This is a genomic window from Thalassospira sp. CH_XMU1458 (assembly GCF_037027205.1).
Classification (GTDB): Bacteria; Pseudomonadota; Alphaproteobacteria; order Rhodospirillales; family Thalassospiraceae; genus Thalassospira; species Thalassospira tepidiphila.
This window is the reverse complement of record NZ_JAYMDW010000002.1, coordinates 341828-399334: the sequence shown is the minus strand read 5'-3', so window position 1 is coordinate 399334 and position 57507 is coordinate 341828. Positions and strand designations below refer to the sequence as shown.

56 protein-coding genes and 3 tRNA genes (2 of these 59 only partly in view) are annotated in these 57507 nt (G+C 54.1%); 27 read left to right on the top strand and 32 right to left on the bottom strand.

Annotated features, from left to right (window positions below; genetic code table 11):
- The 3 genes from WBY09_RS09205 to WBY09_RS09195 form a co-directional block, all read right to left on the bottom strand.
- Positions 1 to 837, bottom strand: the 5' portion of a protein-coding gene (locus tag WBY09_RS09205) for an MFS transporter (RefSeq protein WP_296990831.1). The gene continues 426 nt to the left of window position 1, outside the view; 837 of the gene's 1263 nt are visible here — the first part of the coding sequence; its start codon is at positions 835 to 837; its stop codon lies beyond the left edge, outside the window.
- An 80-nt stretch (positions 838 to 917) separates the two neighbouring features.
- Complete coding sequence (gene recJ, locus WBY09_RS09200) at positions 918 to 2678, bottom strand: single-stranded-DNA-specific exonuclease RecJ (protein WP_286791036.1); 1761 nt, start codon at positions 2676 to 2678, stop codon at positions 918 to 920.
- 113 nt (positions 2679 to 2791) lie between these two features.
- The gene (locus WBY09_RS09195; RefSeq protein WP_286791037.1) at positions 2792 to 3328 is read right to left on the bottom strand and encodes a peroxiredoxin; all 537 of its coding nucleotides are present in this window, start codon (positions 3326 to 3328) and stop codon (positions 2792 to 2794) included.
- A gap of 197 nt (positions 3329 to 3525) precedes the next feature.
- Here WBY09_RS09195 and WBY09_RS09190 point away from each other — a divergent pair, with 197 nt between their 5' ends.
- Positions 3526 to 3843 carry a hypothetical protein gene (locus tag WBY09_RS09190; protein WP_286791038.1) on the top strand — a complete coding sequence of 106 codons (318 nt, stop codon included), beginning with the start codon at positions 3526 to 3528 and terminating at the stop codon, positions 3841 to 3843.
- Here WBY09_RS09190 and WBY09_RS09185 read toward each other — a convergent pair whose 3' ends face one another.
- From WBY09_RS09185 to WBY09_RS09165, 6 genes are all read right to left on the bottom strand, one after another.
- Complete coding sequence (locus tag WBY09_RS09185; protein ID WP_286791039.1) at positions 3844 to 5136, bottom strand: Hsp70 family protein; 1293 nt, start codon at positions 5134 to 5136, stop codon at positions 3844 to 3846. It lies immediately after the preceding gene.
- Positions 5114 to 5212: an EspF repeat-containing protein gene (locus tag WBY09_RS19910; protein WP_210517117.1), complete on the bottom strand. Its 99-nt coding sequence runs from the start codon at positions 5210 to 5212 to the stop codon at positions 5114 to 5116. Before WBY09_RS19910 ends, WBY09_RS09185 begins: the two co-directional genes overlap by 23 nt.
- Positions 5213 to 5281: 69 nt before the next feature.
- On the bottom strand, positions 5282 to 6241 hold the full coding sequence (glpX, locus tag WBY09_RS09180; protein WP_008890926.1) for a class II fructose-bisphosphatase: 960 nt from the start codon (positions 6239 to 6241) through the stop codon (positions 5282 to 5284).
- Positions 6242 to 6387: 146 nt separating this feature from the next.
- On the bottom strand, positions 6388 to 7692 hold the full coding sequence (locus WBY09_RS09175; protein ID WP_120225374.1) for a homoserine dehydrogenase: 1305 nt from the start codon (positions 7690 to 7692) through the stop codon (positions 6388 to 6390).
- A gap of 123 nt (positions 7693 to 7815) precedes the next feature.
- Complete coding sequence (locus WBY09_RS09170; protein ID WP_064789508.1) at positions 7816 to 9057, bottom strand: LL-diaminopimelate aminotransferase; 1242 nt, start codon at positions 9055 to 9057, stop codon at positions 7816 to 7818.
- Between the two features lie 330 nt (positions 9058 to 9387).
- Positions 9388 to 10740, bottom strand: coding sequence for an OmpA family protein (locus WBY09_RS09165; protein WP_197145116.1), 1353 nt, complete (start codon positions 10738 to 10740; stop codon positions 9388 to 9390).
- 261 nt (positions 10741 to 11001) lie between these two features.
- Between WBY09_RS09165 and WBY09_RS09160 the strand changes: the two genes are divergently transcribed.
- Positions 11002 to 12804, top strand: a complete 1803-nt coding sequence (locus tag WBY09_RS09160) for a PHA/PHB synthase family protein (RefSeq protein ID WP_063090049.1) — start codon at positions 11002 to 11004, stop codon at positions 12802 to 12804.
- Between the two features lie 89 nt (positions 12805 to 12893).
- Positions 12894 to 13766: an NAD(P)-dependent oxidoreductase gene (locus tag WBY09_RS09155; RefSeq protein WP_197147692.1), complete on the top strand. Its 873-nt coding sequence runs from the start codon at positions 12894 to 12896 to the stop codon at positions 13764 to 13766.
- Here the strand turns inward: WBY09_RS09155 and WBY09_RS09150 are convergent.
- The 8 genes from WBY09_RS09150 to WBY09_RS09115 form a co-directional block, all read right to left on the bottom strand.
- Positions 13763 to 15040 carry a cytochrome-c peroxidase gene (locus tag WBY09_RS09150; protein WP_197145117.1) on the bottom strand — a complete coding sequence of 426 codons (1278 nt, stop codon included), beginning with the start codon at positions 15038 to 15040 and terminating at the stop codon, positions 13763 to 13765. The two genes, WBY09_RS09155 and WBY09_RS09150, sit on opposite strands and share 4 nt — an antisense overlap.
- A 227-nt stretch (positions 15041 to 15267) precedes the next feature.
- Complete coding sequence (locus tag WBY09_RS09145) at positions 15268 to 15795, bottom strand: gamma carbonic anhydrase family protein (RefSeq protein WP_083952754.1); 528 nt, start codon at positions 15793 to 15795, stop codon at positions 15268 to 15270.
- A 175-nt stretch (positions 15796 to 15970) separates the two neighbouring features.
- On the bottom strand, positions 15971 to 17017 hold the full coding sequence (gene argC / locus WBY09_RS09140; protein ID WP_197145118.1) for an N-acetyl-gamma-glutamyl-phosphate reductase: 1047 nt from the start codon (positions 17015 to 17017) through the stop codon (positions 15971 to 15973).
- A 162-nt stretch (positions 17018 to 17179) separates the two neighbouring features.
- Complete coding sequence (locus WBY09_RS09135) at positions 17180 to 18526, bottom strand: hypothetical protein (RefSeq protein ID WP_197145119.1); 1347 nt, start codon at positions 18524 to 18526, stop codon at positions 17180 to 17182.
- Between the two features lie 11 nt (positions 18527 to 18537).
- The gene (locus WBY09_RS09130; RefSeq protein ID WP_286791041.1) at positions 18538 to 19395 is read right to left on the bottom strand and encodes a hypothetical protein; all 858 of its coding nucleotides are present in this window, start codon (positions 19393 to 19395) and stop codon (positions 18538 to 18540) included.
- Between the two features lie 27 nt (positions 19396 to 19422).
- Complete coding sequence (locus tag WBY09_RS09125; protein WP_197145121.1) at positions 19423 to 20136, bottom strand: class I SAM-dependent methyltransferase; 714 nt, start codon at positions 20134 to 20136, stop codon at positions 19423 to 19425.
- 32 nt (positions 20137 to 20168) lie between these two features.
- Positions 20169 to 20804 (bottom strand): HAD family hydrolase, encoded by a 636-nt coding sequence (locus WBY09_RS09120; RefSeq protein WP_197145122.1) that lies wholly within the window; start codon positions 20802 to 20804, stop codon positions 20169 to 20171.
- A complete protein-coding gene (locus WBY09_RS09115) occupies positions 20801 to 21757 on the bottom strand; it encodes an ATP-grasp domain-containing protein (protein ID WP_197145123.1) in 957 nt (318 codons plus the stop codon). Before WBY09_RS09115 ends, WBY09_RS09120 begins: the two co-directional genes overlap by 4 nt.
- 189 nt (positions 21758 to 21946) lie before the next feature.
- On the opposite strand from WBY09_RS09115, the gene WBY09_RS09110 reads away from it, so the two are divergent.
- The 3 genes from WBY09_RS09110 (at position 21947) to WBY09_RS09100 (ending at position 24468) form a co-directional block, all read left to right on the top strand.
- Positions 21947 to 22357 (top strand): sugar 3,4-ketoisomerase, encoded by a 411-nt coding sequence (locus WBY09_RS09110; protein WP_197145124.1) that lies wholly within the window; start codon positions 21947 to 21949, stop codon positions 22355 to 22357.
- A 47-nt stretch (positions 22358 to 22404) separates the two neighbouring features.
- Positions 22405 to 23292, top strand: a complete 888-nt coding sequence (locus WBY09_RS09105; RefSeq protein ID WP_197145125.1) for a glycosyltransferase family 2 protein — start codon at positions 22405 to 22407, stop codon at positions 23290 to 23292.
- A 72-nt stretch (positions 23293 to 23364) separates the two neighbouring features.
- Positions 23365 to 24468, top strand: coding sequence for a DegT/DnrJ/EryC1/StrS family aminotransferase (locus tag WBY09_RS09100; protein WP_197145126.1), 1104 nt, complete (start codon positions 23365 to 23367; stop codon positions 24466 to 24468).
- A gap of 16 nt (positions 24469 to 24484) precedes the next feature.
- On the opposite strand, the gene WBY09_RS09095 is transcribed toward WBY09_RS09100, so the two are convergent.
- On the bottom strand, positions 24485 to 25357 hold the full coding sequence (locus WBY09_RS09095) for a hypothetical protein (RefSeq protein ID WP_064780744.1): 873 nt from the start codon (positions 25355 to 25357) through the stop codon (positions 24485 to 24487).
- Positions 25358 to 25434: 77 nt separating this feature from the next.
- The gene (locus WBY09_RS09090; RefSeq protein ID WP_336232561.1) at positions 25435 to 26331 is read right to left on the bottom strand and encodes a GNAT family N-acetyltransferase; all 897 of its coding nucleotides are present in this window, start codon (positions 26329 to 26331) and stop codon (positions 25435 to 25437) included.
- A gap of 381 nt (positions 26332 to 26712) precedes the next feature.
- On the opposite strand from WBY09_RS09090, the gene WBY09_RS09085 reads away from it, so the two are divergent.
- Positions 26713 to 27876, top strand: coding sequence for an alpha-hydroxy acid oxidase (locus WBY09_RS09085; RefSeq protein WP_197145128.1), 1164 nt, complete (start codon positions 26713 to 26715; stop codon positions 27874 to 27876).
- Between the two features lie 148 nt (positions 27877 to 28024).
- Here WBY09_RS09085 and rpsI read toward each other — a convergent pair whose 3' ends face one another.
- From rpsI to WBY09_RS09060, 5 genes are all read right to left on the bottom strand, one after another.
- The gene (gene rpsI / locus WBY09_RS09080; RefSeq protein ID WP_008890947.1) at positions 28025 to 28513 is read right to left on the bottom strand and encodes a 30S ribosomal protein S9; all 489 of its coding nucleotides are present in this window, start codon (positions 28511 to 28513) and stop codon (positions 28025 to 28027) included.
- Positions 28513 to 28980, bottom strand: a complete 468-nt coding sequence (gene rplM / locus WBY09_RS09075; RefSeq protein WP_008890948.1) for a 50S ribosomal protein L13 — start codon at positions 28978 to 28980, stop codon at positions 28513 to 28515. The genes rpsI and rplM overlap by 1 nt, the downstream gene beginning before the upstream one ends.
- A gap of 155 nt (positions 28981 to 29135) precedes the next feature.
- Positions 29136 to 29576 (bottom strand): PaaI family thioesterase, encoded by a 441-nt coding sequence (locus WBY09_RS09070; protein ID WP_063090063.1) that lies wholly within the window; start codon positions 29574 to 29576, stop codon positions 29136 to 29138.
- 138 nt (positions 29577 to 29714) lie between these two features.
- A complete protein-coding gene (locus WBY09_RS09065; protein ID WP_197145129.1) occupies positions 29715 to 30002 on the bottom strand; it encodes a hypothetical protein in 288 nt (95 codons plus the stop codon).
- Positions 30003 to 30255: 253 nt separating this feature from the next.
- Positions 30256 to 31239, bottom strand: coding sequence for a hypothetical protein (locus WBY09_RS09060; protein WP_336232560.1), 984 nt, complete (start codon positions 31237 to 31239; stop codon positions 30256 to 30258).
- A gap of 181 nt (positions 31240 to 31420) precedes the next feature.
- Here WBY09_RS09060 and WBY09_RS09055 point away from each other — a divergent pair, with 181 nt between their 5' ends.
- The 3 genes from WBY09_RS09055 to WBY09_RS09045 all read left to right on the top strand — a co-directional run bounded on the left by WBY09_RS09055 (position 31421) and on the right by WBY09_RS09045 (position 35154).
- Positions 31421 to 32215, top strand: a complete 795-nt coding sequence (locus tag WBY09_RS09055; RefSeq protein WP_120224944.1) for an enoyl-CoA hydratase — start codon at positions 31421 to 31423, stop codon at positions 32213 to 32215.
- 96 nt (positions 32216 to 32311) lie between these two features.
- On the top strand, positions 32312 to 32941 hold the full coding sequence (locus WBY09_RS09050; RefSeq protein WP_286791043.1) for a LysE family translocator: 630 nt from the start codon (positions 32312 to 32314) through the stop codon (positions 32939 to 32941).
- A gap of 242 nt (positions 32942 to 33183) precedes the next feature.
- A complete protein-coding gene (locus WBY09_RS09045) occupies positions 33184 to 35154 on the top strand; it encodes a methyl-accepting chemotaxis protein (protein WP_197145132.1) in 1971 nt (656 codons plus the stop codon).
- A gap of 81 nt (positions 35155 to 35235) precedes the next feature.
- Here the strand turns inward: WBY09_RS09045 and WBY09_RS09040 are convergent, their stop codons facing one another.
- Entirely contained in the window at positions 35236 to 36114 is an 879-nt protein-coding gene (locus tag WBY09_RS09040) for a sulfite oxidase heme-binding subunit YedZ (protein WP_336232559.1), read from the bottom strand.
- A gap of 201 nt (positions 36115 to 36315) precedes the next feature.
- On the opposite strand from WBY09_RS09040, the gene WBY09_RS09035 reads away from it, so the two are divergent.
- Positions 36316 to 36738 (top strand): CoA-binding protein, encoded by a 423-nt coding sequence (locus WBY09_RS09035; protein ID WP_197145134.1) that lies wholly within the window; start codon positions 36316 to 36318, stop codon positions 36736 to 36738.
- A 94-nt stretch (positions 36739 to 36832) separates the two neighbouring features.
- On the opposite strand, the gene WBY09_RS09030 is transcribed toward WBY09_RS09035, so the two are convergent.
- Together WBY09_RS09030 and WBY09_RS09025 are read right to left on the bottom strand one after the other, a co-directional pair.
- On the bottom strand, positions 36833 to 37486 hold the full coding sequence (locus tag WBY09_RS09030; RefSeq protein WP_008890957.1) for a hypothetical protein: 654 nt from the start codon (positions 37484 to 37486) through the stop codon (positions 36833 to 36835).
- 170 nt (positions 37487 to 37656) lie between these two features.
- Positions 37657 to 38556, bottom strand: coding sequence for an OmpA family protein (locus WBY09_RS09025; RefSeq protein ID WP_197145135.1), 900 nt, complete (start codon positions 38554 to 38556; stop codon positions 37657 to 37659).
- Positions 38557 to 38782: 226 nt separating this feature from the next.
- On the opposite strand from WBY09_RS09025, the gene WBY09_RS09020 reads away from it, so the two are divergent.
- From WBY09_RS09020 to WBY09_RS09010, 3 genes are all read left to right on the top strand, one after another.
- Complete coding sequence (locus tag WBY09_RS09020) at positions 38783 to 39763, top strand: mechanosensitive ion channel family protein (RefSeq protein WP_197145136.1); 981 nt, start codon at positions 38783 to 38785, stop codon at positions 39761 to 39763.
- A 198-nt stretch (positions 39764 to 39961) separates the two neighbouring features.
- Complete coding sequence (locus tag WBY09_RS09015; protein WP_197145137.1) at positions 39962 to 40543, top strand: DJ-1/PfpI family protein; 582 nt, start codon at positions 39962 to 39964, stop codon at positions 40541 to 40543.
- Positions 40544 to 40661: 118 nt separating this feature from the next.
- Complete coding sequence (locus WBY09_RS09010) at positions 40662 to 40976, top strand: ribbon-helix-helix domain-containing protein (RefSeq protein WP_008890961.1); 315 nt, start codon at positions 40662 to 40664, stop codon at positions 40974 to 40976.
- A gap of 43 nt (positions 40977 to 41019) precedes the next feature.
- On the opposite strand, the gene WBY09_RS09005 is transcribed toward WBY09_RS09010, so the two are convergent.
- From WBY09_RS09005 to pyk, 3 genes are all read right to left on the bottom strand, one after another.
- Positions 41020 to 42003 (bottom strand): hypothetical protein, encoded by a 984-nt coding sequence (locus WBY09_RS09005; RefSeq protein WP_197145138.1) that lies wholly within the window; start codon positions 42001 to 42003, stop codon positions 41020 to 41022.
- A 5-nt stretch (positions 42004 to 42008) separates the two neighbouring features.
- Positions 42009 to 43535 (bottom strand): DUF2336 domain-containing protein, encoded by a 1527-nt coding sequence (locus WBY09_RS09000; protein WP_197145139.1) that lies wholly within the window; start codon positions 43533 to 43535, stop codon positions 42009 to 42011.
- 363 nt (positions 43536 to 43898) lie between these two features.
- Positions 43899 to 45320 (bottom strand): pyruvate kinase, encoded by a 1422-nt coding sequence (pyk, locus tag WBY09_RS08995; RefSeq protein WP_197145140.1) that lies wholly within the window; start codon positions 45318 to 45320, stop codon positions 43899 to 43901.
- Between the two features lie 285 nt (positions 45321 to 45605).
- Between pyk and WBY09_RS08990 the strand changes: the two genes are divergently transcribed.
- From WBY09_RS08990 to WBY09_RS08935, 12 genes are all read left to right on the top strand, one after another.
- On the top strand, positions 45606 to 46079 hold the full coding sequence (locus tag WBY09_RS08990; RefSeq protein WP_008890965.1) for a deoxycytidylate deaminase: 474 nt from the start codon (positions 45606 to 45608) through the stop codon (positions 46077 to 46079).
- Between the two features lie 284 nt (positions 46080 to 46363).
- Positions 46364 to 46858: a response regulator gene (locus WBY09_RS08985; RefSeq protein WP_008890966.1), complete on the top strand. Its 495-nt coding sequence runs from the start codon at positions 46364 to 46366 to the stop codon at positions 46856 to 46858.
- Complete coding sequence (locus tag WBY09_RS08980; RefSeq protein WP_008890967.1) at positions 46855 to 47409, top strand: hypothetical protein; 555 nt, start codon at positions 46855 to 46857, stop codon at positions 47407 to 47409. Before WBY09_RS08985 ends, WBY09_RS08980 begins: the two co-directional genes overlap by 4 nt.
- A 263-nt stretch (positions 47410 to 47672) precedes the next feature.
- A tRNA-Asp gene (locus WBY09_RS08975) sits at positions 47673 to 47749 on the top strand.
- A 244-nt stretch (positions 47750 to 47993) separates the two neighbouring features.
- Positions 47994 to 48070: transfer RNA gene (locus tag WBY09_RS08970), tRNA-Asp, on the top strand.
- 245 nt (positions 48071 to 48315) lie between these two features.
- Positions 48316 to 48392: transfer RNA gene (locus tag WBY09_RS08965), tRNA-Asp, on the top strand.
- Between the two features lie 413 nt (positions 48393 to 48805).
- On the top strand, positions 48806 to 50395 hold the full coding sequence (locus WBY09_RS08960; RefSeq protein WP_008891486.1) for an ABC transporter substrate-binding protein: 1590 nt from the start codon (positions 48806 to 48808) through the stop codon (positions 50393 to 50395).
- A 26-nt stretch (positions 50396 to 50421) separates the two neighbouring features.
- Positions 50422 to 51489, top strand: coding sequence for an ABC transporter permease (locus tag WBY09_RS08955; RefSeq protein WP_008891485.1), 1068 nt, complete (start codon positions 50422 to 50424; stop codon positions 51487 to 51489).
- A gap of 2 nt (positions 51490 to 51491) precedes the next feature.
- Positions 51492 to 52415, top strand: a complete 924-nt coding sequence (gene nikC / locus WBY09_RS08950) for a nickel transporter permease (protein ID WP_336232558.1) — start codon at positions 51492 to 51494, stop codon at positions 52413 to 52415.
- Between the two features lie 2 nt (positions 52416 to 52417).
- Entirely contained in the window at positions 52418 to 53260 is an 843-nt protein-coding gene (locus tag WBY09_RS08945) for an ABC transporter ATP-binding protein (protein WP_008891483.1), read from the top strand.
- An 11-nt stretch (positions 53261 to 53271) separates the two neighbouring features.
- On the top strand, positions 53272 to 54036 hold the full coding sequence (locus WBY09_RS08940; protein WP_008891482.1) for an ABC transporter ATP-binding protein: 765 nt from the start codon (positions 53272 to 53274) through the stop codon (positions 54034 to 54036).
- 11 nt (positions 54037 to 54047) lie between these two features.
- Positions 54048 to 55097 carry a dipeptidase gene (locus WBY09_RS08935; RefSeq protein WP_336232557.1) on the top strand — a complete coding sequence of 350 codons (1050 nt, stop codon included), beginning with the start codon at positions 54048 to 54050 and terminating at the stop codon, positions 55095 to 55097.
- A gap of 57 nt (positions 55098 to 55154) precedes the next feature.
- Here WBY09_RS08935 and WBY09_RS08930 read toward each other — a convergent pair whose 3' ends face one another.
- Both WBY09_RS08930 and WBY09_RS08925 read right to left on the bottom strand, forming a co-directional pair.
- Complete coding sequence (locus WBY09_RS08930) at positions 55155 to 55574, bottom strand: hypothetical protein (protein ID WP_336232556.1); 420 nt, start codon at positions 55572 to 55574, stop codon at positions 55155 to 55157.
- 32 nt (positions 55575 to 55606) lie between these two features.
- Positions 55607 to 56032 (bottom strand): acyl-CoA thioesterase, encoded by a 426-nt coding sequence (locus WBY09_RS08925; RefSeq protein WP_008891479.1) that lies wholly within the window; start codon positions 56030 to 56032, stop codon positions 55607 to 55609.
- A gap of 295 nt (positions 56033 to 56327) precedes the next feature.
- On the opposite strand from WBY09_RS08925, the gene parE reads away from it, so the two are divergent.
- Positions 56328 to 57507 carry the 5' portion of a DNA topoisomerase IV subunit B gene (parE, locus tag WBY09_RS08920; protein WP_063087262.1) on the top strand. The gene runs 803 nt beyond the window's last position, so only the first 1180 of its 1983 coding nucleotides appear in the window; its start codon is at positions 56328 to 56330; the stop codon falls past the right edge of the window.

The following is a 57507-nucleotide window of genomic DNA, read 5'->3' as shown; positions in this document are numbered from 1 at the left end:
CATGCCAATCGTCATCACCAAAAGGATATTGCCAACCTCGACCGCGCCCAGATCAAACACGTCATGTAAATAAGGCCCGCCCCACAGGCCCCGCACCGTCAGGATCGTCGGATAGCTGAAAAACGCCACACCCGACAGCAACCAGACCTGCCGGTTTGACCAGACCGACACCATGCCGCGCAGGACATCACCGACACTTTCGCCGCGCTGGGCATGGGTTGCATGGCCCGGCGGGTTGTCTCGGACCAGAATGAAGTCAAGCACCACCGCAATCAACGCAATACCGGCAAGGCCGTAATAAACCGCCCGCCAGCCATAAGCCTCCACCAGTGTCGCAAGCGGCGTTGCCGATGCCAGAACGCCCATCAAACTGAACGAAACGATCAGTCCGGATGCGGCGGCAAACTTTTCGGGTGCGGTCCAGCGCGCGGCCAAAACCAGTGCCGACATGAAGGCCGCCGAACAGCCAACGCCAATCACCGCTTGGCCTGCCATCAGGCCCAGTACACTTTGCGCATTGGCAAAGATAAAGACACCGGCCACGGTGACCATGGTCAAAAACCCGTTGGTCAGGCGTGGTCCATACCGGTCGAGCAGCACACCGACGGGGATTTGCATGAGCGCAAAGGCAAAATGGAAGCTGCCCGATATCAGGCCAAGCTGTTCGGGTGTCACGGCAAGCTGTTCACGAAGCGGCCCGGCAAGCAGCGCCTGGGCAGAACGGAAAAACTGACTAAGCGAAAAGGCCAGCATGATCGGCATCAGAACGATCAGAAACGATCCGAGGCCATGCTTGGGCGTCGCAGAGGTGGGTGTGGGGCGCGAATTTTGTGTCATGGTGCCTTCAGGATTAGTCTGATCAAACCATAACGGCAAGCATTTGCAGCATCATAGCTGCCCTGCCCAGGGCCACGTCGCTAGACCGGCAAGGCCACATCATCAATGATCAGCTGCACACCATCACGCCCCTGCCAGCTATCGCGACGCAAATGCCCCAAAACATGCAACGGGCGCCCGCCATGCTTGATCAGGGTCTGCCCCATATCATTATCAAGGCATCTGAAAGCAATCGCCTTAAGCCGCCCCTGCCCGTTTGACCCGGTCAGGATACAGCGCACATGATCCTGTCCGACAACGTCGGCCTTGACCGCCCGGCAATCGACAAAGGCAAATCGGGGCTCGGCATTGCCTGCCCCGAACGGACCCAGCTTTTCAAGTGAGTCGATAAGCTCAAGTGTCGCGCCCTTGGCATGAAGCGCCCCGTCGACGGTGATCGTCGGGCGAATATCATTTTCGGCGATTATCTTGGCAAAGCGTTCCTCAAGGAAGGCCTCGAACGCGTCAAGCTTTTCGGGGTCAAGGGTAAAGCCCGCCGCCATATGGTGCCCGCCACCATTGATCAAAAGCCCGGCCTGACGGGCCGCGATAATCGCATCGCCCAGATCAATCCCGCGCACAGAACGCGCAGACCCCTTATAGACCCCGTCAACCTTGCCCATCACAAGCGAAGGCACGTGATAGCGATCCTTAAGTCTGCTTGCGACAATACCGATTACGCCGGGATGCCAGTCATCGCCGCCGACCAGCACCATGGAGCCGACTTTTGACTTGCCCTCCACCGCACTGATGGCCTGATCAAGGACGATATCCTCGATTGCCTTACGCTCACGGTTATATTCATCAAGCCTGCGGGCGATATCCTGCGCCTCTGCGGGGTTCTCGCCCGAAAGCAGGGTAGTGCCCAGAAAACTTTCGCCAACGCGCCCACCGGCATTCACACGCGGCCCAAGGACATAACCCAGGTGATAGGCACTCGGCACTTCGTTGACTCCGGCAATATCGGCAAGTGATGTCATGCCGACATTGGACCGGTGCTTCATCACCTTAAGGCCCTGGGTCACAAACGCCCGGTTCAATCCGCGCAACGGCACCACGTCACACACCGTTCCAAGGGCAACCAGATCAAGCCAGTTGCGCAAATCGGGTGCGCGAACGCCCTTCTTTTCAAGCCAGCCGCGATTGCGCAATTCGCGCAACAACGCCACACAGACCAAAAACGCCACACCAGCTGCACAAAGATGCCCAAGCCCGCTTTCATCATCCAGCCGATTGGGGTTCACGACCGCGACCGCAGGCGGCAATTCTGGCTCTGCCGCGTGGTGGTCGACAACAATGATTTCGATCCCGGCATCGCGGGCTTCTTGCAGTGGGGCATAGGCGGTCACCCCGCAATCAACCGTCAGGATCAGTTTGGCGCCCTTGCGCTGCAGCTCCAGAAGGGCTGTCGCATTCGGGCCATAGCCCTCTTTCATGCGATCGGGAATATGGACAGGAACATCAACGCCAATGGAGCGGAAAAACCGTTTCAACAACGCCGTACTGGTCGCGCCATCGACATCATAGTCGCCAAACACCGCAATCCCCTCGCCCGCCTCAACCGCATCAGCAATGCGCGCGGCGGCCTTGTCCATATCCTGCAAGCTGGAAGGATCGGGCATCAAATCGCGCAGTGTCGGTGACAGGAAACTTTCGGCGTCATCAAGGTCAATGCCGCGCGCGGCCATCACCCGGCCAACAATTTCGGGCACGCCGAAACGCTGCGCAATCGTGGTTGCCAATCGCTCGTCATTTGCGCGTTCCCGCCACCATTTGCCGGTGACGGATCGCTCGATACCCATAAAAGTCTTTTCTTGTGAATGTTCTGTCATGCCCTATGGAATAGCGCAATCTCAGGCGGTCTGAAACCGGATATTTTGCCAATCGATCAAACAGCGCCGAGAGTTCGAAATCCCTAGCCGGCCGGGTTTTCGCCGCACCATTTCAAAACGTTCTCGGCGTCTGCTGCGGGATCATCGACGGGATAGAACACCTTGGTAATCTTGCCATCATCAATGACCATGGTCAGACGCTTGAACAGGCGCATGCCATCTGCCTCGAAATCCGGCATCGCCATGGCTTCCTTGAAGCGATGGTCAGCATCCGACAGCAAGGCAAATGGCAGATGAAGGCGCTCGGCTGCTTCTTTTTGATAATCGGTTGTCTGGCTTGAAAGCCCGAACAGGTTTTTGACCCCGACCGCACGCAATTCCGCGGCGTGATCGCGGAACGAGCAGGATTGCGGTGTACAGCCCTTGGCACCGGGAATTTCGTTCCAGCCTTCCGGCGACGGCACGCCGGGCTCTGCCGTGCGCGGATAGGCATAGACAACCGTACGACCCGCCAATGTCGACAAATCAACGGATGTGTCATTGGTTGCAGACAACCCCATCGCAGGCAGGATCTGCCCCGTCAGGCGTTCAATTACATGCGCGTCACTTTCTGAACTCATCATGATCCTCCCGGGATACAAGAGCGGGCTTTTGTCACGAACAAGGTGCGGCCCTTTGGCTATCAAGATAAGTCTGAACTCAATGCTTAAAAAGAAGCATCGATTTCGTATTGTGAAAAACATTTTGCTTCATCACACCATTTGCCTGCGCGGCAAAGCTGTGCAAACTGGTGCAATAACAAAAACGGATACGCGCAATGCCCCACAAAAAAGGTCTCAGGATCGGATTAACCATCCTGTCCGTACTTGCTGCCCTGATGTCGATGCCAATGGTGATGTTTTCACCAATGATGTTTGACGCACCGGGCTCAGAAGAAAACATCTTCACCCAGTTCCTGTTTTTCAGCGTCCTGGCATTTCCGGTGCTCTGCCTTCTGGGTGGCATTCTGCCCTGGATATTCAAACGCCACCCGAAGTCGATCTGGCTTTATGGGCTCAGCGGCCTTGCCATCGGGCTTGTCATTCTCGCAATCGTGCTGCTGTCGGTTAACTGCGGCGGTGACTTCGCCTGCTGATCAGACGATGCCTTCGTCCGCCGCGATCAGAGCCAACCCGTGTGCCACCGACAGGAACGGCTGGCCGATTTCGATGCGGTCCTTGCCAAAGCGGTCTTCGAACAGCTTGCGCACAGCAGGGACATAGGATGTGCCACCGGTCATGAAGACCTTTGAGACATCACGTGCATCGACACCGGCCTGATCAAGGCAGTTCTTGGCGGCCAGTTCGATCTCGGCCATGTCGGGTGCAATCGAGGCTTCGAAATCGGCACGGGTCAGTTTTTCTTCGATCTCCACCCCGCCATGGGCGAATTGCAGAATGGTGCTGTCATTTTCAGAAAGCTCTGCCTTGGCCTTTGACACCGACTGATAGAGGTGGAAGCCCATTTCATCTTCGATGATCGCCACCAGATCTTCGATATCATCGGGCTTGGTTGCGGACCGGATCAGACCTTTGATTTCGTTGATGGTTTTGGGCTGGTTCATCATCGCCAGTTCGTGCCACCGCGAAAACGCCGTGTAATATTGCCGCGGAACCGGCAGGATCGCGCCCATGGATTTATATTCCGATCCAAAACCAAGGCGTGGCCAGACGGCCTTCTGGATGATGCGATAATCAAACCGGTCACCCGCAACACCAAGACCAGTGTGCGAAAGCGGCTGCACCCCGCGAATGCCCAGTCCCGGCGTAAAGCGGATCAGCGAAAAGTCACTGGTACCACCGCCAAAGTCGGCCACCAGAACTGTTTCGGGTTTATCAAGTTCACGCCCGTAATAATAGGATGCCGCCAATGGTTCGAACACCATGGCCTCGACATCAAAACCGGCCTGTTCATACGCCGCACGCAAACGCATTTCAGCAAAGTCATTGTCCGGATTATTTCCGGCAAAAGCGACAGGACGCCCGGAAATGACCCGCTGTCCCAGCCAGCCAAGGCTGTGTTGCGCGAAGTGATGGATCTGCGTCAGGAACGTACCAATCAGATCTTCGATGGAATAGTTGGTCCCGAAGATATCCGTCCCTTCGAAATCCTTGGCCGCCAGATAGGATTTCATCGACTGGATCAGGCGGCAATCGTGGCTTTCCTTAAGGTATTCCTCAATCGCGAACGGGCCGGAACAGCTTTTGGTGTGGGTCGGCGCATTCGGCGCCTTCAGGTCCTGATCTTCCCAGAAATACAAAATGGTCCGATAGGTATCGAAGCTTTTGGTGCCGACCTCGAACGTGGCGGATTGCACGTTTCCTGCACTGTCTGCCACGGCAAGAACAGAGTTCGTCGTTCCGAAATCAAGGGCAATAATTTCCGACATCAGGCAGGCTCCGGGATTTGGTGTTGGTCACAGGGGGCGGAGGATGTAACGCAGTCCACCTGCCCCTGCAAGCCATTAAACGAAAAAAGGGAGTGCCGAGAATTACATCAAGGCACTCCCTTTTCGAAATTTGCGAACTGGTCGCTTATTTGTACCAGATTTTCCGGCTGAAATCGTGCACCGCACGGACATAACGTACAGTACCAGACTGCGAACGCATCACGATGCTTTCGGTTTCGGCCCCATTGGCAAAGCGACGCACGCCGCGCAGCATCGCACCATCGGTCACACCGGTTGCCGCAAACATGACATTGCCCTTGGCAAGTTCGGTCAGCTTGTATTTACGGGTCAGGTCTTCGATGCCCCATTTTTTCGCGCGCGCGATTTCGTCATCGTTACGGAAAACAAGACGGCCCTGGAACTGACCACCGATGCAACGAAGGGCTGCTGCGGCCAGGACACCTTCCGGCGCGCCGCCGGTACCCATGTAAAGATCAATGCCCGAGGTTTTCTGAGAAGTCGCGATCACACCGGCAACGTCGCCATCCCCGATCAGCATGATGCGTGCACCGGCTTCGCGGGTTTTGGCAATGATTTCCTGATGGCGCGGACGATCAAGAATACACACGACCAGATCTGCAACATCGCAGCCCTTTGCCTTGGCAAGGCTTTTAAGGTTTTCGGCCGGGCTGGCGTCAAGATCAACAACATCATCCGGAAGACCACCGCCAACGGCAATCTTTTCCATATAGGTGTCCGGCGCGTTCAGGAAGCCACCCTTTTCGGCCATGGCAACAACCGCCAAAGAGTTCGGGCCGCCCGTCGCGCAAATGGTCGTGCCTTCAAGCGGATCAAGCGCGATATCGATTTCCGGGCCTTCGCCGGAGCCAACTTCTTCGCCGATAAACAGCATCGGGGCTTCGTCGCGTTCGCCTTCGCCAATCACGACCGTGCCTTTGATATCCATGCTGTTAAGCGCATTGCGCATGGCGTCCACGGCGGCCTGATCGGCTGCCTTTTCGTCGCCGCGTCCCATCAGGCCAGAGCACGCAAGTGCCGCCGCCTCGGTCACGCGAACCGTTTCAAGCGCAAGATTTCGATCCATATCTTCTTCCTCGTATTGCTGATGTGGGGTCTGGGGGCCCCATCTCATTGTTGTCTTTTTATTTTTATGCTCGGTTTTCTGTCCAAGCTATACAACATCGCCCCGCATCATGGCAGATACGGGGCGAATATGTGTTGTTCATTTTGTTAAGATGCGAAGCTTTCAATCCGCATCAGAACCGGCGGCTGTGAATTGCTTTCAAAGGCTGCAATATCATTCACCGCACCCGACATGGCGGACTCAGTCGTTTCGTGTGCCACGATAACCACCGGTACAACACCGCCTTCGGTTTCGGCCCGGCCATGCTGGATCATGGACGCCATCGACACCCCATGCTTGGCAAGGGTTGCAGTCACCTCGGCCATAACGCCGGGGCGGTCCCACACCATCAGGCGCAGGTAATAGGCACCAACATGCTTTTCGAGCGACGCACGCACGTTTTTCTTAAGGCGATCTGCCGGCAGGCCAAACACCGGTGCCGCACGACCAGCCGCGATATCGACGATATCGGCAACCACCGCCGATGCGGTCGGACGTTCGCCCGCCCCGCGGCCCTGCAGGACCACTGGCCCGACATAGTCGCCTTCAAGGGCCACCGCGTTAAACACGCCCTCGACCTTGGAAATCTGGGTTGCACGATCGACCATCACCGGGGATACGCGCTGCTCGATGCCTTCGGCCGTCTGTTTGGCGATACCAAGCAGTTTGATGCGATACCCAAGTTCTTCGGCAAGCTGGATATCAAGCGCTGAAACGCTTCGGATGCCTTCGACCGCAACTGCGTCAAAATCGACTTCGACCCCAAAGGCGAGGCTTGCAAGGATCGCAAGCTTGTGCGCGGCATCAATGCCATCGACATCAAAGGTCGGATCAGCTTCGGCATAGCCAAGTTTCTGTGCCTCTGCCAGAACGTCGGCAAAGTCACGGCCCTGTTCACGCATCGTGGTCAGGATATAGTTGCACGTGCCGTTCAAAATGCCGGTCACGCGCGAAATCTCGTTACCAGCCAGACCTTCGCGCAATGCCTTGATCACCGGAATACCGCCAGCGACCGCCGCCTCATAGGCGATGGTGACATTGTTGGCATCGGCAATCCGTGCAAGTTCCGCCCCCTTAAGCGCAATCAGCGCCTTGTTGGCGGTCACAACGTGCTTGCCATTTTCAAGGGCGGCCTTGCAGGTGTCATAGGCAATACCATCTGATCCGCCGATCAGTTCGACAAGGATGTCGATTTCCTTGTCCGCGGCAAGATCACGGGCATCATCATACCAGGTCAGGCCTTCGGTCGAAAAACCACGATCGCGAGTTCGATCACGCGCCGATACCGCTGTGACGACAATCTGGCGACCCGAACGGTCTGTCAGAAGGTCGCGATGTTCACTCAGCAGTTTAACGGTTCCGGCACCGACCGTACCAAGGCCTGCCACACCGATTTTGACGACGTCTTTCACGATAACTCCTTGTCGCGTGGTTACATCTTTGGCTCCGCCCGTGATCAAAAAAAGATCACTGCGCCCTGATAACAGAACGCCCGGGACATGTCCCGGGCGAAACACAGAATGCTTTATGAGATATCAGACGGATTTCTTCAACAGTTCACGTGCAGATTCTGCATCGGGGCATTTGGCAAAGAACTGTTTGATGTTGCGATTGGCCTGACGAATGCGGTGCTTGTTTTCCACAAGCGCGATACGCACATGGCGATCACCATACTCGCCAAAGCCAAGACCCGGTGCCACGGCAACGCCTGCTTCCTGCAAAAGCAGCTTGGAAAAATCAAGCGATCCCAGTTCGGCAAAGGCATCGGGGATCGGTGCCCAGGCAAACATGGTTGCCGCCGGGCTTGGGATTTCCCAACCAGCACTTTGCGCCCCTTCGATGAAGATATCGCGGCGTTCGCGGTACAGATTGCGGAATTCCTCGACACAGTCCTGCGGACCATTGAGGGCCGCGGTTGCGGCGACCTGAACCGGGGTAAAGGCACCATAATCAAGGTATGACTTGATGCGGGTCAGTGCGTTGATCAGCTTTTTATTGCCGGTGGCAAAACCGATACGCCAACCCGCCATCGAATAGGTTTTCGACAACGAATAGAATTCAACGGCGATATCCTTTGCACCCTTGCACTGCAGGATCGAGGGCGGCGGATTGCCATCAAAATAGATCTCTGAATAGGCAATATCCGACAGGACATAGATTTCATGCTTGCGGCAGAAATCGACAACTTCCTGATAGAACGCCAGATCCACCACAAGGGCGGTCGGGTTGGCCGGGAAGTTCAGAACAACCGCACTTGGTTTCGGGACCGAGTGTTTCACCGCGCGATGAAGCTGATCCATAAAGCTTTCGGTATTGAACGTCCCCTGATCATCATGGCCAATCGGGATATGGCGCAATGCCGCGCCTGCGATGATGAATCCGAATGCATGGATCGGATAGGACGGGTTGGGCACCAAAAAGATATCGCCGGGGCTTGTGATCGCCGCAGCCAGGTTTGCCAATCCTTCCTTGGAACCAAGGGTCACAACGGTTTCAGTTTCCGGATCAATATCGACGCCAAAGCGACGACCGTAATAGGCCGCCAATGCCTTGCGCAGGCCGGGAATGCCGCGCGACATCGAATAGCCATGGGTGCGCGGGTTCTGGACCGTTTCAACCAGCTTGTCGACGATATGCTGTGGGGTCGCCGGGTCCGGGTTGCCCATGCCGAAATCGATAATGTCCTCCCCCGCTCGCCGCGCCGCCGCCTTCATCGCATTTACTTCTGCGAATACATAAGGCGGTAGACGTTTTATGCGGTGGAAGTCCTGCGACATTATCCTGTTTCCTCGTCAAATCACTGAAATTCGAATTTTATGCGAAAAGCATATCCTCGATTTCTCGAAAGTTGCGTTTAGGCCCGATATTGAGGCCATTAATAGCGTACAATTCGAAGGATGTACCTTTTCTTGAAATCATACTCAACGAATTAATGCGCGGAAAATACGCATAAATGCGATTTACGGCGGGTAAAGGACCGGGTGACGTCAGGCTGACGGCAAAAACCCGACCATTTCCGGACGTACGATGCCCAAACGCAAAAAACGCGGAAGGATTTCTCCCTCCGCGTTTTGCTGTTTGGTTCTGAACTGTTTTGATCGACGTGATCAGTAATCCAGATAAATCTCGACACGGCGGTTGCCGGCTTCGCCCGCCGGAACGCCTTCGTAGTAGCGCGGATCGGCCGAGCCATCCGCCCCGACAAAGATTGCATTCGGATGGACGCCAAGCTCAATCAGGCGCGACACAACGGCCGCGGCACGGCCTTCGGACACACGGCGGTTTACTGCCAGATGTTGTTCAAGCGACATATTGCCGGTACGCATCGACGCATGACCAATCACGCGGATAAAGCCGCTGGTCTGCTGCCAGGTTGCCGCAACCTGTTCAAGCACGTTGTAATCAGCACCACCAAGGTTGGTCGAACCGTGCGCGAACTGGATCTGTGCGATCTGCACTTCACTGACAGCCGGGCCAGCCTGATCAATCGACTGCACGCCAAGACGCGATGCCAGCGCATCGTTGGTGACCGTCATGTCATAAGATGCGGAGTCGCCATACATCGGCTCCGCCCCGCCCAACTGGCTTTCATCGACGATCACCGAACCATTGTCGGAATACATCGAATAATCAAATTCCTGGGTCTGCACTGGCGCCGGTTCATTGGCAAACACGCCCTGACCTTCGGCCAGACGACGCTGATACTGATCCATGACCGGATCACCAGACGATACTGGAGTACCCGCACTCGTCTGTTGTGCAGACTGTCCACTCTGCGCTGCCTGTGCAGCCTCATAGGCTGCCAGCTGTTGGGCCCGGGCATCGGCCCCCTGTGCCGCAGTCGGTGCTGCAGGCGGGGCTTCCGGTGTCGGGACCGGACCACTGGAAGGTGATTTTGCATTCCATTCGTCAGCAATCTTGGAGCCGCTTGGCGCAGAGGTGACCGCGCTCGTGGTGGCAGTTGCCGCCGCAGAACTGCCGGTATCGGCCATCGAACTGCTGGAAACCGGTGTTGTCGGTGCCGGATTGATCGCGGGTTGCGACGCCGGTGCTGCCGGTGCGGCTTGCAGCGCGTTCACAGGCGGGCTGCTTTGACGGCGGCCACCCTGCTCATACTGGGCATTCTGGCGGTCTGCGGCGAGGCCGGCAACCAGTGCATCACGTTCTGCATCGCCGGTGACAACCGGTTTAGCGGGCGTGTCGGAGAGGTTCGGGTATTCGCCATCTTCACCCGGAATGGCTTCGTCGGATTTGACGGCGCGCTCTTCATCTTCGCCATCAAACATGTCTCCGACGGATTTGCCCCACTCGACCGGATTGATCGCATCGGGAACCGAAGAACAGGCGCCAAGTGTCAGCACCACAGCCAGGGCCGAGCCCGTCTGCAGCAATACCCGCAGCTTCCCCCTTGCAGTCTCCTGCCAAGCCCCCTGCCCGGTGGTCGATTTCAGAACGCCCATTTCTTTTCGCTGCTCCAAATTCAGTTGGACGACGTCTGCATTAAATCAATCCGCAAAAACGTCACCTTATAATTCTTGTACTACCCCTAAACGACGCGCTAGGCTAAGGCCATGATAAGCTTGGGATCAAGCAAAGTTTCAACCCGGAACGTCAATCGGATACCCGGAACATAGAACGTCAAAAGTCTTGCGATATTGCAAAGACGCAAAAATGTTCTGAAGTTACCTTGTATCCGCGGCGGTATCATAAGGGAATGCCCCATGAGCGATCAACAGGCCATCGAAACTGAAAACAAACATCCGGATCCCGAAAAGCTCTCTGCCGCTATGGCAGAGATTGCTGAGAAAAGTCAACGACTTGTGTCTGAATTCCTGGCAAAGCAGGCAGAAGATCCGGAAATATCCGACCCGGACCCACTTAATATCGGCTCTGCCTTTGCCGAATTGACCACGCACATGATGCAAAACCCGGTCAAGCTGGTCGAAGCCCAGATGGAGCTTTGGCAGCAATATTATACCCTGTGGCACAATACCACCCTGCGTATGATGGGCGAAGAAGCCGAACCGGTTGTCTCCCCGCAAAAGGGGGATCGTCGATTCCGTGACGAGGCATGGGAAAACAATGAACTGTTTGATTTCATCAAGCAGTCATACTTGCTGTCATCCCAATGGATGCAAAACGTTGTCCACGACGTGGACGGGCTTGACGATAAAACCGCACAGAAAGTCGAATTTTACACCCGCCAATTCGTCGATGCGATATCGCCGACCAACTTCCTGATGACCAACCCGGAAGTCATACGGACCACAATCGAATCTGGTGGTGAAAACCTGCTTAAGGGGTTGCAAAACCTTTTGGAAGACCTTGAACGCGGCAAGGGCAAACTGCAAATCCGCATGACCGATCTTGATGCCTTCAAGGTTGGCGAAAACGTCGCCACCACCGAAGGATCAGTTGTCGGCAAAACGCCGTTGATGGAACTTCTGCAATACAAGCCAAGCACCGACAAGGTTGCAAAACGCCCACTTGTGATCGTCCCGCCATGGATAAACAAATACTACATTCTTGATTTGCGCCCGGAAAACTCCTTCATCAAATGGGCGGTTGATCAGGGCCACACGGTGTTTGTCCTGTCCTGGGTTAACCCGGACAGCGAACTTGCCGAAAAATCGTTTGAAGACTACGCCAAGGAAGGCGTTCTTGCCGCCCTTGACATGATCGAACAGGCCACCGGCGAGAAAGAAGTCAACGCGATCGGCTATTGCCTTGGCGGCACGCTTCTGGCTTCGACCCTGGCCTATATGGCGAAAACCGGGGATGACCGGGTCAAATCTGCGACCTTCCTGACGACGCTGACCGATTTTGAAAAGTCGGGCGAACTTTCGGTCTTTGTGGATGACGAACAGATCAAAAGCCTTGAACACAAGATGTCCAAAGAGGGCTATCTTGACGGGCGCGATATGTCGATGTCGTTTAACATGCTGCGCGCCAATGATCTGATCTGGTCGTTTGTTGTATCCAACTACATGCTGGGCAAGGATCCGTTCCCGTTTGATCTTCTGTATTGGAACTCCGATTCCACCCGCATGCCCAAGGCAATGCACAGCTTCTATTTGCGCAATATGTATAACAAGAACCTGTTGCGTGAACCGGGCGGCATCAAGATCTTTGGCGAACCGATTGATCTGCGTGACATCAAAATTCCGGTCTATTTCCTGTCAACCCGCGAAGACCATATCGCACCGTGGCAGGCAACCTATGCCGGGACGCAATTAATGTCAGGCCAGGTGAAATTCGTGCTGTCGGCATCGGGGCATATTGCCGGTGTGGTCAACCCGCCTGCGGCCAAGAAATATTGCTATTGGACGTATAATCGCAATCCGGCCAACCCGGAAGACTGGATGGCCAAGGCCGCCCAGCATGAAGGATCCTGGTGGACCGATTGGCAAAACTGGGTCGGCCGTCGTGCCGGTGGCAAGGTCGATGCCCGCAAACCGGGCGATGGCAAGCTTAAGGTCATTGGCCCGGCACCGGGTGAATATGTCAAAGTGAGCTTGTCCTGATCTGATCGCAGACCACCCTGACACATTTTCACGGTCTGCCATCACGGCAGACCGTTTTCTTTTATCCGAATAGATCCAAGGGAATAATGATGGCCCACACAATCGGCTTTCTTGGCGCTGGCCGCATGGCATCGGCGATGATCAAACGCCTGCTTTCAAAGGGATATGACGTCAAGGTCTGGAACAGAAACAAAGCCAAACTTGAACCGCTTGTTACCCTTGGCGCGGTCGCCTGCGACACACCGGCAATGGCCGCCAAAGATGTCGATACCGTAATTTCATTTATGTCTGATGACGCGGCAGCACGATCTGTTTGGCTGGGCGATGATGGTGCGCTTTCCGCCATGCGAAAAGACAGCATTGCGATTGAATGCTCCACCCTGTCACACGGCTTTGTGCTTGAACTTTCAAAAACAATCGAGGCTGCTGGTGTTCAGTATGTTGACAGCCCGGTAACGGGCATTCCCGCCGATGTTGAAGCCGGCAACACCATCTTTTTGATCGGAGCTGCGTCTGAAACCCTTGATCGCGTTACCCCGATCCTCAATGACACCGGCAAAAAGACCATTCATTTCGGTCCAATCGGATCGGGCACGGTTTACAAGCTGATGCACAACTTGCTCGGCGCTGTTCATATCGCCGCCGCTGCCGAACTGGTTGCGGTCGCGCAAAAGGCGGGGCTCGATGGTCAAACCGTTGCCGATACCTTTGCCATCGGCGCAAACGCCAGTGGGTCCGGCCTTATGACCGTTCCCGGCATGGTCAGCGGCAATCATCACGAAAACATCCATTTCACCAATGCCTTGCGCGCCAAGGATGCATCCTATGCCCTTGCCTTGGTCAAGGACCTCGGCATGTCCACACCCGTTGGCCAAAGTGCCTATAACGTCTTTGAAAAGGCAACAAAGTCCGGCCTTGGCGATCTGGCGCAAAGTGCGGTGATTGAAACGCTGAAAGCCTAGTTTGCTTTGGCCGCCTGTTGCTGTTCCAAAAGCGGTTCATAGCGCGCGTCGGTCAATGTCTTGAGGAAGGCGACAATGGCATCGATGCGCTTTTCATCAAGGGCATCGCCCTGCTCAAGCTCTTTAAGCGAAATGGTTTCGGCCACTTCCGGCTCCCCCCACGGCTTGCCGGTTTCCGGGTTGGTCTGATTGATCTCGGCCTTGCTGTTATATTTGTTATAGAAGCGAACCACCGTCTCAAGATCGGCAAAGACCCCGTTATGCATATAGGGCCCCGTCACCGCCACATTGCGCAGTGACGGGGTTTTGTATTTGCCACGATAGGCCCGGTCGTCGATTGCTGCGTTATCGAGCAACCCGTTATCGGTAAAACCGATATCCTTGCGGACAGCATCGCGCGTTGCGACATTGCGCGGCACGCCGATATTGTGGAATTCGTAATTGGTGAAAGTTTCGCCCTCTGAAGTCGGGCTGGTTTTCAGCATGTGGCAGGTATTGCAATTGGTAAATTGCTGCGAAAAGAACAGGACACGACCCAATTCTTCCTCAGGCGTCATTTTGTATTCGCCGCGCAGGAACCGGTCATATTTGCTGTCGAACGGTGCGAACTCATCACCCTCTTCAAAGGCGGCAATTGCCTTGGTCATTGCGCCATATGCTTGATCCGCATCCGACCAGACATTATTGCCAAACAACGCCTTGAAGCCTGCAACATAATCGTCGTCTTCGCGCAGACGCGCAACCACACTGGCCTTGTCCGGCATCCCCATCTCAATCGGGTTCAGCGGCGGACCACCGGCCTGCTCAGCCAGATCCATTGCCCGTCCATCCCAGAACTGGCCACCGACCGCGACACCATCTTCGCGCACATGAAATGGCGGGGAGAATTTGGCATAGCTTGCGGTCGGCGCATTACGATCGCCAAGGCTTTCGCCATCATCGCCCAATGAAAACGCCCCGCTTGCGACATCGACCCGCGGATCACGGAACCCCGTCGATGGATCGTGGCAGGTGGCGCAGGACATGGTGCGATTGGCTGAAAGGTTGGTATCGAAATAAAGTGCCTCGCCCAGGTCCGCTAAGCCTTCAAAGGGTGACTGCGCCTCTGTGGCCGTCGCAACTTCCGACACACTCGCCGTTTTGCGATGTCCCGTATCGGCAAGCCGATGCAGCATCGCCGACGCATCTTCCGCCAAGGCAGGACTACCCGCATAGCAGCCCATAAGGGCGAAAACAGAGGTTAGATGCAGTGACGAACGAAGATTGTGGGGCATCGAAAACACTTTGATTTGGTCGATTGTTGGATGAGGTTGACGCAGTCGCTCAATCGCGAACGCTTTTCATTTACACCCACACAATTGCTCCTTGCCTTGATCAAAGTCAATGGCTGGCTGCCTTTGGCTTCCCTCACATCCGTTTATTCAAGCGCGCAGCGACCAAAACCGGCATCACAGGACATCAGTCCAGATGATCGCTGCCTCGCATGCATTGCTGGTGGATATTATGCCAGATCCTCGGGGATTGATTTGACATATTCCTGCGCCAGATCCGCATAGCGATCAGCCGACACCTTGAAGAACTCGATTTCTTCCTGCGTCAGATCCCGCACCTTACGTGCTGGTACCCCGGCCCAAAGCTCGCCTGCCGGAATGCGTTTTCCCGGTGCCAAAAGCGCATTGGCACCCAGCATCCCGCCCTGCTCAATCACGCAACCATCCATCACGGTCGCGCCCATGCCGACAAAGCTTCGATCTTCAAGCGTGCAGGCATGAATGATTGCTGAATGGCCGATCGTGACGTCATCGCCAATATAGGTGCCGAACTTGCCCTTGGCGACGTGGACCATGGTCAGGTCCTGAATATTGGTGCGCGATCCAATACGGATTTCATGCACATCGCCACGAATAACACAGCCAAACCAGATGCCGGTCTCCGCCCCGATTTCAACATCACCAATGATCGTCGCATTGGGGGCAATGAAGGCGGTTTCATCAATGGTGGGCTTCACCCCGCGATAGGACAAACGCATGCTGTGGGACCTTTCACAAACTGGCATTCAATTAATTGCCGTCACTTTAAAGTTGATCCGGCCAGCATGAAAGCCCGCTTTGGCAAAATTCGACCATTGCCCGATAAGCTTCGCCGATAAAGAAAAAAGGCGGAACCAGATGGCTCCGCCTTTAATTTGTTGTTCGCCGGTTCGCTTACGGGAACAGCGGCTCGATCTCAAGGCCCATGGTTTCGGGCAGGCCCAGCATGACGTTCATGTTCTGAACCGCCTGACCGGATGCGCCTTTGACAAGGTTGTCTTCGACTGCAACGATGATCACGCGGCCCGGCACACGATCCTTGACGACCCCCATCAGGACATAGTTAGACCCACGCACATGGCGGGTCTGCGGTGTGACACCAAATGGCAGAACGCGCACAAACGGCTCGTCGGCAAACCGCTTTTCAAGGGCGGCCTGAATGTCCTCAGCCGTGGTGCCGTTGGTCATTTTGACATAGATGCTTTCAAGAATACCGCGGCTCATCGGCATAAGGTGCGGTGAAAAGTTCACCACAACATCACTGCCGCACGCCCAGGCAAGGCCCTGTTCGATCTCTGGCGCATGGCGGTGCCCACCGGTGCCATAGGCATGAATGCCTTCGGTCACTTCGGCATACAGCGTCATTTCCTTGGGCGCGCGACCAGCCCCGGTCACACCGGACTTGGCATCAATGATGATGTCGTCAGCATGCACCAGCTTGCCTTCCAGAAGCGGCGTCAGTGCAAGCTGCACCGGGGTCGGATAGCAGCCCGGATTGGCAACGACACGTGCCTTTTTGATCTTTTCACGGTGTAGTTCGGTCAGACCATAGACGACTTCCTTCTGCAGATCCTGGGCTGCATGTTCCGCGCCATACCATTCCTTGTAGGTCGCCGGATCAAACAGACGGAAGTCTGCCGAAAGATCGACAACCTTTACATGTTCAGGCAGACCGGCAATGACTTCCTGTGTCGTGCCATGTGGCAACGCACAGAAAATCAGATCGACGGTCGACCAGTCAGCCTCGGCAATCGAGATCATGGTTGGCAGTTTGATATGGGCAAGATGGGGGAAAACCTCCCCGAACGGACGTCCGGCGCGTCGGTCTGCGGTCAACAGTGTAATTTCCGAAGCTTCGTGATGCGCAAGAATGCGAACCAGTTCCGCCCCGGTATAGCCACTGGCACCGAGAATTCCGACTTTGACCTTAACGTCGCTCATTTCTATTCCTACTCCATATTTAGCACCTGCTCGAAAACAGGCATTGATAACGCCCGGATGTTGGCAAACAAGCCCCGCAGATGCAAGCAATTAGGCGGGAAATCCCCCTTACGATTTGCAATATTCCCATGCGCTTTGCTCATGGTTGCAAATCATTGCGCCCTATTTCTTACGCTCACGGCGTACGGTATCGGGACAGGCTCGCGCATCCTCGGGCAAAACGGTATAGAATTTCTCGATCTTCTCGTAGCCCGTGGGGCTTGCAACGGGATAGCTTGCAACATAGCGCGCGTCAGACAGCCCGAAGTCACTGGCCTTTAGCCCGGATCGTTGCAACCACATACGCCGATGGGCATCCGACACCACCACATCCGGGTCATCCACCAGAAAAATCGCATCGCGCGCCAGCCGGTCATTGTATTTGTGATGCGTCGGCAGCCAGGCGGCCAGTTGTTTACGCAGCTCACCCGGGCTTGGCACATTTCGCGTGCGTGTGACGAATTTTGTCATGCGCTCAACAAGATCGCTGATATCGCCGGGCGGGACGGAGCCATGGGTTGCACGGTCGATAAAAAAGGCCAGGTCAATCTCGGTCGGATCGCGATTGATCACCGGTTTCAGGGCGTTATATAATTTGAAAAATCGCGCTATCTTGCCGCCATCGGCATTGGCCGCGTCATATACCCGGTGATAGGCCGCCTGCACTTCATACCGCGCGCCATAGGCGGCAAAGCGTTTTTCGAAGGCAGTACGCTTCCGTTCATCAACCCAGATCGCACAGAGTATATCAAACGCTGCATCATTGTTGCCAAGTGCCAGGCGATGCATATCCTCGGTAAACGGTCCAAAGACGTTTTGCAGCAATCCGGGATTGGCGCGCTCGGCGGCAAACAAAATTTGCTGAATTTCCGCCCCTGCCCCGGCGGTTGCGCCGCGCGGCCCCCATGTCAGATAGGCGCGCGGGTCATTGGTATGGCAATAGGGATCGCCTTCAAGGAAGGTCTTGCCGCTGCGGGGATTTCTCGACTGGCAGAAATTGAACTGGATGACGTCATAGTCCGTGCCCTCCAGCGCAAAGGTCAGGTGATTAGCCCGTGTGATGGCATCAGGTGGCGGCAACTGGCCTGGCATTAATAACTGCCAGAGCCCGATCGTGATCGCCCCATAACTTTCGGCCCCGACCGCGGCCCGAACAGCCGCATTCAAGCACGGCTGCAGATCAATGATCGCCTGCCGTGTTTTCGCCCCGACAACCCCATCCGGCGCGCCATAGCTGCTGGCCGGTTTGCCCGCACATTTCGCCGCCTGCGCAAAAAGCCGTTCCTGAAACACCGCCACCGCGCCATATCGCCCCAAGGTCAGCGCCCGGTTTTCAAACCGGTATAGAACCTGTGACAGGTTCTCAGCTGTTGCCGGAAGCACTGCCCCAAAGGCAATGATGCAGACAAGCGCGAACATGGCACCGGCACGGCACGCTGCAACTTTGATACGCGTGTGTGCTCGGAGCATGTTGATCAGCCTTAGTGCGTGAATTCCAAAAGGGGTTTGGTGAACTCAACCTGCGGATATTTGATGAGGCTGTTTAACGCGCGGCGCTGCAATGCCTTACGTTTGGTCGTGTCGGCAACCAAGTCACATACCGCATCGACCAAACCGGCATAGGGCACATCAATGACCCCTTTGCGGAATCGATCCTCGATCACGGTTTCCGGGTTTACTTCCGCGACAACCGCCTTGGCGTTGGTCAAAAGATACGAAACGCGCACAATCTCGAAGATCTGGCTTTCGTAGAAATGGTGATTCAGAATGACTTTTGACCGCGCGATCCACTGATCACGTTCCTTGCCATAAACGCCCATCAGGACCTTCAGGTTGAGCCCCTTGGCTTCAATCTGGCTTAGGATGTCGCGCCGGCGTTCATTGATCGATCCATAAAACAGAACGTCAATGTCCTGTTCGACGCTAATATCGATCCGCTGGAGCTCTTTCTGGAAGCCAATCGGCAAGTAGCGGACCTTTTCAGCCCCCAGCGCCTTGATGACCTCGATATTGGCCGGGCTGTAATCCCAGATTTCAAGGCCGGACTCAAACCAGCCCGTCAGTTGCTCCCGCCATTTCTCTCCAACACCCGTAAGCTGCTCGGTATTAAGGATAATCGTTCCCTCTCGCACGGCGCGCAGAGCCGAAACATCAAGCAAATGCGCCCCGACAATAATATTGACCGCTCCTTGCATAAACTGATTGGTCTGGATCTGCGCCGGATGCCCCGCCTCGCGGATCGAATACATCAAAAGCTCGGCCAACTCCGCAAACGCCAGCGAATGAATATAACCCGGAGGCTGGACGATGCAGATGTTGTAGCGGGAATTATTGGTCATTCTTGAGTTACCCTTATCGGGGAGTATTTATTTATGCGAGGCGACGACATAAATTTCGCCAGCGATATCGGGGTATCGCTCCCCGAGCTTCATAAAAGCCTCCAGCATCTCGGCAGTCCAATTTGCTTCAATCTGGCTGTTGGAAACAGGCTTCAACCAATACCCACCGAAATAATCAATGTTATATCCGGACTGATAGAATGCCTGGCGGAAGCTTTCGGGATTAAATACTCGACGATGACCGTGGTGCCTATCGAGGTCGTTTAACTCATCCTCAGCCTGCAAGAGCCCCATAATAACCCCAGCCTGCCTATGCAATGAGCGGGCATTTGGTACGGCTGCAAACAAAATACCATTCGGAGCAAGGAACTTCTTCGCGACTTCAAGAATCTGAACCGGATTGTCAACGTGTTCAAGAACATGCCCGAGAACTATGTTGTCAAACTTGCGGTCGGTCTCGAAGTCTTCAAAAAGGCACGTAATGACCTCTATGGACGGATATTTTTCTTTCAAACGCTGGCTGAAAAATTCCGACCCGTCGACACAAACGACTTCTTGCCCGAGATCAACAAGATGGCCTGTCATCAAACCCTCTGCGGGTCCCATTTCAAGAATGCTACCCGGCAAAACAAATCTGCGAAACACCTCAAACTCGTAGTGTATGGTCGCAGCGTTTGCACCTTTGTCATAAAGCGAGTTATTCGCTATGTGCTCAAGCCTGCTTTTTTCCTCGGCATCCATAGTGGATCTCCTTAAATGCGCTCAAATCTGTTTCATTTATCCAAGACGGCGCCAAAGATGGCGTCCCTGACCTCAAGCAGTGAACTGTGCGGACGATCCACTCCCAAACCAGCGAGAAAGGTTGGTGAGCGCTGTCCTGTAGAAATGGCATAGAACGGTGTCCCAGTCCTATTGGCAGCGGCAAAATCGGTTTCACTATCACCAACAAAGCCGGCGAACGAGTGCCGGGACAGTACGTTTGATTTTTCATCGACAGCACAAAACGGGGATACACACTCAACACCTTTGAAATAACCCCTGATCCCAAGACGCGAAAGTTGCTGCAAAAGCAGCCGTCTATTTTGCCGCGCTGTCAGCAAAATCAATGTTTTCCCCGTTTTCCGAAAACTATCAAGTACTGTCACCGTATCGCCAAAAAGTGTATCGAGGCTTAACCAATAGGGTGTCTCTATCTCCTGAATCCAAGCACTGGTAATCTCTTTTGCCTTATCTTCATTCAAACCCATCTCCAACAACGCTGCCAATGTTGAGATGCCTTCGCGCTTCTTTTGCCAAACTGCGTCTTCCACGAGATGCACATCAATGCGTTTTGCAACAGCTCGCAAGAGTGTCATCTGGCGTTGTCGAGCGGTTATAAGGGTACCGTCTAGATCAAAAGCGTAAATCATTGACGATGAGCCATTACGAACTCGGTATATTGCCTGGTCACGATAAACTCTTCATCCACTGCAAGCTGGCGAACAAACTTGCTGTAATTCTGTCCAGTGCGACATGCAAATGCTGCAGCTAAAACATCGAACCCGGCACTACATGTGATCGCGGTCCCAGCCCCGGATCGAACATTCAAATCGGTAATCGCCCACCCGTTCCTGGCCCTCATCGCCTGAAAGCAAATCGTGCCGCGTTGCTGCAAGCCCTTGCCAATTCTTCGCGCAATATCGGCAAGCTCAGGATCGAAAAAAACCCGCGCCTTAGTACACACGCCCGATTTGATTTCAATCCTTTCGCGGCAATAAGCAAACGATACATCCATTTGCGCATCGTAAAAACTGTCAACCGTGACCTCAGGACCTTCACATACTTCCTGAATAATCAGGCTTTCGAGTTCCGATTTTGAGAGATCACTTAACTCTTCGACAGATACTTTACGGGCCCCCTTGCTGCCAAAACCACTGCGAGGTTTGACAAAACACTCTGCCTGCGGTGAAAGTCCAACCGGATCAATGATCTTAGGCGTTGGTACACCGATGCTTTTCAGAAACTGATCGGCAAGTTCTTTGTCTATGCATCGCGCATATAGTTCGGAACTCCAAACATCAAGACCACCAAAATTCGGATCACCGATAATATTTTGCGCAACAAGATGCTCTTCGTTCAAGATTGGAACATAAACATCAATACCTTCTGAAAGTACGATAGTACGTATCTTGTTCTCGTAGGCAGGATTGTCTGCGAACGGAACCTGTACAAATATATCAGAGAGCAGCGAGGCGGTTACCAACTCCGGCGGATTTATATCCACAGAAACGATACGGACCTCATCGCCCCAAACAGCACGAAGTCTGCTTGCAATGGCAAACGATGTACCGGTCCCGGCCGCACCGAGAAGAATTGCCGTCATGACGTTATCTCCGTCAACCTTCTCCAATCATGTCGATGTCCAGAGCTATACTGAACCTTAAAATTATTCGTTAAGTTTTTGTCTGCGCTATGAAAAGATGTACAAGCATCAGAGATTTTTCTGAAATTAACACGAAAGCAAAGTTCTGGTGGTTAACTTTGGAAGATCGAAACATGGGATTTTGATCATATGAGCATTCATCTGTGCAAGATTGTCGAGCTACCCAAAATCTCAAACAGTCAGGGGAACCTGACCTTTATTGAGGCAAACAATCATATTCCGTTCGACATACAGCGCGTCTATTACCTTTATGACGTTCCTGGTGGTTCTGTAAGAGGTGGCCATGCACACAAGAACTTGCACCAACTGATTGTGGCCATGTCGGGAAGCTTTGATATCGTGCTTGATGATGGCAAAGAAAAAAAACGCTTCCATCTCAACCGCTCTTACAATGGGTTGTACATATGCCCCATGATTTGGCGAGAGCTTGACAATTTCTCATCCGGATCGGTCTGCATGGTATTGGCTTCAAACTTTTATGACGAAGAAGATTACCTCAGGGACTATCATACCTTTCTAAATGCAGCCGCGGACAGATAGTTCAGATTAATAAAAAGACATTCGAAAAAGGGAGACAGTGGCAAAAGATGTCTCAAACCCCATTGGTTTCAATTGTAATACCCAGCTACAAGCCTGAGTTTTTTGAACAAACTCTAAGGACGGCGATCGGGCAAACTTATAGTAACATCGAGATTATTGTGTCTGACAACTGCCCGACGGAAAATATTGCGCAGACATGCGCGCTCTTCAATGGAGTTCATTACTACCGAAATGAATTGAAAGGCGGGCAGAACATTTTGGACGCGATATTTTCCGCAAAAGGAGACTACATCAAACCACTTTTCGATGATGACTTACTTCATCCATTCTGCGTTGAGCGAATGGTTGAAGCATTTCAGTCGAGCTCAAATACTAGTATGGTGTTTTCTGCATCAGCCACAATCAATAACCAAAACAAACGTGGGAAAGAGAGACGCCCGGCAAATCAAGCATTCTTGATTGACGGCAGGGAACTTCAAAGGCAGATGATTCTTAGCTTCCAGAACTTCGTCGGGGAGTTTTCAACAATCATGCTCAGAGGAGAAACTCTCAAACAGTATGACAGGACCAGCTCACTGACCTATAGTGACACTATTTACGCAAAAGGTTTAAGTGACGTTGTCTTTTACTGGAATACTACCCTCGGGCATCAGGCGCATTATATTGATGAAGAGTTGAGCTATTTCCGTTTCGATCCGCAGCACAATTCAAACTCCAACCCAGATAGCAACCCCGATTTCGTGTTTGCAATCACAGACTGGATTGACCTGCTAATCGCCTCACACAAGAACGGCGTTATCACTGATAGAGAACTGGCCACTCAAGGTGCAAAGCAAGCAAGGGCGCTTAGTGGTTATTGGTCAAGGAAATTCCCTGACGTTGCAGAATTCGGCACAAAGTTCGAGAATTATCTGAAGAGCATAGCAAATAAGTAGCCGGTTCTGAGTCTCACTCGATGTTAAAATGCCAACTGTATCCGTGAACCATGATGAGCAGGAAAAGCGCCGATGAAAGTTGATTTTCTCGATCCGGGTCATACGTACCGCGCGATCAAGACGGACATAGACGCCGCTTATCAACAGGTTATGGAATCCGGCTTTTACATCCTAGGCGACGCTGTTGAAAGTCTTGAAGATACATATGCAAACTACTGCAATGTCAAACATTGCGTCGGGGTAGCAAGTGGTCTTGATGCACTGGTGCTTTCCCTGCGTGCACTTGATGTTGGCCCCGGCGACGAAGTTATCGTTCCGTCTCATACTTTTATTGCGACCTGGCTTGCCGTTTCGCAGGTTGGTGCAAATCTCGTTCCCGTCGAACCGCGCGCGAACAGTTTCAATATCGATCCCGAACAGATAGAAGCTGCAATCACACCAAAAACACGTGCAATCATTCCGGTTCACCTTTATGGGCAACCCGCTGACCTTGACCCGATCCTTAAGATATCGGAGAAACATGACATCCCAGTGATTGAAGATGCCGCGCAAGCGCATGGGGCCTCTTATAAAGGCCGCAAAATCGGTGGACACGGAACCATCGCAACATGGAGCTTTTACCCGGCCAAGAACCTCGGTGCGTTTGGGGATGGCGGCGCAATCACCACAAACGACGCAGAACTCGCAGAAAAGATAAGAATTCTGCGAAATTATGGCTCCCGGAAGAAGTACTTTAACGAGGTGAAAGGCTTTAATAGCCGCCTAGACCCGCTGCAGGCAGCAATGCTTGAAGTCAAGCTTCGACACCTTGATCAATGGAACAATTTGCGCAAAGAGCAAGCCACAGTTTACTTAGAGGAATTGCAAGACAGCAACGTCATTCTGCCTGCAATCCCGGAATGGGCGGATGCGGTATGGCACCTTTTTGTCATACGTCAGCCTGAACGTGACAAGCTGCAAAGCTATCTTGCCCAGCATAACATTGGTACCGGCATTCACTATCCGGTGCCCTCCCACAGGCAGCAAGCATACGCTGACAGTCTCCCGGCAAACGGCAACTATCCACTTGCAGACCAATTTGCCAAAGACGTGCTTAGCCTGCCAATCGGGCCGCATCTCGGTACTGACCAGTGTCGCTACGTAGCAAAGGCAATTAGAGACTTTTCTGCGAGATAGCCCCGGATCCGCCCATTCACATTTCTATTTTCGGATCGTCGAGATGGAAAAACTCTGTCAATTTCGGCCAATCTGAAACAATCGGATGTCGTACTTGCATCCATTCCTTGAGCAAAAGGCTGTTATTTAGCGACACTCGCTTGAGGTGGTATAACTTGTCCACAATTTCGGCCTTGTCCCCGAATTTGTTGCCCAACCAATTCTCCGTGGGATGCAAATAATGAACGTTATACATTCGTGTATTCAGGAATAGCTGAACCAATCGCTCAATCATAAATGGTCGATGATCAAATTTGCGGTTCCGATGGTAACCAGCACTTGCAAAATAGACCTTCTTGAACTCTTCGTCGGTCTTCGCCAGACGGTCAGCGATATCCAAATACAAGTCAAGGAAGCGCACCAAATCACACCAAAATGCGCGATTAGCGATGATGTACGAAGACATACAGAAGGTGTCTACAGGCAACAGCGATTTGGTTATTTGCCCAAGCTCAAGCTTCGGAAAAACAACCTTGAAACCACCATGCCCGCATGCAATCGCTTGCTCCAAGCCGTTGGCAAACAAAGCGTTATTGGCAATCGCAGGATTAAGGATGATGGCGTCGACTTCCTTACGTCGGGCTTTCGCGATCTCTGCCATAAGATGATCATAAGGAACTCCTGACTTCCTTAGAAACTTCCAGGAAAACACGCCCACAAGATCGTCTTCGGTTTCAAACGGATTTTCTTTAAGAAGCTTTCGGAAAAGATCCAACTCCAACAGATCGCTCTTGGCGTTGAAGCTGACATCCCAAGGCTCGAAAACCTTATCGTCCAACTCGTCCAAGAAGGGCTTCTGACTCTCATCGTACCAGGATACGCGGATTTTCAGGTTACCGTTGGAGCTCATCTTTACCTCAAACCTCTTGAAATTTAGCCCACCATAATCACAAAAGGCTTAACTTACACTTACAGCAAGAAGCCATCTCACAGTGTACAATCCTCCATATGAACGACAGACGGTTTACTTAATATCGCCAACCGATACCGCCCGACCTTCTTAAACCCAAGCGCTTCATAGGCTTTCGCCGCCGCTTCGCTGTCGGTTGACAGAATAGCACGTTTAACGCCCCGCGCCCGCACTGCCAGAAGCGTTTTGGCAACCAGGATACGAGCATAACCGTTGGAGCGTTCCTCGGGCGGAGTCCAGACGGAGCCGACTTGAACCATATCAGGCAAGGTTGCGTTAAAGCCGGATAGCGACACCGCCTTGCCGTCGACAATCAGGCCCCACATCGTCCGGGCATCCAGTGCATGGACAAGGCGTGAAGCGATTTTGCTATCAAGGCTTGGTGTGTCTTCCGCGCCAAGTGCCTCGATCTCATAGGCGCGCAACCAGCGCAGCAATGTATTGCGGTCAATCTTTTCCGCATCAACCATCTGAAAATCATCGGCGCGGGCGTTTTGCGGCACGATCAGGTTGGCAAGATCAAGCTCGTAAAGCACATCCGATGCATTGATCGCATAGGGCGCGTCCTCAAGCCCCAGTTGGCAGAGCATATCCTGCGCCGTATCAGCATCACCAAACACACCTGCAACCGGTTTCAGCGGGTCTGCAACAAACGCCGCCGTCAGTTCCTTTGGGATAGCCTTCTGACCGCCGGCCTCGACAAAGACATTGCCATTGCCAAATTGCGCGACAATCGCGCTGATGCTGCCATCCGGGGTCACTTCCCCAAACCAGTTGCCAGAAAGCGGGTGACGACGTCGTTCGATACCGGCAGTTCGCAGGTTCCCGCGCAGCACCATGCAGGTCGCTGCATGATTGGCAAGAAATGCGTTTGCGGCATCAAAATCGGCATCGTGCAGCTTTCTGTACTGCATATCGGGGGTCCCTTTCTTTGGGCTTCAGGTAAGTGCCAAACTTTCAAATTGGCATAAAAAAAGACCGCTCCATTAGCGGCCCTTCACATATCGCAAGGTTATCCAACAGAGGTTCAAACAGTTATGTTTTGAAAACTCGTCGCATCGTTCCAACCATTGGATCACACCTTAAATTCAAAAAATTATCGCGTCAGAGATTTGTTAATATCACAACCTTCCGAATTTTCGATCCCTCTTTTTAAAATTCTTTGGTGCCAACAACATCGGTCTGAATCCGGCATCCGAAAACAGCAACTCAAAAGCTGATTTTCAATTCGGTTTGCGACAACCTCGGAAAGTGGTATTACCAATACAAGGCACATTTTATTCGGAGTTGACCTCATGCCAGTGATTACCTGCGTCGAAGACCTGAAACGCATCTATAAACGGCGCACACCGCGCATGTTTTACGATTACGCAGAATCCGGAAGCTGGACCGAGCAGACATTCCGTGAAAACACTACCGATTTTCAGGAAATTCACCTGCGTCAGCGGGTCGCAATCGACATGGCCGGTCGTTCCACCAAAAGCCAGATGATCGGTCAGGATGTTTCCATGCCCGTCGCCCTTGCCCCGGTCGGACTGACTGGCATGCAAAGTGCGGATGGCGAGATCAAGGCTGCGCGTGCGGCAGAGAAATTCGGCGTCCCCTACACGCTATCGACCATGTCGATCTGCTCGATCGAGGATGTCGCCGAAAACACATCCAAGCCGTTCTGGCTACAGGTTTACACACTGAAAGACGACGACTTCATGAAGCGCCTGTTTGACCGCGCCAAAGCCGCCAAATGTTCGGCCGCGGTCATCACAGTCGATCTTCAGATGCTGGGACAGCGCCACAAGGATCTGAAAAACGGCCTGTCCGCCCCGCCGAAGCTGACTTTCAAATCGGTTACAAACATGATGACCAAGGTGCAATGGGGCCTTGGCATGCTCGGCACCAAGCGGCGGTTCTTTGGCAACATTGTCGGCCATGCCAAGGGTGTTGCCGACGCGTCATCGCTGAGCACCTGGACCGCCGAAGCATTCGATGTATCCCTTGATTGGGATCGCATTCGCGAATTCCGCAAGATGTGGGATGGGCCGCTGATCATCAAGGGGATCATTGATCCGCGCGATGCGTTGGAGGCGCTGAATGTCGGCGCAGACGCCATCATCGTTTCCAACCACGGCGGACGCCAGCTTGATGGCGCCCTGTCCTCAATCCGGGCCCTGCCGGCGATCATGGATGCCGTTGGTGACAAGATCGAAGTCCACCTTGATAGCGGGATCCGCTCTGGCCAGGACGTGCTGAAAGCCTTGGCACTTGGCGCAAAGGGCACCTATATCGGGCGCGCTTATGTTTATGGTCTGGGTGCGATGGGCGAAGCCGGTGTGACCAAGACGCTTGAGCTCATCCAAAAGGAGCTTGAAGTGTCCATGGCGCTGTGTGGGCATACGGATGTGACCAAAGTGGATCGTGACATCCTGATGATCCCGCGCGATTTCTCGGACCGCTGGCAATAAGCAACAGGTACGCCTTGATACGAAAGAGAAAGCGGCGCTCTCCTATGTGAGAACGCCGCTTTCTTATTGGCTTTCGCAAAAAGAAAAAGCGCCACCCGAGGGTGACGCTTTTCCAAACAGTATCGCGAGCCTGTTGCCCGAAAACGACTTAACGTTTCGAGAACTGGAAGCTACGACGAGCTTTGGCGCGACCGTATTTTTTACGTTCAACAGCACGCGAGTCACGGGTGAGGAACCCACCAGCTTTGAGTGACGGACGCAGTGCCGGCTCGAACATGGTCAGTGCACGGGAAATACCGTGACGAACGGCACCGGCCTGACCGGAAAGACCGCCACCGGAAACGGTGCAAACAACGTCGAACTGATCTTTGCGATTGGTTACGCCGAACGGCTGGTTGATCACCATGCGCAGAACCGGACGTGCGAAGTAGTCTTCGAACTCACGGCCATTGACGGTGACTTTACCCGAGCCCGGTTTGATCCAGACGCGTGCAATTGCGTTCTTACGACGGCCGGTTGCATAGGAACGGCCCTGTGCGTCGATCTTCGGCTCCGGCAGGGTGCCTTCTGCAGCAGCAGCAACTTCGCCGCCCTGTGCCAGATCCTTGAGATCTTCAAGAGTTTTGGTGTCGGCCATTATTTGCCACTCCGCTTATTCTTTTCGTTCATAGCCGCTACGTCGAGGACTTCCGGCTTCTGAGCTTCATGCGGATGCTCGGTACCAGCATAGACGTGCAGTTTGGAAAGAACCTGGCTGCGCAGCGGGCCACGGCTCATCATACGCTCAACAGCTTTGATGATGACGCGTTCCGGATGCTCACCGTTCAGGAGCTTGTCCATGGTGCGTTCTTTGATGCCGCCCGGGTAACCGGTGTGCCAGTAGAACTTCTTGTTCTGAAGCTTACGGCCAGTCAGTTTGACTTTTTCGGCATTGACGATGACGATGTGATCGCCACAATCCATGTGCGGGGTAAACATCGCTTTGTGTTTACCACGAAGACGGTTGGCAACAACGGCTGCAAGGCGGCCAAGGACGACGTCTTCTGCGTCGACCACGAACCATTTGCGCTCGATGTCGCTCGGTGTCGCAGTGAAGGTTTTCATTATTTCTATACTCGAAAACTGGGTTCCACGGAGGGAATGTTCCCTCGTTGAAAGTCGGCGCATTATGCCAGCATCCAACAGGAAAACAACAGGAATATTTCACATTAAATCAATGACTTAATGGTTGAGGTATTATTTTACCACACAAATTTAGCCTATTTTTCGGCCGGCGGCATCGCATAAGTCCCGATCACATGCGCACAAAGGCTGTCATCAACGGCAGATCGAATATGGCATTCGGCAATCAAAAGCCGCCTGCCCGCCTTCAGGATTTTGGCCTCTGCAATCAGATCTCCGGGCTTTGCCCCGGACAGGAAATGAACCGTCGCCTCGGTCGTTACCGCCAGATCCGCCTTGGGGACCACAAGCCACGCCACGGCATACAGTGCAATATCGGCCAGCGCAAAGATCGCAGGCCCGGTCACCACATTGCCCGGACGCAGATAGCGTTCCTTGAATGGCAGACGCAGGATTGCGGTATCGTCTGAAAGGCTTTCGGTCCTGACATCCATATCGCCGACAAACGGGACCTTCTCGCGCATGATGGCATCAAAGTCGGCTGGCGTTACACCGGTCCGGGTCACGGAACTGTTCATGGCTTGGATGGCCTCCCTCTGGAGCTGCTTTGACGCAGCATTTTTGTTTCAGGGAGATAGCCTGACATAACGTTTACGTTAACGTCAACAATTTGCGCATACACAGACCGCTTTTAGGGGACATCAGATCCCCAACCACTAGCGGGTCAAAATCCCGGCCACGTCGGTATAGATCGCCACCACAACACACAAGATCACGATTGCCACAATCGCCGTTGCGCCGAGCCCGGGCAAATTTTCACGCATCCACTCACCGGGCGACATACCCGGCCCTTGATCGGATTTTTGCCTGAACCGGGTGTGAACAGGCCCACGCGAAAGATCACGCAGCGGTTTGTCGACTTCGTCGTTGGATGCCCAGTGAAAACGGTTCTCAGGCAAGTAAACAGGCTGACGGTCTTCCTGACCGGTTTCGTCATACATCATGGCGACTTCACAGCATCAGTTGCTGCCTCCTGCAACAGGGTGAACTGTTATCTCGCCCTGATCCCGGCATCTTTTCCATCATGCCATGATCACGGCGGCCCCCGCCTCGGATGATTTCGCTCTATCTTCCCCGTACCTTGTTCTTATCGTTGCGCAACGCGCAAGGCCTAGACAGCCCTGACGTCAAACCACCGAATTCCTCACTAATATATGGAGATTAAGGCAATCGTTCGGCAATAGTTTTTTATCTGTGTTATCTGCCGAGAATTGCCGAAAATTCGTTGACCGTCAGAACCAGAACATAGCCCACAGCCACCGCTGCAATCATGTAGGCTGCCAACCGCGCGATCATCTTGTTAAAGCCCAAGGGTTCACCTGGCTGTTTAGGCCCCTTCGATGATTGCCCTTTTGCAGATCCCGACGACTTTCCCTGCTTTTGCAAAATCGCCTGACGTTTGGCATCAAGGTCTTCATGCAGGGCCCAGTTGTCTTCGCTATCTGGCAGATTGATGCGGGACTTTCGAACCTCGGTCTCTTTCAGGTCGTCTACCCGGCCTGCAATGTCATTGCCGACATCGCCGCCCTGGCTGTCCTTTTCCCGAGTCCGATCAAGCAATGTCTTACCGCCATTCAGGCTGTCGACATAGTCGTCATAGGCGCTACGTTCCTTGTCGATGGCAGCCCTTTGGGCAGCTTCATGGGCTGCAAGATCCTGCGGTCGCACCAATTGTCCGCCCCCTGCGCCGGCCGCGTCTGATGCGCCAGATTTCAGCTGGCTATCGTCTGGCAGGAACATCGAAACAAGCCCGCTTGCCTTGTCCGGGACATAGACATGGCGATTAGGTTTGACCTTTGCCGCGGCAACCGCAGCCGGATTTTTCACATCAGCGCGCTTTTCACTCTTAACCGGCATGGTTGGCTTTGGCCCGATCATGGCTGGAGGACGCAGATCTTCCTCGATGACAGGATCGGGGGCATCACCGGCGTCTTCGTCTTCAGGATTGATCTTGGGTTTGGGCATCAGAAAGGCTGGAATATCAAAGCCGTTCTGTAAAAGACGTGCACGGGCCTCTGCGCGATATCTTTCAAGATCGCGTTCCATCATGTCCTTGCTGTCAAACCGCTTGATGGGCGTTTCGCGCACGGGTTTCGTCAGCCGCACAGACTCACGGACTGTCCGGGTCGGAACAAAGCGCCCCGGTGCCCGCCCCCGCCGATTTGGGAAATCTTTACTCATGCACAACCACTTGCCGAATTAATTTTTATTGATCAGGCAAAGACAGAATAACATTCGGCACATCCCCAGGGTTTTATTATTGGCACAGGCCGCTAACCCTTTGCGTGTAATTCTACTACGGTATACCGTGTTTTAAAAATCAAAAAACGTCAAACACATACAGCCATCCGGGAGGCCCGCCATGACCGTTTCCACAACCGAGCCAGAGCTTGTCACACGCACAGACAATGACGGCTTTGTCACCCTGACGATGAACAACCCCAAACGCCGCAATGCCCTGTCGGGGGCGATGATGACGGCCCTTAAGGACGCCTTTGACAAGATCGCCAAGGAGACCACCGTCAGATGTGTCATTCTGGCAGCCGAGGGGCCTGTCTTTTGTGCCGGGCACGACCTTAAGGAAATGAATGGCATCACTGAGTGTGATCAGCATGCCAGCCTGTTTACACAATGCAGCGACCTGATGATGACGATTGTCAGTCTGCCGCAACCCGTCATCGCGCGTGTGCGCGGCATGGCAACAGCAGCCGGTTGCCAGCTTGTCGCCAGTTGCGATCTGGCTGTCGCCGCCAACAGCGCCAAGTTCGCCACCCCGGGGGTCAATATCGGCTTGTTCTGCTCTACCCCGATGGTCGCACTTAGCCGCAACATTGCCCGCAAGCATGCCATGCGGATGCTTCTGACCGGCGATCCGATCAATGCCGAAACCGCCTTTGCCATGGGACTGGTGTCAGACGTGGTCGGTGATGATGAACTTGAAGAACACACCAATGCCTTGGCCGCCGGGATTGCCGCCCGGTCGGGCATGACGGTTCGGCTTGGCAAACAGGCATTTTACAAACAGCTCGAAATGCCGCTGTCGCAGGCCTATTCCTATGCATCCGACGTCATGACGGCGAATATGCAAAAACATGATGCCCGCGAAGGGATCGGCGCCTTTATCGAAAAGCGCCATCCGAGCTGGCGCCACGAGTAGACTGCCCTATATCCGGCAGATTACCTTATGATGGTATTTGCAAACCCTTCGGAATGACGCATTCTGTCAACAGATACCTTTTTCGGAGTACGCCCCATGTCGTTTGAAATCTGGCTTGCCTTTGCTTTTGCCTGTGCTGTGGTTCTGGCCATCCCCGGCCCGACCATCATGCTTGTCGTGAGCTATGCCTTGGGCAAGGGTAAACAAACTGCATGGGCAACGGTTCCGGGGGTTGCACTGGGCGATCTCACCGCAATGACGATCTCGCTGGCCGGGGCTGGTGCGTTACTCGCGGCCTCCGCCGAGGCGTTTACCGTGCTCAAACTCGTTGGGGCGGTCTATCTGATCTATCTTGGTATCAAGATGTGGCGTGAAAAGCCCGAAGCCCTGCATGACAACCCGGATGCCAAACGCAACCGTCCGTCGCGCATGTTCCTGCAGGCCTATATCGTTACCGCCCTGAACCCCAAAGGCATCGTTTTCTTCATCGCCTTTGTGCCGCAGTTCGTGACTGCTGGCGATCCGCTTTTGCCACAGTTTACGATTATGACCGCGACCTTTGTCATATTGGCCGCCATCAACGTTGCGATCTGGGCGGTAATGGCAAGTGCGCTGCGTGAACGGTTCCGCCACCCATCCGCCCTGCGTCGCCTGACACGCATCGGAGGCGGGGTGATGATTGGTGCTGGATTGCTGACCGCCCTCACCCGCCGCGCAGCGGGCTAAGCAGCCCACCCCGCCCAAAAGACCGTCGCCTCCTCCAATCGTCAAAAATTTGCTTCAGGCGATTGGTTGGAGGTTTTCCTATATTTACCGCAATATTATAACCTTTAGATATATAAATACCCGTATTATTTGGTATTCACATAAACTCAAAGTTGAGTTTAGATGATCTCCGCAAGTCTTCAGAAGAATGAATATTTATAATTCTTCTAAGAAAAACAATAGATAGGCGGGGAAGTGTGGACATGCTGAAATCTTTGAAAATAGGTCCGCGACTAAGTATCGCGATGATCTTTATAACCTTTGCGACGGCATTGGTGATCGGGCTTATCAATCTTTCCATTGAACGTGACATTGTCGCAGGTGCTGAACAACGCGAACTGCGCGTCAATTTCGAAAAGTTGCGAAGTGCGCTGGACATGGAAGCCGCTCGTGCGCTTGCGATGGCGGATTTTGCCGCAACCATCCCCGCCGCCCAGAAAGCCATGGCGGAAGATGACCGCGATACGCTGGCCGATATTTTCGGCCCTGGCTTCGCTGAACTCAAAGAAAACCATGGCGTGCGTCAGTTCCAGTTCCATAAGGCCCCGGCGATCTCGTTCCTTAGGGTTCATAAGCTCGATAAATTCGGTGACGATTTGTCTTCGTTCCGCAAAACAGTGGTTGAAACCAACACAAAACAACAACCCATCAGCGGCCTGGAAGTCGGTGTTGCCGGTCTTGGCATGCGCGGTGTCACGCCTGTTTTCAACGATGGGACGCATGTCGGCTCGGTTGAATTCGGATTATCCTTTGGTCCGGCCTTCTTTGAAAACTTCAAGGCACACTCCAACACCGATGCCGCCCTTCTGATTGACCGTGACGGCACCTTTGAAGTCTTTGCCTCCACCTTCCCCGAAGGTTTCCTTGATATTGCATCGCCCACACTTGCCGCGGCTCGTGACGGCGAACAGATCCTTGCCCCGCAGGATGCCGAGGGCACCGAACTGGCCCTGATGGCGCGCCCGATCACGGATTTTAGCGGCCAGAACCTTGGCATTGTCGTCATGGGCATTGATCGCAGTTTCTTTGCAAGCGCGATCAACGACGCCACCACCCTGTCACTGGGTGTAAGTATTGTAACCCTGCTGGTCGCACTACTGATCGCCTTTAGCGTCAACCGGTCGATCTCTCATCCGATCCGGGCCATGACCGTGGCCATGAACAAGATCGCTGGCGGCGAACTCGACACCGAAGTCCCGGCAAAGGATCAAAAGGACGAAATCGGCGAAATGGCCAGCGCGGTCACAATTTTCCAGACCAACGCACAGCGCATGAAAAGCCTTGAGGCCGAACAACAAGAACTGCGTCGGAAAAACGAGGAAGAGAAAAAGACTCTCGGTCGCAAGCTTGCCGATGAATTCGAAAATACAGTCGGGGCCATCATCGACGGCCTTGAAAACGCGGCACGCGAAATGGACGACGCATCCCGCGTCATGTCCGGCACGGCTGATGAAACGACCCAACAGGCAAAGATCGGCATGGATGCCGCGCAAAATGCATCGAACAACGTTGCGACCGTTGCCGCCTCGTCCGAGGAACTGTCTGCCTCCATCACGGAGATCAGCCGTCAGGCCAACCATTCAAGCGAGGTAGCCGCCAATGTCTCGAACAAGGCAACCAGCACGCGCGAAACGGTGGATGGCCTTGTCGAGGCCTCAGCACGTATTGGCGATGTCATCGCCCTGATCAACGACATCGCGGCCCAGACCAACCTTCTGGCCCTGAATGCCACGATCGAGGCCGCCCGTGCTGGCGAAGCTGGCAAGGGCTTTGCGGTTGTCGCCAACGAGGTCAAAAACCTCGCATCCCAAACCAGTCGCGCGACACAGGAAATTTCCGAGCAGATCGAAAGTATCCAGAACGCGACCAAGCTGTCCTCAACCGCAATCAACGAGATCACCGATATTGTCGGTGAACTTAACGAAAGCGCATCCGCCATCGCGGCGGCAGTCGAAGAACAGGGCGCTGCGACTCAGGAGATTTCCGGCAGTGTTGAAAATGCTTCTGTCGGGACCAGCGGTGTGACCGAAAGCATCAGCTTGGTCAGCGCGGCTGCTGTCCGGTCGACCGAAAGTGCCGATACGGTTCTGAAATCGGCCCATGAACTGATGGAGTACTCGGTCAATCTGCGCCGCGAAACCAACAACTTCCTAAGCAAGATTCGCTCGGAATAATCACACCAACCCGGTCCACTGTCAGTCAGCCGACGGTGGACCGGAATTTCACGAAACCACAGACATTGCGGGTTATGCCACTTAACGCGATGATGCCTCGGCGGTGACGCTGCTATTCCCAACGAGCCGGGCAATCCAGCTCCGTGCCGGTTTATCTCGCCCGAACAAAGAAATCACAGTGATCGCGACACCGGCCAACACCACATTCCATGCCGGGCGTAACGGCCACATCCATTCAAGATTGGCTGCAACCACGCGATCGGCCGGAATACCGGTCGCCAAGGCATACCAGGCATATTCAATGCCGGCTGTTGCCAACCCGGCAATCACCGCAATGACAGACAAAGTCACAGTAGATCTAAGCGACCATCCCCGCCAATGGGCAAAGCGATATAGCATCAGGCCAACAAACATCCCGGCCATCAGCGTTGCTTCACTGACATCGACCTTGGACTGCAAAAAGAAATGCACCACGCCAAGCACGGCAATCGGATAAACCAGTTTATGCAGGCGCCCCCACTTGGCCCCCAGTCTGCGCATCGCTGATTTGGTGGACGTCGCGGTCAAAACCGCCAACCCGATCAGGGCAACAAACCCGATTGTCAGATAAATCCGCAAAACGATCTCGCTGGCAATGCGGCCAACATCAAGATTCTGGCTGATCGCATACAGGCCAAAATGGATCACCACATAGCAAAAGGCAGCCACACCAACTTGGCGGCGCACCTGTACCAGTTTAGAAAATCGGGTTATGCGGCGAAGCGGTGTCACCAGAAGCGTGATCAGTAATATCCGGATGGTCCATTCACCACTTTGCAGAATGGCTTCCTTGACCGGGATGGTTGCCCCGCCCTCGGCAATGACCGGCCACAACAACACGATGCCGGGCACAAGAAGTGCAACAAAGACAGCCAGTTTGAAAAAGGAAAACCGCCCGGATGGATCAAGCCATGGATACATACAAAATAACCCTGTCAGGTTTCGCCGATCCCCCAGTCAAAAAGCATTTGGTGGTCGCCGTCACTTAAATTGCCATCAACTTTCCGCGAGGGCAGCCATTTGCACGCCCATGATAAGCTTACTGACGCATATCAAAGTTGCAGGAAGCCACCACTCATATAACAATCATATACAGTGATCACCCGAAGTGGATGAACCCAAATGGCCGAATTTCAAAATCCCACCGATCCGGAAATCAAAGCGCTTCTGGAAACGACAAAGACCATCGCGCTTGTGGGCGCCAGCCCCAAGCCGGAACGCCCGTCAAACCGGGTGATGAAGTTCCTGCTTGATCAGGGATACAGAGTTATTCCGGTCAATCCAGGTCAGGCTGGTGGCACCATTCACGGTCAGACTGTTGTGGCAAAGCTTTCCGATATCGCCGATCCGGTCGATATGGTCGATATTTTCCGTAACAGCGAAGACGCGGCTGGCGTCGTCGATGATGCCATCGCAATCGGCGCAAAGTCGGTCTGGATGCAGCTTGGCGTGATCAATCCAGAGGCCTTCGCAAAGGCCAAGGCAAACGGCATGACCGCGGTCATGGATCGCTGCCCGGCAATTGAACTGCCGCGCCTGGCCTAAAGCACCGGTCCAACAGGACGCCATCGCATCACGACAACAAAAAAGGCACCGGATGATCCGGTGCCTTTGTCGTTTCAAAATATCTTTGAAAAGCTTAGCTGAGCCCGCACTGCGCAATCAGATCCGGGACAAGGCCCTGGTTGCCGATAAATACCGGCTGCACGGCACTGGTCACGGTGTATGCCGTGGTTTGCTCATCAACAATCGTGTCGAAGTGACCGGCTGTTTCAAGTACCAGCGACATTACGCCATCCGGCTTGATGCGAAGGGCAGCAAATCCGTTGGCATATTCGGTGCGCGCGCATTCGCGACCCAAAATAACATCGAAACGATTGATCAGGGCATAACGCGGATTTTCAACCAGATCGTCACGACCAGAAACCTCACTCGGCTTCACGCCGTACTTCGGCACATATTTCGCAAAGTTCGTTTGCGACTGGACGATGTAACCATCCGGGAAATAAACCGCGACATCCTCTGCCAGCAGGATACGATCCCCAATGACCTGGCCAGAACGCAGAAGTTCCTTGATTCGCGTGCCCGGAATTTCACCGGAGAACGCATTGAAACGCAGGGTCTTTCCGTCGCCGCGCAAGTCAGCGAAATAACGTTCAAACGGAACGACCGGTGTTTTGTCTGCCGCGCGCGCAGTCGGCAAGACCGACATGGTTGCAACTGCCAGTGTAGCAACTGCAAGAGCAACGCCCCCCGAGCGCCGCGAAAAGACCGTCTTGATGGCCTTCAGCATTTGTCCCCGCCTCTCACTTAAATCAGGAATACAATCCAGAGATTATTCACATTAATCCCAAATTCAACACCTGTTTCCGCGAAAAATCGCCAGATCGTCAAAACCACATAGAAAAACAACGAGGTGGCATTATACCACCTCGTTGCCGAAGATTTGGTAAATGTCGGTGATTAGTCGACAGAAATCGTCACACGACGGTTACGCGGCTCACGAACACCATCCGGAGTCGGGATCAGAAGATCGCCTTCACCAACAGCATCCTGCGAAACCATGTCGCCTTTCACACCGCGACCGGTCAGCTCGCCAAGGGCTGCTGCGGCACGACGTTCGGACAGACGCAGGTTGTATGCTGCCGGACCGGCGGCATCAGCGTGACCAACGACGGTGATATCACCCATCGAGGATGCCCACTGCTCAGCAGCTGCATCAAGAACACGCTCGGAAACCGGGGTGATCGCAACGCTGTCAAAATCGAAGAAGATGGTGAACAGACGCGGCTCAGCAGCGGCAACCGGGGCTACAACAACGGCCGGCTGTTCTGCACGCAGCTCAGACATTGCAGCTTCGAAATCTTTCCAGCACTGGCTGATCAGCTCGGTCTGCCAGCCTTCTTCGCTTTCCTCGACCCAGCAGTCAAAGCGAGACTGTGCGATCGCTGCGGTTGCCGGCATTGCTTCGCGCTTGCCGTCATCAAGAAGGGCCAGAAGTTCGTCACGGACGGCGCGTTTCTGTGCAATTTCCTCATCAGAGAAGCGCCAGTTTGCCGGATCTTCCGGAAGAACGATGGTGTCACCGCTTACGCGACCGGCTTTCTTCGCAAAGAAGTCGGCATCGAAGAAGTCATACCATTCGTCAGCTTCGCGCTGTGCGTATGCAAGATATTCGGCCTTAAGCGCTTTACCGAAGTCAGTGGTCGGCTCTTCGGACGAGAGCGCAGACGAGACCGAGCTGCTGTAGGTGAACGGGTTACCGCCGTAAGGTACCGCGGTGCCGCTGTTGTCCACACTGCTACATGCACTCAGAAGCGCAACGCCACCAAGAGCACAAAGAATTTTCGGATTGATCTGCATGTCTTACCCCTGTCATTAAGGTTGTTCTTCAGCTAATAACTTAACACCAATGATGGTGGAATTATGGTCTTAAACGAACAGAATTCTGGTTTGTTCCAGCCATCTAAAAAAAAATGGTGTTGGCGTCCTACTTTTCAAGCGCACTCAAACCTGTAATGCTAATCCTCTCATACAGAAGTATGGTTGGCAATCAACACAATTATGACACGGAGCGGACGAGGTTCAAATGATCGAAACCGATGTAGCGACCATCACAGAAATGCTTAAAGGATTTGCACTGGGCTTTGGCCTCGATTTGCTCGGCGCTGTGCTGATACTCATTGTTGGCTGGTGGGTCGCCGGCCGGGCGGCTGCATTGGTCCGCCATTCCCTAAAGAGTACAAAGTTTGTTGATGCGACGTTAAAGCCGCTTGCATCAAGCATTGTACGTTACGTGATTTTGATTTTCGTAATCGTCGCCGTTCTGTCGAACTTCGGCGTTGAAACAACCAGCATCATCGCCGTTCTCGGTGCCGCTGGTCTGGCAATCGGTCTTGCCCTGCAGGGGACACTATCAAATATTGCCGCCGGTGTCATGATTCTTATCCTGCGTCCGCTCAAAATCGATGAATTTATCGAAGCTGGTTCGATTTCAGGCACCGTTGTTGAAATAACATTGTTTACCACCTTGCTCAAAACGCCGGATGGTGTGTTTATTTCTGCGCCGAACTCGCAAATCTGGAATAGCGCGATCAAAAACTATTCGCGCAACCCAACCCGCCGCCTCGATATCAAGGTTGGCATTTCCTACGATGACGATGTTGATGCGGCCCTCGAATTTCTTAAAAACCTTGTCGCATCCGATGAACGCGTACTGAAGGATCCGGAACCGATGAGCTTTGTCGCCACCCTTGGCGAAAGCTCGGTCGATCTGACCGCACGCGGCTGGGTTGCAACCAGTGAATTCTGGCCGACCTTCTTCGATCTGACCCGTAAATCGAAAACGGAACTCGAAGCGGCTGGTTTCTCTATTCCCTTCCCACAACGCGACCTGCACGTTATCGAAAGTGCAGAAACCGCAAGCACCGCAAAATCCATTGCAAAGCCGGCCGCCAAACCTGCGGCAAAAACTGCAGCCAAGAAACCGGCAACCCGTTCACGGTCGACCGCATCGAAAACGGCGACCAAAACCACGGCTGCGAAAAAGCCGACAGCACCCAAAAGCTGATCTTCTTTTTCACAGAACCGCATTTCGAAAGAGGCCCAGACGGGCCTCTTTTTTATTTGGGTGACAGACGCTACAACGTACACCACGTCAACTTCCTCGCACGTAGTACCCCGCTGTTACCCGCCCAGCTTGTATCAGGCGTATAGTTCCCTGCCCTTGCCCAAAGGCGGCAAATGAAAACAAGCGGGAGGATAAAACATGTCTGCGAAAAAAATTCTGATGATCACCGGCGACTATGCCGAAGATTACGAAACCATGGTGCCGTTTCAGACGTTGCTTGCGGTTGGACATCATGTCGACGCCGTTTGCCCGGACAAGAATGCCGGCGATACGGTTGCAACGGCTATCCATGATTTCGAAGGTGATCAGACCTATAGCGAAAAGCGCGGCCACAACTTTGCCCTGAATGCCGATTTTGCGGCGGCGCGAGCCGAAAACTATGACGCGCTAGTCATCCCCGGCGGTCGTGCACCGGAATATCTGCGTCTGAACGAAGATGTCATTCGTCTGGTGCGTGATTTCCATGCTGCCAACAAACCGATCGCTGCTGTCTGCCATGGTGCGCAACTTCTTGCAGCAGCCGATATCATCAAGGGTCGCAAGGTTTCCGCCTATCCGGCCTGCGCACCTGAAGTCAAACTTGGTGGCGGGACCTATGCCGACATTGCCATTGATGATGCCTGCATCGACGGCAATCTGGTAACCGCACCGGCTTGGCCGGCACATCCGAAATGGATGGCGGCTTTCCTCAAGGTTCTTGGCACTGAAATCAATTTGTAATGTATCGGCGCCCAAACGGTGATTGCGTTTGGGCGCCATTTGATCGACCATTGCGCCAAACAAAAAGAAAACCGCTGCACATCTCGTAACAGCGGCACAAACAGGAAAGGGCGTTCAAATGTGTCAGATTTATTCTGGAACTGACCCGGAACTTTATCAGTCTGTCAGCCGGTCTGTGCGGATCAATGGTGTTGTTACAAGCCTGCGCCTGGAGCTGCGTTTCTGGCAGATTCTTGATGAAATCGCCGCGGGTGAAGGTTTCAGCACCCCGCAGTTTCTCGGCAAAATCCACGACGAGGTCGTCGCCCAACGTGGTGACATCCCGAATTTCGCATCGCTTGTGCGCGTGATTTGTACCGTATATCTGGAAAAACAGGCTGGCCTGCATGTTCATGTCCCGGCAAATACCGCGACATCACAGATGCTGAGCTAACCACACGCCAAGCGCATCGGCAGCAAAGCTCAGGGCCTGAACCCTAGTTAAGCCAGGAAGAAAGTTCGCGCGTGCTGAAGCCGCCGCTGGTCATGATGCTGGGCGTCGCGTTGCGTTTCAAGGTCGGCTCGGCCGGTTTGATGATGCTGTTGCGGCGATGCATGCCCGTAGCCGCCCCGAAATCGATCTGTGACCGCCCAACAAGATCAGCCGCCGTAATACGCGGCCCGGATGCATCAGCATTGCCCGATGCATTGATCGGCGTTTGCTTGGCATGTGGCAGCTGCTGTTTCTGTTTTGCCTCGTAGATCCAGCGCAATTCCTGCTTCAGGGTCTGGTATTCCGGGGTATCGGGTGCCGAATTGACTTCATTGACGATCTGAAGCTTTACCATCTGCGGGAAACGATCAAGGCGTTCCAGCAGCATGAATTTCACACTTGGACGCACTGCGTCTGAGCGCATCAGTTTCATCACCAGACGGCGATAGATATCAATCCTAAGGTTGCCATTTGATGCCAGTTCGATGAATTCCTCGACAAACTCGCGCGCGGCCATCTTGCCATCCAGCAACGCGCGCAGGTTATCCCCCATCGCCCGGCGATAGGCTTCGCGGATCTCCACGACGTGATTGGAGGCGCGTGTGCGCACAAGATGGAATGCTTCTGGGCTGAATGCGTTCTTGGTCAGAAGCTTGGCGCAATCGGCAACCAGTTCATGCTTGGTTGCCTCGGAAACGACTTCAAAGACCCCGGTAATCAGTTCCTTGCATTTGGCATGCGGTCCCATACGGATCGCAGCAGCCAAGGCCATCGGGCTTTCTGGATCCCTGGTTGCGATCACGGCAAGGGCCAGTGGATCGTCATATTGCATCAGGGCAAGGTCGTTGCTCAGCAAATGTTCCGGCATCAACAGACGCTGCTGCTTGGCCGCCCCGGTCACGGTAAGCGGCTCGCCAGACAGATAGCTTTCCTTGATGGTAAGGGCATGTTTCAGCCCGTCATAAGAGATGCCGTGATTGCTGCTCATGGCACTCAGTCCTCTTTGAGACCTTTGGACCGCCTGTCAGAGACGAGCCCCTCGAGCCCGCCACTGTTGCGCCCGCTGCGCGGTCGAAGTCCCTGACCGCGCGACATGGTCCTGCCGCTTGGCTTTGCCGTCTGTGCAGATGCCGGCGCAGGTTCGTTTTCTTTTTCGACCTTCATGCGCGAAGCTACAGGCTTCATGTCGCTAAAGAAATCGATGTACCAATCCATATCGGCAGCTGCCATCGCAAAGCGACCACCGGCCGCCGGGCTTTCGATTGCCGATTCAGGGATACCGTTACTGATCTGCAAGACGACTGCTGCAGGTGCAGTCATCCCTGCCCGCCATGCAAGGGCTGTGATCGCCCGGGCACTGCCGGAATCAAGAATTTTGGAAACGGCGTTGGCGCGGATTTGCGCGTAATGGGCAAGTGCCTGCACCACCAGCGCATCATCATTGCGCGACAGGGCATCAAGCACATACTGGTCAATCGTCATCTTGGCATCTGTTGCCTCAATGACATCGTTGTCGACCATTTCATTGTCTGCGATCTCGACAACCATGTCTCTATCACGCGACGGCATCAGCACCCGGTTTTCAAAACGGGCCTTTTCAATCCTCTGACGGACCGACTGGCGCAACGCACGGGCAACCTCGGTCCGCATCCGGCCCTGCTCGACCAGCGTGTCAAACAGGGACGCCATGATGAAATGGGCAATGCGGCGCTGGGCCTGACGCGAAATTCGGTTCTGACCACCGAGGATATCGTTCTCCGGCGCCTTTGACTTTGTTGTCTTTTCAACGAAATGCGGCGTCATCGGCACAACGTTCCGCGGCGCGTCATCAGATGACAGCAACCGGTTCAACAAACCGCCCTTTTCCTTTTCCGCCTGCTGCTCGATCAGGCGGGCCTTGGCGGCGGCCTCAAGCTCGGCGCGTTCACGTTCGGCTGCGGTTTGAATGAATTCACCGCGCCCGCGCATGATATCAAGGAAGTCGGAATCGCTCAGAAGCTCGATATAATCGGCAATCGACACCCGGCCAATCGCCTGAATATCCTGACGTAAACGGTTGGCCGCCTGACGGGTCATGTACGGGGTATGACCCAGTTCCTGTTCGATCAGCGCAATCACCTGCGGGCGATAACAGTCGCCCATATTGGCAATCGCCGAAACGAACTCGTCAACCATTTCCAGTCTTTCGGACGGGCTCAAATCTGTCAGATGCCGACGCAGACGGCGCGCCACATCCATGCGCACGTCGCTGTCAAAATCAGGTACATCCTCGGCATCGTCCAGCGCGTCCAATTCAGACGAAAGACGGGCTGCGTGTTCAAGGGCCGATGCATCGGCGTTATTTTCGGAAACATGTCTGCGGGGAATCGCGCGACCCTGAACGCGACCTGTATCAGATCCAAACGTTTCAGGTGCGATGGTGCGAACAGTGTCGGCCAGATCACGCAGCTTGGCAGAGGCTTTATCATCAAGCCCCCCATCGCCCGCATTTTTCTGCCGATTGAACATCCAACTCAGCATTATCGCAGTAATTCCCCTGGTCCCGTGCCTGGCGGCGTATCGGCATCGACGTTGCGATGCCTTATTTTTGTGTTTTGTCAGAACAGCTTAACCCAAACTGACAGTGATACACAACCAGACAAGGCGTCTAATTTTCATAACCCAATCTCAAGGGCACATATCAACAGACAGAGCCTTGATTACAGAATGACTATCGGCGCAAAGACTCAAAAAAACATTAACGATACAGGGGTCTATGCCCCCTCCTGCCCATTGCCATCGAAAAACCTGCGCGCCGACGGACTTCTGGCAATCTGCGCAAATGAAAACGGGCGCCCCAAAAGGACGCCCGTCATCGAAAATCGTTACACGCACTCACTTGCGTTAATTATTGCCGACCCATGCAATGCGCAGAATATTGGTCGCACCCGGCGTTCCGAACGGCACACCGGCGGTGATAACAAGCGAATCACCCGGTCCTGCAAATTCCTCACGCTTTGCCACTTCGGTGGCGATTCCGACCATTTCGGCAAAGTTGGTCGCATCGCGGGTAAAGACCGGATGCACGCCCCAACACAAGGCCAGACGACGTGCGGTCTGAATCCTTGGGGTCAGGCCAAGAATTGGCACTTCCGGACGTTCACGTGCAGCACGGAATGCCGTCGACCCGGAAGATGTATAGTTAACAACTGCCTTCGCCCCGATGGTGGTCGCCACCTGACGGGCGGCTGCACTGATTGCATCCGGGGCGTTATGTTCCGGATCCGGGCGGTTGGCGTCACGCATCCGGTAATAAAGCTCATCCTGCTCCACACGGCGTAGGATACGGTCCATGATCGAAACGGTTTCAAGCGGATATTTGCCGACCGCACTTTCGGCTGACAGCATCACCGCATCGGCACCGTCATAGATCGCGGTCGCAACGTCGGATGCTTCGGCACGGGTCGGGGCCGGGTTGGACACCATCGAGTCAAGCATCTGGGTCGCAACGATCACCGGCTTGCCGGCTTCGCGGCACGCTTTGATGATACGTTTCTGCAGGATCGGCACATCTTCCGGCGGGCATTCGACACCAAGGTCACCACGGGCAACCATGATCATGTCCGACAGATCGACAATCTCATCAAGGTGATCAATCGCCTGCGGCTTTTCCAGTTTGGAAACGATGGCTGCACGGCCCTGAATGATCTTGCGGGCCTCGGCAACGTCTTCGGGACGTTGCACAAAGGACAGCGCCACGAAATCAACGCCCATCTCAAGACCGTAATCCAGATCGGCACGGTCCTTTTCGGTCAGCGGTGAGAGCGGCAACATCACATCCGGAAGGTTGACACCCTTGCGGTTGGAAAGCGGCCCACCGGTAATGACGGTACATTCGGCCGACTTGTCGTCGCATTTCTCGACACGCATGCGCAGCTTACCATCATCAAGCAGCAGGTTCGCACCCGGCTTGATAGCTGCATAGACTTCCGGATGCGGAAGCGACACACGCTTGTTGTCGCCCGGCTTCTTGTCCATATCGAATTTGAACGTATCACCGGCGGTGAGTTCAACTTCACCGTCGGCAAAGGTACCAACACGAATTTTCGGACCTTGAAGATCCATCAAAATACCGATCGGCCGGCCGAGTTTTTCTTCGACGACACGGATCGCTTCAAAACGGGCCAGATGTTCTGAGTGTTCCCCATGCGAGAAGTTCAGGCGGAACACATCCACACCTGTCTGCACAATTTTCTCGAGGATTTCTGGCTTTGAACTTGCCGGCCCCAGGGTCGCGATGATCTTCGCCTTACGTTGACGGCGCATCGGCTACTACCTCTTGTTATTCGGTTTACACGTGAGCCTTCCCGCTTCGGCCTGCATCTGCGGCGAGACGAAAAGGCGTCCTGATCTTTTCTGGGGGTACCCCCTTAATAATCAATCAGCCCCTATTTGAACAGGGACTTTTCATTAAATGCCTTTACAAAAATGTGATTTTTCGCTGGACAATTACAAGAAGCACCTTCTTTAAAGAAGCCGTACCGGTGAAACGTGCCGGTCAAAAACGAATGCCCAACAGACCAATTTTACGGCGCAGACAGGACCCTTTTCATGAGCAAATGGCACCACCGCTTTCTTGGACTTGCAGCCCATATTGCAGACTGGTCAAAAGACCGCAGCACCCAGGTCGGTGCGGTTGTCATCGGCCCGAAAAAAGAAATTCGTGCTGTTGGCTATAACGGGTTTCCGCGCGGGGTCGATGACGAAGTCGAAAGCCGCCATCAGCGTCCGGAAAAATACGCCTATACCGAACATGCCGAACGCAATGCGATTTATAATGCCAGTTACACCGGCACATCGCTTGATGGCTGCGCCCTCTATGTGACGCACTTTCCGTGCTGTGATTGCGCGCGCGCCATCATCCAGGCGGGCATCGCCGAGGTCTATGTCGACAAGTCAAAACTAACCCCGGACTTTCTTGAACGCTGGGAACAGGATATGAAGATATCGACCGAAATGTTCGAGGAGTCCGGTGTTGCCGTTAAGGTGATTGATGACGACGGCGTCACCAAGCCCATGAAATAAAAAAGATCTTCCTCTTTACTATTAAAAAAAAGGCCCAATATTGGGTGTGTTCAAACCGGACGCGAGCATCAAAAACAAAAAGACGTAAACGTCGTCTGTTCTAACTTTTCAACTGGCTTGGGGTCAGTATTTGTCAGATTTTCGGGCTGAACACAGAGTGGTTTGGCCTTGCTGGAAACCAGACAAAGGTATAAGGGTTTATACATCAGCAACTGGTTAGATTTGCTGCTGTATCCCCCTGAACAGCGACGCATTTCGTGATGATGCTCAGGAACCGAGGCCGGATGAACGCGAAAATAGACTTTAGTAAGATTAGTTTTCTGATCGTTGACGGGGACAAGATTTCAGCTCAGGTGGTCTATGACACGCTCGCCTATCTCGGAGCCAGTCATATACAGCGTGTAAAATCGCCGAATAATGCCTTTGACGTACTACGCACCGAAAAAATTGATATCGTGATTTGTGAATGGCGCTTGCGCGGTATGGATGGCCTTGAATTCCTCGATGTCATGCGCAATTCGACCAATTCGCCAAACCGGTTCATTCCGGTGATTATGCTGACCGCACATTCCGAGATGCGTTATGTGACGACGGCACGTGACCTTGGGATTACTGAATTTCTTGCCAAACCCTTTAACGCCAAGGCACTTTACAGCCGTCTGGTTTCGGTCATCGCCCGACCAAGACGTTTCATTAACACTGGAACGTATTTTGGCCCGGACCGACGTCGCAGACAGGTCCAGTTTGATGGTCCTGATCGTAGGAGCCTTGACGAATGACCCATTATGACTGGGGAAGCGGAGCCATCGTGAAGCCGGAAGAACCTAAGAAAAAGAAGAATGTGCAGATCATCCCTGCGCAGACCGATCTGAAACGCAAAGCTGTCAACTTCATCAAGGGATTTGACATCAACCTGTCACCTGAACAGCTTGAAGAGCTCGAACAGGTTGTACAGCGCAGCTCCGAGACCTTTGTCCGTGACATCGGCAAGGACCTGATGGAATGCCGCAAGCTGGTAATCAACGCCCTGCGCGACAAGCCCAAGCGGCCAGAAGCCATCATCGCGGCAAATGACCTTGCCTATTCGGTCAAGGCCCTGGGCGGCACCTTCCAGTATCCCCTGATGACCCAGATCGCAAAATCGATGGAAATCTTCGTTGCCGACCGCACCACCGCCAACGAAAAACAGCTGCTGGTGATCCAGCTTCACATCGACTCGCTTTATGTCATTCTGGCCGGCCGCGTGACCGGTTTTGGCTCAACCGTTGAACAGGCAACTGTCGCGGCCCTGACCAAACTGACCGAACGCTACGCCGAACCGCGCGAGTAGCCCCACATCTCTTGGCCGCAGACGATCTCGCTTACTGGGTAGCATTTCAGGATGCAGTCTCAGGCGGTGCTTATGCGCGCCCAGCAATCCCAAATATTCCCCTCACCTGCCCACCTTCGCAAAGCCCGACAGGTGAACTTTAACGTGCCCGATGCAGGGTCGGTTTCTACCGCCGGAAGAACGCGATTAAAAATTGAAAAATCATGGCAAAAAAGCGCTTGCACCACCTGTGAGCGGCTGCTAAAAACCGCGCCACGCACCATGCGGGTGTAGCTCAGTTGGTTAGAGCGCCGGCCTGTCACGCCGGAGGCCGCGAGTTCAAGTCTCGTCACTCGCGCCATTCCCTTCCTGATTGGGAATGACGTACAAAATAAGCGCCGCGATTTTTTCGCTGGCGCTTTTTTGTTTTTCACTCGCTTTTTACACATCTGCCCCACCCCGGATCGACCGCTTTTCGCTGCGAAACAGGGGTCGCATCGAGACTGCCAAGGACGATCAGGAGGGTAAAATTCCGGTCCGCCTTTTTTTTGCAAAAAAGCCCTTGCCAGACCGAACTACCCCTTATATAAACCGCGCCACGCCATGCGGGTGTAGCTCAGTTGGTTAGAGCGCCGGCCTGTCACGCCGGAGGCCGCGAGTTCAAGTCTCGTCACTCGCGCCATTCCCTCCCTGATTGGGAATGATGCACAAAATAAGCGCCGCGATTTTTCGCTGGCGCTTTTTTGTTTTTGACTCGCTTTTTACACATCTGCCCCACCCCGGATCGACCGCTTTTCGCTGCGAAACAGGGGTCGCATCGAGACTGCCAAGGACGATCAGGAGGGTAAAATTCCGGTCCGCCTTTTTTTTGCAAAAAAGCCCTTGCCAGACCGAACTACCCCTTATATAAACCGCGCCACGCACCATGCGGGTGTAGCTCAGTTGGTTAGAGCGCCGGCCTGTCACGCCGGAGGCCGCGAGTTCAAGTCTCGTCACTCGCGCCATTCCCTACCTGATTGGGAATGACGTACAAAATAAGCGCCGCGATTTTTTTCGCTGGCGCTTTTTTTGTTTCTAGGGCCAAACCGCGGCGGAAAAGCACCGCGCTACCCGCATGGGTAATTTCATCAAGACGTCACACAACCTTAAGAAATCCATTTTCGGGAAAGTTGTGCCATTTGCTGATTTAGACAGCATTGCTGACCGACTGGTCATTGATTAATCGTATAAATTATGCTCAGCTCCACATGCACTAAGCGAACCTGCAGGCCGCCCCGCAATTAGTCGGGCCTGAAGGCGTCGATAGAACTCCGGATGGTTATAAAGCTGAGCCCGTCTCGTTTTGGCCCTCCCTTTCGATAGCCGATCAGTCCACGCATTGGCCTGCAGTCCCACAACAACAATCGGGAGGCGCATCATGCGCAAATTTATTGCAGGGCTGGTCATGGGGACCGCGCTCGCGACCGCACCTATGATGGCACAGGCCGAAACGCCGAAAAATGCTTTGGTCATGGCTTTTGCCATTGATGACATCATCACGCTCGACCCGGCTCAGATTTTCGAATTCTCGGGCGCTGAATATGCCGGTAACACCTATGACCGCCTGATCGGTTTCGACAATGACGATGTGTCGAAGATCTATGGCGTCGTTGCCGAAAGCTGGGATGTCTCCGAAGACGGCAAGACCTTTACCTTCAAAATCCGTGACGGCATTACCTTTGCCTCTGGCAACGAACTGACCGCCGAAGACGCGGCCTTCTCCTTGCAGCGCGTGATCCTGCTGGATCAGTCGCCGGCCTTCATTCTGGGCCAGTTCGGTTTCACCGCCGATAACGTCAAGGAAAAGATCTACGCCACCGACGATTCCACGCTGGTCATGGAAGTCGACAAGCCTTACGCACCAAGCTTCGTGCTGTACTGCCTGACCGCTGGCGTCGGCTCGGTTGTCGACAAGGAAGAAGTCCTTGCCCATGAAGTGGACGGCGACCTTGGTCATGAGTGGCTCAAAACCAACTATGCCGGCTCCGGCCCGTTCAAACTGAACAAGTGGACCGCGGGTGAAAGCCTTAGCCTGACCGGCAACGAAGATTACTGGGATGGCGCGCCAGAAATGAAGCGCGTAATCATCCAGAGCGTCAAGGAAGCCGCGGCTCAACAGCTCCTCCTTGAAAAAGGCGATATCGATATTGCCCGTAACCTCGAAGCCGATCAGCTGGCTGCCATTTCTGACAATGACGACATCAAGATGATGTCCAAGGGCAAAGGTGCTCTGTGGTATCTCGGTCTCTCGCAGAAAAACGAATATCTGTCGAACCCGAAAGTCCGCGAAGCTCTGAAATACCTTGTCGATTACAAAGGCATTTCCGAAACAATCCTGGCTGGTCGTTCGCAGATCCATCAGGCTTTCCTGCCTGAAGGTTTCCTTGGTGCCTATAACGAAAACCCCTATTCCCTGGATGTCGAAAAAGCCAAGGCTCTTCTGGCCGAGGCCGGTTATCCGGACGGGTTCAGCGTAACCATGGATACCCGTAACACCACCGCAATCATGGCGATGGCGCAGTCGATCCAGGCGACCTGGTCACAGGCTGGCATCAATCTGGAAATCATTCCGGGTGATGGCAAGCAGACCCTGACCAAATACCGCGCCCGTCAGCACGATATCTATATCGGTCGCTGGGGTCCGGACTATCAGGATCCGCACACCAACGCATCGACCTTTGCATGGAACCCGGACAACTCCGACGATGCCGCTGCCAAGCCGCTTGCTTGGCGTAACTCGTGGGATGCCGGTGACTTGACGGCAAAAACCGATGCCGCCACGCTGGAACGCGACGATGCGAAACGTGCTGCGATGTATGTCGATCTACAGAAAGCAGTTCTGGAAAATGGTCCGTTCGTAATCATGTTCCAGGAAACCGAGATCGCATCCATGCGCGGTAACGTGAACAACTTCGTCCTCGGTCCGTCATTCGATAACAACTATTATCGTTATGTCACCAAAGACTAATCTCGACGAAGGAGACAACGGTCGTAATGTCCGCTGTTAAACGCAAAAAACGGGACGGGCGCAACCGCGCCCGTTTCGCTTCCGGCCCGACGGGAACTTTCCTGCGGCTGGTATTCTCGCTTGCCATTACATTTTTTGGCCTGCTGCTTGTCACATTCCTGATTGGTCGCGTCTTGCCGATTGATCCGGTGCTGGCCGCTGTTGGTGATCATGCATCGCAAAGCACGTACAACCGCGTGCGAGAAGAAATGGGGCTTAACCTGCCGCTTTGGCAGCAATTTTTTATCTATGTTTCCAATGTCTTGCAGGGCGATTTCGGCCAATCTGTGCTGACCTCCAACTCTGTGCTTTACGACATCAAGCGCGTCTTCCCTGCAACCCTTGAACTGGCAACCATTGCCACGATCATCGGTGTTGCATTGGGTATTCCCGCTGGCGTCTTTGCCGCCATCAACAAGGGCAAATGGCCGGACCACGTGGTTCGCGTGATCGGTCTCGCCGGCCATTCCATGCCGATCTTCTGGCTGGGTCTGATGGGGCTTCTGGTATTTTACATGAAGCTCGACTGGGTCGCGGGTCCAGGGCGTCTTGATTCGTTCTATGTCGATTTCATTGAACCCACCACAGGTCTGATGCTGGTTGATACCCTGATCGAAGGCGACATAGACCTGTTCTGGAATGCGGTTTCGCACATTGTTCTGCCTGCCTCGATCCTGGCCTATTTCTCGTTGGCCTATATCGCCCGCATGACCCGTTCCTTCATGCTCGAACAGCTTAGTCAGGAATACATCCTGACCGCCCGGGTCAAAGGCATTTCCGAACATCGCATCATCTGGCGTCACGCTCTTGGCAATGTCATGGTTCCGCTCGTAACAGTGATTGCCCTGTCATACGCCAACCTGCTCGAAGGATCGGTTTTGACCGAGATCGTTTTCGCTTGGCCGGGGCTTGGCCTTTACATCACCAACTCGTTGCTCAACGCCGATATGAATGCGGTTCTCGGTGGCACGATTGTGGTCGGTGCGGTCTTTATCAGCGTGAACATGCTTTCTGACGTGCTTTACCGCCTGCTCGACCCCAGAGCGCGGAGATAATCATGACAACACAAACAAACACTTCGCAAACCGGCCTGAAACAATGGCTGACATCTGATGCGCCGCAATCGCGCTGGCAGGCAAAATGTGGCCGCGTCTGGCTGGGCTGGTTGAAATTTACCGAAAACAAGCTTGCCATGATCGGTCTTTCGATCGTGATCGGCCTTATTCTGGTAACGATCTTTGCCCCGCTTCTCGCCCCTTATGATCCGCTGGCAGCTGACCTTACCAACCGTATTCAGCCGCCCGGCGCCGAACACTGGTTTGGCACGGATCAGCTGGGCCGTGACATCCTGTCGCGTGTGATCTTTGGCGCGCAATATACCCTGCTGATCGTTGGCCTCGTGGCAATTACCGCCGCCCCGGTCGGGCTTCTGGTGGGCACAGCCGCCGGGTTCTTTGGCGGTTGGATTGATGCGACCCTGATGCGCATCACCGACGTCTTTCTGGCGTTCCCGAAATTGATCCTGGCGCTGGCCTTTGTGGCCGCCCTCGGCCCGGGGATCGAAAATGCCATTCTTGCCATCGCGGTTACCGCATGGCCGCCCTATGCCCGTATCGCACGGGCTGAAACCATCACGGTGCGCAAATCCGACTTCATCGAAGCCGCCCGTCTTCAGGGCACATCGAATATGGGCCTGATAACCGGTCACATCATGCCGATGTGCATCAGCTCGCTTGTTGTGCGTGTCACCCTTGATATGGCGGGTATGATCCTGATTGCAGCTGGTCTTGGCTTCCTTGGTCTTGGTGCACAGCCGCCGATGCCGGAATGGGGAGCAATGGTTTCTGATGGCCGTCAGTTCCTGCTTGAACAATGGTGGGTTGCCACGGTTCCTGGGATTGCCATTCTGATTGTCAGCCTTGGCTTTAACCTTCTGGGTGATGGCCTGCGTGATGTTCTTGACCCGCGTGGAGGCGATTGATCATGTCCAATGAAACTCTTCTGTCGGTCAAAAACCTCGAAGTCACCTTCAACACGCCTAAGGGTGATGTGCATGCCGTGCGTGGCGTCTCGTTTGATCTTGGCTGTGAACGGCTTGGAATTGTGGGCGAATCCGGGTCTGGCAAATCCCAGACCGGGCGCGCCATACTTGGTCTGACTGCAGCCAACGGTAAAATTACCGCTGATCAAATGACCTTCCATGATGTCGATCTGGCAAACCTGACGCCCAAACAATGGCGCAAGGTACGCGGTGCGCGCATTTCCATGATCATGCAGGACCCAAAATATTCACTGAACCCTGTCATGACGATTGGCGATCAAATCATCGAGGCCTACCGCGAACACCACAAGGTCAACGCCAAGGAAGCCCGCCACCGCGCGATTGATATGCTTGATGCGGTTAAAATCCGCGATCCAGAGCGCGTGTTTAATTCCTACCCGCATGAGGTATCCGGCGGCATGGGGCAACGCGTCATGATCGCCATGATGCTGATCCCTGATCCCGAACTGATCATTGCCGATGAACCTACCTCGGCCCTTGATGTCACCGTGCAGCTTCAGGTGATGGCGATCCTTGATGATCTGGTGCGCGATCGTGGTATGGCGCTGATTTTCATCAGTCACGACCTGCAACTGGTTTCAAGCTTCTGCGACCGTGTGCTGGTGATGTATCAGGGCCATGTGGTCGAAGAAATCAAGGCCTCTGCCCTGCACGAAGCCAAACACCCCTACACCAAGGGACTTTTGAACTGCTTGCCGAAAATGGATGGCGATCATTCTGATCTGCCGATCCTTGAACGCGAAGCAAGCTGGGCCGAAGGTTAAGGGGTAGTCATATGATTGAAATCAACAAACTCAATGCCTGGTTTGACGACAACCACGTTCTCAAGGATGTCGATATCAAGGTTCCGAAAAACGGATCTTTCGGCCTCGTTGGTGAATCGGGATCGGGCAAATCGACGGTTCTTCGCACCATCACCGGCCTTGTCGATGACTGGGAAGGTGAAATTCTTGTCAACAACAAGGAACTTGGCCCCACGCGCGACAAGACATTCTATCGCCTTGTGCAGATGGTGTTTCAGGACCCGTTCGGATCGCTTCATCCGCGCCATACCATTGACCGCATCCTGACCGAACCGGTCAATATCCACGGGCTTGGAAATTCCGATGCGCGTGTGGTACAGGCCCTTGAACAGGTCGGGCTCGATAACTCGTTCCGCTTCCGCTATCCCCACCAGCTTTCCGGTGGGCAGCGCCAGCGTGTCGCGATTGCCCGCGCCCTGATCCTTGAACCCAAGATCCTGTTGCTCGATGAACCGACCTCGGCCCTTGATGTGTCCATTCAGGCCGAAGTGCTTAATCTTCTGTCGCGCTTGCGCCGCGAACTTGGTCTGACCTACATTATGGTCAGTCACGACCTCGCCGTGGTGGCCCATATGTGCGACGATATTGCCATCATGAACCATGGTCGTATTGTTGAACGCGCCACCGCAAGCCAACTCGCAGATGGCAGACTTGAACATCCCTACTCGCAACAACTTTACAAGGCTGCCGGCGGCTATGACCGCGCCGTTGTCGACAGCTTTGTCGACTGGGACTGAACGGAGACACCATGACTTCCGCCACCACACTGAGCTTCGCAACACCCTTCGCCCCGGCCGACAGCAAACTTGCCAATTACCAACGCCGGCATATCCCGTCTTTCACGTGGGATGCGCATGCTTGCCTTCCGCTTGATGAAAAGACGCCGATAGACCTGCTTGATACCTATGTTGCCGGTCATATCGACTATGTCTGCGTCAATGTCGGCATGGATATGAACAGCATTGCCCACATCCTGCGCGTGATCGCCGCCTTCCGCGCCAAGATCGCCGCGCACCCTGACAAATACATGCAGATCGAGAAATTCGAGGATCTGGCGATTGCCAAATCCAAGGGCCTGCTCGGCGTCGGATTTGATCTTGAAGGCTCGGTCATGCTCCAGGACATGCCAGAAATGGTGCCGGTCTTTGCCAAGCTTGGCGTCAAGCAGATCCACTTTGCCTATAACCGTAACAATTCGGTCTCTGGGGGCTGTCATGATGTCGACATCCCGCTGACCGATCTGGGTGTTGAAATGGTCAAGGCCGTGAACACCAGCGGCATGATCATGGATTGCTCCCACACCGGGCGGCAAAGCTCGCTTGATATCATGCGGGTCTCATCCAAACCGGTCGTCTTCAGCCACGCCAATCCCAAGGAATTGGGGGGGCATGAACGCTGCGTGGATGATGAACAGATCAAGGCCTGTGCCGATACCGGTGGTGTGATCGGCATTTGCGGCTTCCAGCGTTTCATTAAATCCAAAAACGTGCCGGAAGTCCCCGACATGATCCGCCATATCAAATATGCGGTTGAACTGGTCGGGATTGATCATGTCGGTATCGGGCTTGATACCATGCCATCCGTCGCAGGCACCAACGACTTTCCGGACGGGGTGGACAAGGACTTCTATTGGCCCGCCGCCAGTGGCTATGGCCCTGCAGCCGGTGGGGCTGCGGTGTTCGATCCTCGCAAGCTCCCTGCCCTTGCAGATGCCCTGATTTCGATTGGCTATTCACCCGATGATGTCGATAAAATCATGGGCCAAAACTTCATGCGTGTTGCCAAGGCAAGCTGGTAACAAGGCGCCACACCCGGCCCCGGGCTTCGGCCCGGGGACATGGGCAGACGTTTCGATCTAATTTGAAACCGTGACAGATTGCCCAGCCTTAACAGGCAGTTCGATTGTTAACTCTGCACCACCAAATGCGTGCACCAGATCACCTGCCCGCACCGTTACACCTTTGATATCGGGCGGGATCGTCACACCGGATAGAGACCGGGTAAAGGGCTGCTCATTGACATGCGGATGGGCCAGAGCCCTTTCCCCAATGATCGTCCCGTCCGGCCCGATCACCTGCCAAACATTGGCATAATGATCCCAACCCGTGTCGTCATGCGCCACAGTCACATCAAACCGATAGGTATTCTCGTCGGTCTTGGTCGCCTTGGCCGCAACCACATCGGCCTCGCCCGCGTTGGCCAGCATGGGAAACAACAAAGCCCCGCAGACAAGAACCAGACGGGTCAACAGCGTGGACACAGTGCGGCTCTGCATGGCGGGGCTCCTGAATTTGATCTCGCGAGGGTTTAGGCGTCTGCCTCATCCTTGCGTACCGGGCGTGGTCGACCTTCGGCGTCAATCGCGACAAAGGTAAATGTCGCCTCGGTCACCTTGATGCGTGGCGGCTGATTGCGACGGAGCACCCAGGATTCGAGGTGTAGCACAATCGATGTATTGCCGATCTTCTCGATGTCGCCATAAACGCAAACTGTATCGCCGACATAAACCGGGCGATGGAACGTCATGCCGTCCACTGCGATGGTCGCAACACGCCCTTCGGCGACCTGACTTGCCATCACGCCACCGGCGATATCCATCTGCGACATCAGCCAACCACCGAAAATATCGCCACTCGGGTTGGTATCGGCGGGCATGGCAAGGGTTCGGGTGCAAAGTTCACCGCGCGGCATCGTGCTTTCCGCAAGAAGGGATTGATCTTTCTCAGTCGCCATCAGGCTCACTCCAGTTGGCGGCACGCCTGTTACGACACGCCATTTTTTTATTGGACCTCCCGGTCGCGGTTTTCTGCGTCCAAGCCCGACAAAATTATGGTCGGAAGTCGCGACCATCACTTGCATTGGATTCAAAAACACATTTTTATGGTCGGTGCGCACCGATCATCTGGTACGAACCGATAAAGATATGGTACTCGTTTAGCGCCGAGGCTTCCAAGACCATAATATCGAAGAACAGATATACGGTATTGGACCTTGTTTTAACACAATAAAAGAAGTTGCGTTCCGGGGCATGACCGACCTTTTTGAAGATTCAAACCAGTCCACCGATAAAGCCTATTCCGCCAAGGATATTGAAGTTCTCGAGGGCCTTGAGCCCGTCCGTCGACGCCCCGGTATGTATATCGGCGGCACCGATGATGCCGCATTGCATCATCTGGTCGCGGAAATTCTCGACAACTCGATGGACGAAGCGGTTGCTGGCCACGCCGACTGGATCGAACTGGAATTGCAGCCAGACAATACTGTGCTGGTGCGCGATAACGGGCGTGGTATTCCGACCGACCCGCATCCGAAATTTCCCGACAAATCAGCACTTGAGGTGATCCTGACCACCCTGCACTCGGGTGGCAAGTTCTCTGGCAAGGCCTATGAGACCTCGGGCGGTTTGCACGGTGTCGGTATGTCGGTGGTGAACGCGCTGACCGACAAATTCCGCGTTGAAGTCTGCCGTGATCGCAAGATGGTGTTTCAGGAATATTCCAAGGGCACGCCGCTGGGGCCGCTTCAGGATGGCGGTGCAATCAACAATCGTCGCGGCACCACGGTTATTTTCAGACCCGACCCCGAGATCTTCGGCACCCGCGCCAAGCTCAAGGCAGCGACCATCTTCCGTATGGCGCGCTCCAAAGCCTATCTCTACAAGGGTGTTGAAATCCGCTGGTCGGTTGACCCAAGCCTTCTGACCAGTGACGACCCGACCCCGCAACAAGAAGTCCTGAAGTTCCCGAACGGCATTCTCGATTACCTCGAGATGACGCTTGAAGGCCGCGAGATGGTTACAGACCGTCCGTTCGCAGGCGAAGCCAAGTTTTCTGAAAGTGCCGGGCGTGTTGAATGGGCGATTGGCTGGCCAGAAAGCGGCGAAGGCTATTTCCATTCCTATTGTAACACCGTCCCCACCCCGCTTGGCGGCACGCACGAGGCCGGTTTCCGCTATGCTATCACCAAGGCGATCAAGGCCTATGGCGATATGCTGGGTCAGAAAAAGGCCGCAGCCATCACCGCCGAGGACGTCTTTGGCGGCGGCTGCATCATGCTGTCGGTGTTTATTCCCGATCCGCAATTCCAGGGCCAGACCAAGGAAAAGCTGGGCACCCAAGGTGCAACCAAACTGGTTGAAACCGCGGTGCGTGACCACTTTGACCACTGGCTGACAGGCGACACCGAAAACGCCAAGCGTCTGTTGGAAC

Coding starts and splice junctions, on each gene's coding strand:
- recJ (WP_286791036.1), bottom strand. CDS start 2,678: ATGGGTATCGAGCGATCCGTCACCGGCAAATGGTGGCGGGAACGCGCA.
- WBY09_RS09195 (WP_286791037.1), bottom strand. CDS start 3,328: ATGAGTTCAGAAAGTGACGCGCATGTAATTGAACGCCTGACGGGGCAG.
- WBY09_RS09190 (WP_286791038.1), top strand. CDS start 3,526: ATGCCCCACAAAAAAGGTCTCAGGATCGGATTAACCATCCTGTCCGTA.
- WBY09_RS09185 (WP_286791039.1), bottom strand. CDS start 5,136: ATGTCGGAAATTATTGCCCTTGATTTCGGAACGACGAACTCTGTTCTT.
- WBY09_RS19910 (WP_210517117.1), bottom strand. CDS start 5,212: ATGGCTTGCAGGGGCAGGTGGACTGCGTTACATCCTCCGCCCCCTGTG.
- glpX (WP_008890926.1), bottom strand. CDS start 6,241: ATGGATCGAAATCTTGCGCTTGAAACGGTTCGCGTGACCGAGGCGGCG.
- WBY09_RS09170 (WP_064789508.1), bottom strand. CDS start 9,057: ATGTCGCAGGACTTCCACCGCATAAAACGTCTACCGCCTTATGTATTC.
- WBY09_RS09165 (WP_197145116.1), bottom strand. CDS start 10,740: ATGGGCGTTCTGAAATCGACCACCGGGCAGGGGGCTTGGCAGGAGACT.
- WBY09_RS09160 (WP_063090049.1), top strand. CDS start 11,002: ATGAGCGATCAACAGGCCATCGAAACTGAAAACAAACATCCGGATCCC.
- WBY09_RS09155 (WP_197147692.1), top strand. CDS start 12,894: ATGGCCCACACAATCGGCTTTCTTGGCGCTGGCCGCATGGCATCGGCG.
- WBY09_RS09150 (WP_197145117.1), bottom strand. CDS start 15,040: ATGCCCCACAATCTTCGTTCGTCACTGCATCTAACCTCTGTTTTCGCC.
- WBY09_RS09145 (WP_083952754.1), bottom strand. CDS start 15,795: ATGCGTTTGTCCTATCGCGGGGTGAAGCCCACCATTGATGAAACCGCC.
- argC (WP_197145118.1), bottom strand. CDS start 17,017: ATGAGCGACGTTAAGGTCAAAGTCGGAATTCTCGGTGCCAGTGGCTAT.
- WBY09_RS09135 (WP_197145119.1), bottom strand. CDS start 18,526: ATGCTCCGAGCACACACGCGTATCAAAGTTGCAGCGTGCCGTGCCGGT.
- WBY09_RS09130 (WP_286791041.1), bottom strand. CDS start 19,395: ATGACCAATAATTCCCGCTACAACATCTGCATCGTCCAGCCTCCGGGT.
- WBY09_RS09125 (WP_197145121.1), bottom strand. CDS start 20,136: ATGGATGCCGAGGAAAAAAGCAGGCTTGAGCACATAGCGAATAACTCG.
- WBY09_RS09120 (WP_197145122.1), bottom strand. CDS start 20,804: ATGATTTACGCTTTTGATCTAGACGGTACCCTTATAACCGCTCGACAA.
- WBY09_RS09115 (WP_197145123.1), bottom strand. CDS start 21,757: ATGACGGCAATTCTTCTCGGTGCGGCCGGGACCGGTACATCGTTTGCC.
- WBY09_RS09110 (WP_197145124.1), top strand. CDS start 21,947: ATGAGCATTCATCTGTGCAAGATTGTCGAGCTACCCAAAATCTCAAAC.
- WBY09_RS09105 (WP_197145125.1), top strand. CDS start 22,405: ATGTCTCAAACCCCATTGGTTTCAATTGTAATACCCAGCTACAAGCCT.
- WBY09_RS09100 (WP_197145126.1), top strand. CDS start 23,365: ATGAAAGTTGATTTTCTCGATCCGGGTCATACGTACCGCGCGATCAAG.
- WBY09_RS09095 (WP_064780744.1), bottom strand. CDS start 25,357: ATGAGCTCCAACGGTAACCTGAAAATCCGCGTATCCTGGTACGATGAG.
- WBY09_RS09090 (WP_336232561.1), bottom strand. CDS start 26,331: ATGCAGTACAGAAAGCTGCACGATGCCGATTTTGATGCCGCAAACGCA.
- WBY09_RS09085 (WP_197145128.1), top strand. CDS start 26,713: ATGCCAGTGATTACCTGCGTCGAAGACCTGAAACGCATCTATAAACGG.
- rpsI (WP_008890947.1), bottom strand. CDS start 28,513: ATGGCCGACACCAAAACTCTTGAAGATCTCAAGGATCTGGCACAGGGC.
- rplM (WP_008890948.1), bottom strand. CDS start 28,980: ATGAAAACCTTCACTGCGACACCGAGCGACATCGAGCGCAAATGGTTC.
- WBY09_RS09070 (WP_063090063.1), bottom strand. CDS start 29,576: ATGAACAGTTCCGTGACCCGGACCGGTGTAACGCCAGCCGACTTTGAT.
- WBY09_RS09065 (WP_197145129.1), bottom strand. CDS start 30,002: ATGATGTATGACGAAACCGGTCAGGAAGACCGTCAGCCTGTTTACTTG.
- WBY09_RS09060 (WP_336232560.1), bottom strand. CDS start 31,239: ATGAGTAAAGATTTCCCAAATCGGCGGGGGCGGGCACCGGGGCGCTTT.
- WBY09_RS09055 (WP_120224944.1), top strand. CDS start 31,421: ATGACCGTTTCCACAACCGAGCCAGAGCTTGTCACACGCACAGACAAT.
- WBY09_RS09050 (WP_286791043.1), top strand. CDS start 32,312: ATGTCGTTTGAAATCTGGCTTGCCTTTGCTTTTGCCTGTGCTGTGGTT.
- WBY09_RS09045 (WP_197145132.1), top strand. CDS start 33,184: ATGCTGAAATCTTTGAAAATAGGTCCGCGACTAAGTATCGCGATGATC.
- WBY09_RS09040 (WP_336232559.1), bottom strand. CDS start 36,114: ATGTATCCATGGCTTGATCCATCCGGGCGGTTTTCCTTTTTCAAACTG.
- WBY09_RS09035 (WP_197145134.1), top strand. CDS start 36,316: ATGGCCGAATTTCAAAATCCCACCGATCCGGAAATCAAAGCGCTTCTG.
- WBY09_RS09030 (WP_008890957.1), bottom strand. CDS start 37,486: ATGCTGAAGGCCATCAAGACGGTCTTTTCGCGGCGCTCGGGGGGCGTT.
- WBY09_RS09025 (WP_197145135.1), bottom strand. CDS start 38,556: ATGCAGATCAATCCGAAAATTCTTTGTGCTCTTGGTGGCGTTGCGCTT.
- WBY09_RS09020 (WP_197145136.1), top strand. CDS start 38,783: ATGATCGAAACCGATGTAGCGACCATCACAGAAATGCTTAAAGGATTT.
- WBY09_RS09015 (WP_197145137.1), top strand. CDS start 39,962: ATGTCTGCGAAAAAAATTCTGATGATCACCGGCGACTATGCCGAAGAT.
- WBY09_RS09010 (WP_008890961.1), top strand. CDS start 40,662: ATGTGTCAGATTTATTCTGGAACTGACCCGGAACTTTATCAGTCTGTC.
- WBY09_RS09005 (WP_197145138.1), bottom strand. CDS start 42,003: ATGAGCAGCAATCACGGCATCTCTTATGACGGGCTGAAACATGCCCTT.
- WBY09_RS09000 (WP_197145139.1), bottom strand. CDS start 43,535: ATGCTGAGTTGGATGTTCAATCGGCAGAAAAATGCGGGCGATGGGGGG.
- pyk (WP_197145140.1), bottom strand. CDS start 45,320: ATGCGCCGTCAACGTAAGGCGAAGATCATCGCGACCCTGGGGCCGGCA.
- WBY09_RS08990 (WP_008890965.1), top strand. CDS start 45,606: ATGAGCAAATGGCACCACCGCTTTCTTGGACTTGCAGCCCATATTGCA.
- WBY09_RS08985 (WP_008890966.1), top strand. CDS start 46,364: ATGAACGCGAAAATAGACTTTAGTAAGATTAGTTTTCTGATCGTTGAC.
- WBY09_RS08980 (WP_008890967.1), top strand. CDS start 46,855: ATGACCCATTATGACTGGGGAAGCGGAGCCATCGTGAAGCCGGAAGAA.
- WBY09_RS08960 (WP_008891486.1), top strand. CDS start 48,806: ATGCGCAAATTTATTGCAGGGCTGGTCATGGGGACCGCGCTCGCGACC.
- WBY09_RS08955 (WP_008891485.1), top strand. CDS start 50,422: ATGTCCGCTGTTAAACGCAAAAAACGGGACGGGCGCAACCGCGCCCGT.
- nikC (WP_336232558.1), top strand. CDS start 51,492: ATGACAACACAAACAAACACTTCGCAAACCGGCCTGAAACAATGGCTG.
- WBY09_RS08945 (WP_008891483.1), top strand. CDS start 52,418: ATGTCCAATGAAACTCTTCTGTCGGTCAAAAACCTCGAAGTCACCTTC.
- WBY09_RS08940 (WP_008891482.1), top strand. CDS start 53,272: ATGATTGAAATCAACAAACTCAATGCCTGGTTTGACGACAACCACGTT.
- WBY09_RS08935 (WP_336232557.1), top strand. CDS start 54,048: ATGACTTCCGCCACCACACTGAGCTTCGCAACACCCTTCGCCCCGGCC.
- WBY09_RS08930 (WP_336232556.1), bottom strand. CDS start 55,574: ATGCAGAGCCGCACTGTGTCCACGCTGTTGACCCGTCTGGTTCTTGTC.
- WBY09_RS08925 (WP_008891479.1), bottom strand. CDS start 56,032: ATGGCGACTGAGAAAGATCAATCCCTTCTTGCGGAAAGCACGATGCCG.